Here is a 54,130-nt window from a genome sequence, read left to right on the forward strand (position 1 = left end):
CGCGGTGACCCTGGACACCTGCGCGATCTCGCACGGCAACCTGACGGTGACGATCGGCGGCGATACCCAGGTCAGCCAGCCGCCAGCCGGTTCGCGCGGCGCCACTGTGGTGACCCAGAATCCGTCGGCCTCGGTCAAGAAGGACCCCGGCCGCGTCATCATGCTGAACAACGGCGCCTCGCTGGCCGAAGTCGTGAAAGCGATGAACGCGATCGGCGCGACCCCGCAAGACCTGCTCTCGATCCTGCAGTCGCTGAAGGCCGCCGGCTCGCTGCGCGCGGAACTCGAGATCATCTGAAGAAGAAGGCAAACCATGCTCGGCTCGACCCCTGACCTGTCCGGAAAATTCGCGCTCGATACCAACAGCCTCGGCGACCTGAAACAGTCCGCCAAGGCCGGTTCGCCCGAAGCCTTGAAAGGCGCGGCGACGCAGTTCGAGTCCATGTTCATCAACATGATGATGAAGAGCATGCGCGATGCGACGCCGCAGGACGGCATGACGGACAGCCAGGAGACCAGGACCTTCACCACCATGCTCGACCAGCAGATGAGCCAGAAGCTGGCCAAGCGCGGCATCGGCCTGGCCGACGTGCTGGTGCGCCAGCTGTCGGTGCAGGAGCAGGGCCAGGCACTGGCCAAGCAGATGCAGTCGGGCGCGCTGGCGATCGGCGGCGAACGGAGCGCCAACGTGGGCCGCCTGCAGCGCGGTGCCGACACCATGTCGACCGACGCCGCCCCTTCCGCATCCGGCATCACCGGCAGCGCCCGCAGCACGACCGACGCCGGCAAGCCGGCCCACGTACGCGCCTTCCAGGACAAGCTGGCCGGCGCCGCCGAGGATGCCGAGCGCGCCACCGGCGTGCCGGCCAAGTTCATGCTGGGCCAGGCCGCGCTGGAAACCGGCTGGGGCAAGCGCGTGATCCGCAACCACGACGGCAGCTCCAGCAACAACCTGTTCGGCATCAAGGCCGGTCCGGGCTGGAAGGGCAAGGTCGCTACCGCCGTCACCACCGAATACGTGAACGGTCGGCCGCACACGCGGGTCGAGAAGTTCCGGGCCTACGATTCGCCGGCGGAGTCCTTCAAGGATTACGCGCGGATGATCGGCAACAATCCGCGCTACGAAAAAGTGCTGGACCACGGCGGCGACGCCGCCGCCTTTGCCCACGGCCTGCAGCGTGCCGGCTACGCCACCGACCCGCAGTACGCGGCCAAGCTGTCGCGCATCATCAAGCATTCGCTGGCATAAAGTTCTGGCGGGTTCTGCCGACAACAACAACGTACACAGGAAGAAGAGCACATGTCCCTCCTCAGCATCGGCAAGTCCGGTCTGTACGCCGCCCAGGCGGCGCTGTCGACGACCGGCCACAACATCACCAACGCCAACGTCGCCGGCTACAGCCGCCAGACGGTGGTGCAGGCGACCGCCATTGCAAATTCAGTGGGCAACGGCTATATCGGCACCGGCACCCAGATTGCCCAGATCAAGCGCTACTCGGACGAGTTTCTGAACGCCCAGGTCCGCACGGCCCAGGCCGCGAGCAGTGGGTTGGATGCCTACCAGGCCCAGATTACCCAGATCGATAATATGCTGTCGAGCAGCACTTCCGGCCTGTCGCCGGCGCTGCAGGATTTCTTCTCGGCGGTGCAGAGCCTCACTGGTGACCGTGCCGGCGTGCCGTCGCGTGGTGCGCTGCTGAGCGCGGCGGAAACCCTGGCAACCCGCTTTCAGGCCATGAACGGCCGCATGGAAGAGATCCGCGAAGGCGTCAACGGGCAGGTGGGCAGCAACGTCACCCTGATCAACAGCTATGCCTCCGAGATCGCTTCGCTGAACGACCAGATCGGCAAACTGGCCGGCAACAGTAGCCTGAATCTGCCGAACGACTTGCTCGACAAACGCGACCAGCTGGTTGTCGAGCTGAACAAGCAGATCAAGACTACCGTCGTGGCCGGCGATAACAACAGCCTGACCGTTTCGATCGGTAATGGGCAACCGCTGATCGTTGGCTCGCGCGCATTCCAGCTGGCTGCGATCGGCTCGCCGACCGACCAGACCCGGGTGACGGTTGGCTTCGTTACCAACGATAAGATTACCCCGATTCCGGAAAGCGCCCTCGTTGGCGGTGAACTGGGCGGCCTACTGGAATTCCGCTCCAGGACACTCGATCCGGCCCAGAACGCGCTGGGACGGATCGCGATCGGCTTGGCCGCCAGTTTTAATGAACAGCATCACCTGGGCCTGGATGCGAAAGGTAACCCGGGCGGCGATTTCTTCGCGATCGAACCGGCGGAGTACACCGCGAACATCGCCAACAACCAGACCAGCACTACGGTGATCTCGGCCACGATCAGCGATGTCACCGCGCTCACCGCCAGCGACTACAAGGTCGACTTCAAGGATGGCAAATGCCTGGTGACGCGGCTGTCGGACGGCCAGCCGAACGAAATCGTGCCGTATCCGCAGACGACGCCGCAAACCATCGACGGCATCGATTTCATGATCACCGGCACGGCCGCTACGGGTGACAACTTCCTGGTGCGTCCGACCGCCAACGGCGCCGCCAATTTCAAGGTCAAGCTGACCGATGCCAGCCAGATCGCAGCGGCTGCCCCCATCGTGACCAGTAACCCGGTGGACAACAGGGGCAGCGGCAAGATCGGTGAGGCCACGGTAGACAAGACCTACCTGGCCTCTCCGCTGACGGCTCCCGTGAAGCTGGTCTACGATAGCGCGACCGGCACCCTGGGCGGTTTTCCGGCGGGCCAGGCGGTGGCCGTGAGCGGCGATCCCGACTCGCCCTACGCCGCCGGCCTGCCGGTGCCGTTCAAGGCCGGCGCCACCTATACGGTAGGCGGAATGAGCTTCAGCATGAGCGGCGTGCCGTCGAACGGCGACCAGTTCGTGATCGAACGCACGACCGGCACCGGCGACACCCGCAATGCCAGCCTGCTGGGCGACCTGCAGACCAAGAATATCCTGGACGGTAACAGTGCCACCTACCAGTCGGCCTATGCCCACCTGGTCGGGACGGTCGGCAACAAGACCCGGGAGGTGCAGGTCAACGCGGACGCCAGCGCGGCCCAGCTGGCGCAGGCGGAAAGTGCTGCCAATAATGTCTCGGGTGTCAACCTGGACGAGGAGGCGGCCAATCTGCTCAAGTACCAGCAGGCCTACCAGGCGGCGGGCAAGGTCATGCAGATCGCCAGCACCATGTTCGACACCTTGCTGTCGATCGGTCACTAATCGGAGTCAGGACCATGACCATACGCTTCAGTACCAACGCATTGTTCCAGAGCAGCACAAACCAGCTCAACCTGCTGCAGAGCCAGATGGCCAGGACCCAGATGCAACTGTCGAAGAATAGTCGCCTGTTGACGGCGGCCGACGATCCGATCGCCGCGGCACGCGCGCTCGAGGTCACGCAGTCGCAGGCAATGAACACCCAGTTCGGCACCAATCGATCAGCTGCCAAGACCTCGCTGTCGCTGGTCGAGCAGACCTTGCAGGGCGTGACCGGGCAGATTCAGGACATCCAGAGTTTGATCGTTACCGCAGGTAATGGCATCTACAACCAATCCGATCGCGAAGCCCTGGCTACCGAGCTGGAAGGCCGGCTTGCCGAGATGTTCGGACTGGCGAACACCGCCGACGGTACCGGCGGCTATCTGTTCTCCGGCTACAGGTCGACTGTCCAGCCGTTCCAGCCGACGGCGGACGGCTCCCTCTACCAGGGCGACCAGGGCCAGCGCAGCCTGCAGGTCGGGTCGTCGCGCAAAATGGCGGTCAGTGAGAACGGCAGCGCGATCTTCGAAGCGATCGTCACCGGCAACGGCCATTTCCAGACGCAGGCCAGCGCCGCCAACGCCGGCTCTGGCGTCATCTCGGCCGGCTCCGCCACCGACCTCGGAAAGCTGACCGGCCATGACTATGTGATCAGCTTCAGCGTCGGCGGTACGCCGGCAGTGACGACCTATACGGTGACCGACAAGATGGCAACGGACGACACCGGCCTGCCCAGGAACCAGCCCTACGTGTCGGGAGCCGCGATTGCCTTCGATGGGTTGTCGTTCGACATCGAAGGCGCTCCTGCCGACGGCGACAGCTTCAGCGTCGAACCGAGCGCCAGACAGTCCGTGTTCACCACGGTGACGGACCTGATCAAGACGCTGCGCGCTCCGGCCGATACGCCGGCCGGCAAGACAGCCCTGGCGAACGGCTTGCGCGTTGCCAGTACGAACATGAAGAACGCGCTCGACAACGTGCTGACGGTGCAAGCATCGATCGGGTCGCGGATGAAGGAAATCGACTATCTCGACGACGACGGCGCCGATCTGAACGTCCAGTATCAGAGCACGCTCAGTGGTCTGCAGGATCTCGACATGGTGAAGGCCATCTCGCTGTTTACCCAGCAGCAGCAGACGCTGCAGGCGGCCCAGGTGTCGTTCAAGACGATGTCGGGCCTGTCGCTGTTCAACTACATCGGTTGACCCGGCCGCTCGCCGCCCGTGCGCGGAATCCTGCGGCTGGCCTCGATGCCCTGGTTGAACAGGTTCTGCAGCGGCGTGCCGAGGTAGGGAAGCGTCAGGCTGAGGATCAGGAAGCCGGCGCCCAGCGTGATCGGGAAGCCGATGCCGAACAGGTTCAGCTGCGGCGCGGCGCGGGTCAGGATCGCCATCGCGACGTTGGTGATCAGCATGGCGGCGATGATCGGCATGCCGATCTGCAGGCCGGCCGAGAAGATGCGGCCGCCCCAGCGCACCATCTCGAGCGGCGCCGCGAGCGAGATCGGGGTGGCGGAGATCGGCAGCGTGTAGAAGCTCTCCACCAGCGCCTGGATCAGCACCAGGTGGGCGTTCATGGCGAGGAAGGCCATGGTCGCGACCAGCGCCAGGAACTGGCCGATCGCCGAGGAGCGGCCGGCGGAGGCGGGGTCGAAAAAGGTGGCGAAACCGAGGCCCATGGTGGTACTGGCGACCTCGCCGGCGAATTCGATGGCGGCGAACACCAGGCGCATCGCAAAGCCCATCGCCGCCCCGATCAGCATTTCCTGCGCCAGGATCAGGATGCCGGCCCAGGAGGTCGGATCGACGGCGGGAATGCCGGGAATGGTCGGCGCGACGATCGCGGACAGCAGCACGCCGAGGCTCAGCTTGACCAGCATCGGCACGCCGGTATTGCCGAACACCGGCGCCGCCGCCACCAGGCCGAGGATGCGCGTCAGGGGCCACAGCAGGCCCCCGATCCAGGCATACAGTTCGGTGGTGGTAAACGAGATCAATGCGCAATCAACCGATCAAACCCGGAATCCCGGTGAACACGCTGCGCATGTAGTCCGTCATCACGGTCAGCATCCACGGACCGGCCAGCACCAGGGCGACGAACACGCCGACCAGCTTGGGGATGAAGGACAGGGTCTGCTCGTTGATCTGGGTCGCGGCCTGGAAGATGCTGACCACCAGGCCGATGATCAGGGCCACCAGCAGCAGCGGCGCCGATACCATCAGGGTGACTTCCATGGCCGTGCGGCCCATCGCGATGACGCTTTCCGGGGTCATGCTCGTATCCTTGTTTGAAACTCTGGCTAATTGAAACTCTGGGACAGGGAGCCCAGCAGCAGCTGCCAGCCGTCGACCAGCACGAACAGCATCAGCTTGAACGGCAGCGAGATCACCGCCGGCGACATCATCATCATACCCATCGACATCAGCACCGACGCCACCACCATGTCGATGATGAGGAAGGGGATGAAGATCGCGAAGCCGATCTGGAACGCGGTCTTCAGCTCGCTGGTGATGAAGGCCGGGATCAGGACCCGCAGCGGCACGTCTTCCGGCCCCTGCAGCGCCGGCGTGCGCGAGATCTTCACGAACAGCGCCAGGTCCGACTGGCGGGTCTGCTTCAGCATGAAACCCTTCAGCGGCGCGGCGGCCTTGTCCATCGCCTCGCCCATCTGGATCCGGTTCTCCTGCAGCGGCACATACGCTTCGGTATAGATGCGATCAAACGTCGGGCCCATCACGAACAGCGTCAGGAACAGCGCCAGGCCGACCATCACCTGGTTGGGCGGCGCGGTCTGGGTGCCGAGCGCCTGGCGCAGCAGCGACAGCACGATGATGATGCGGGTGAAGCTGGTCATCATCAGGAGGGCCGCCGGGATGAAGGTCAGCGCCGTCATCAGGAGCAGGGTCTGGACCGGCAGCGAATACGCGGTGCCGCCGCCCGGGGCGGGGCTGGTGGTGAAGGCGGGGATGGCCGGCGCCGCGATTGCGGCTGCGGCGGCGGCCAGCGACAGGGCGATCAGGCCGGCCGCCAGCAGGATTCGTTGTTTACGCATCGGTGGTGCTGCTTATTTACGTTTGTCGATGGTCTGCTTCAGCCAGTCGGCGAAGCTGCTCGCGGGTTGCGCATGCGGTGCCAGGACGGCATGCGCGTCGCCGGCATCGGCGTCGGCATCCATGTCTTCCTGCTTCGGCATGGTCGCCAGGGCGTTGACGCGGCCGGGCGAAGCGCCGACCACGATCCACTGCTTGCCTACTTCGACCACCAACAGGCGTTCGCGCCCGCCCAGGCTGAGTGAGCCCACCACGCGCAGGTTGGCGCTGCCGCCCATGGCTTTCGGGCCGTAGCGCTTCAGGAACCAGGCCAGGGCGCCGAGCAGGGCCAGCACGACGATGAGTGCGAACAGGGTCTGCAGCAGGCCGGCGGTGGCAGGGCCGGCCGGCAGGGGCGGGGCAACGGGGGCGGCCGGCTGCGCGCCTGCACCCAGCGGCAGCGCAAGGAAGAAAATGGTCAGCAGGCGCGCGTGCGTCGTCATTTATTCAGTTTGCGGATGCGCTCGGACGGGGTGATGATGTCGGTGAGGCGGATGCCGAACTTGTCGTTCACGACCACCACCTCGCCCTGGGCGATCAGGCAGCCGTTCACCAGCACGTCCATCGGCTCGCCGGCCAGGCCGTCCAGCTCCACCACCGAGCCCTGCGCAAGCTGCAGCAGGTTCTTGATGGCGATCTTGGTGCGGCCCAGCTCCACCGTCAACTGTACCGGGATATCGAGGATGAAGTCGATGTCGTTCGGCGTTTCCGGGCGCGGGCCCTTGTTCGAGAAGTCCTTGAACACGGCGGCGCTGGCGGCCTGCTGCTGGCTGGCGAGCGCAGCGGCTTCCGCAGCCGCCTGTTCGGCAATCGCGGCGCCCCAATCGTCGTCGATGCTGCTCTGGTCGTCTTGGGTATCGGACATGGAATACTCCTGGGTATTACGCTATTACTTGGTAAAGGTTTCGTTATTGGCCAGCAGTTTTTCGACCTTCAGCGCATATTGGCCGTTGAGGACGCCGTAACTGCAGTCCATGACCGGCACGCCATCCACGGTCGCCTGGATCGTCTCCGGCACCGAGATCGGAATGATGTCGCCGATTTTCATGTTCAGGATTTCGTCGAAGTTCGCCTTGCCATGGCCGAGCACCGCCACCAGTTCCACCTCGGCCACCTGGATCTGCTGGGTCAGCAGGCGGATCCAGCGCTTGTCCACCTCGAGGGCTTCGCCCTGGAGGCTGGACGTCAGCGCATCGCGGATCGGTTCGATCATCGAATACGGCATGCAGAAATGGATCTGGCCCGACACCGACCCCAGTTCGACGGTGAATGTGGACGATACCACGACTTCGTTCGGGGTGGCGATGTTGGCGAATTGCGTGTTCATCTCCGAACGGATGTATTCGAACTCGATCGGGTAGACCGGTTCCCACGACTTGGCATAGGCCTCGAACACGATGTCCAGGATGCGCATGATGATGCGCTGTTCGGTCTGGGTAAAGTCGCGGCCTTCCACGCGGGTGTGGAAGCGGCCGTCGCCGCCGAACAGGTTGTCGACCAGCAGGAACACCAGGCCCGGATCGAACACCATCAGCGCGGTGCCGCGCAGCGGTTTCATGTGGATCAGGTTCAGGTTGGTCGGCACCACCAGGTTGCGGATGAACTCGCTGTACTTCGAGACCCGCACCGAACCCACCGAGACTTCGGCGCTGCGGCGCAGGAAGTTGAACAGGCCGACCCGCAAATACCTGGCGAAACGCTCGTTGATGATCTCGAGCGTCGGCATGCGGCCGCGGACGATCCGCTCCTGCGTTGCCAGGTTATAGGTACGGACTCCCGAGGTGTCTTCAGGCGCCGCGACATCGTCCTGATCGCCGTTGACCCCCTTGAGGAGGGCATCGACTTCTTCCTGTGAGAGAAAATTATCGGCCATGCTGCTTTACTGGATGATAAACGAGGTGAAAAGAACGTCCGACACTTCCTGTTCGTCGCCATGTTCGCTGAACGGCGTCCTGACCGCTGCCAGGATTTCGCCCGCCAGCTGCTGCTTGCCTTCGACCGTATTGATCTCGGACGCTTTTTTTCCTGACAACAGCAGCAACAGGCGGCTGCGCACCTTGGCCATGTTGGACTTGATGAGTTCGGCCTGTTCGGCGCCGTCGACCTGCAGCGTGAATGCGACTTGCAGATACTGGTCGCCGTTCTCCGGCTGGAGATTGACGACGAAGGGCTCGAGCGCCAGGTATTCCGGCGGGTGCTCTTCCTTTTTCTTTTTCTTGCTGCCGGCGTGGCTCTTGCCGGCAGTCTCGGCCGTTCCCGCATCGCCGCTGCCGTGCAGGAAGTACCATCCTGCGCCGGTGCCCAGGCCCAGTACGAGCACGAGTGCGCCGATCATCATGAACAGCTTCTTTTTACCGCCGCCCGCTGGCGCCGCTGCCGCATCTGCCTTTGGATCAGCTTTCATTTTTGGATTCGCTTTCAAGATACCTTGGTCCCGCTGTGGATCGTCCCGCCATTATGTCATTATCGGGAAAAAGTGAGCAGGAGCAATGGTTGAAAAGAGGGGAGATCGGGGGCTATCTCGTTGTTTCTTAGGCGAAAGTGTCTACCATCCCGCGATCGCCCAGAACGGCGTGGCGGGTCACCGGGCGGACGCCGGAGTCCTCGGCCTTGCCGTCCGTATCGCCGCCGCCACGGCCATTGCCGCCGAAGCCGCCGCTGTTGCGTGCGGCCTGCTGCTGGGCCTGGCCGTTGTCCGGCATGCCGGCATTGACGGTGGCGTTACCCAGCGCGATGCCGCTCTCGCTCATCATCTCGCGCAGGCGCGGCAGGGCGTTCTCGAGGGCCTGGCGGACTTCTTCCTGGTTCGCGGAGAAGGTCACACTGGCCTGGTCGTTGCTCACCGACAGCACCACCTGCAGCGGACCGAGGTCCGGCGGGTTCAGCGTCAGCGAAGCGGTCTGCTCCTCGCTGCCGACCATGTAGACGACTTTCTGGCCGACCTGGTTTTCCCAGGCCTGGGTGCCGACCCGTGCGCTCAGGCCTTCCGCGGCGCCGGCTGCCGCCTGCACGGCTGCCATCGCGGCCGGCTGCGCCTGGGCCAGCGCGGCGACGGCGGCCGCCGGTTCGCGGGCGGCGGCGGTTTCGCGCGCCTGCAGCAGGCTGAGCTCCCTGGCGTCGAGCTGCGGTTCGGCCTGGCCCTTGCCAGCGGTGGCGGCCAGGGCCGCGCGCAGGTCGACGCCCGGCTTGCCGCCCGCATCCACGGCCGCGGACCTGTCGTCCCCGCCATGGGCGGCGTCCTTCGACATCGACTTCATCGCCGCCTGCAATGCGGTCAACTGGGCGGTGTCGCCGCGCTTGCCCTTGCCGGTGGCGCCGCCCAGGACGTCCTGGGCCTGGGCCGCGGCGTTGGTCGCGGCGGCGGCTTTGGCATCCCTGGCCGGCTGCAGGCTGGCCATCAGTGCCAGCATGGCGCTGGCCGGATCGCCGGCCTGGCCCGGTTGCGCATCGTCCTCGCCATCCTCGCTGTCGGTGTCGTCGCTGTCCCTGGCTTCGGCGGTCTTGTCGGCATCGGCCGGCTTGGCGGCTTCCTGCGATGTCGGCGCTTCGGCGCCGCCGTCGGGCTGGGCCGGCCTGTCGGCGGCCTGCGGCTTCGGTGTTGCCGTCTTCGGGGCGGGCGCGGGCGCCGGAGCAGGGGGCGGCGCCGGCTGGCGCAGCTCCATTTCGTTCGACAGCATGGCGCCGAAGCTGGCGCCGCCTTGCGCGCTGTCGCCGGCAAAAGCGCCGCTGCGCTGGGCCGGAGCGGTGGTGTTCAGCTGGATCGGAAGGGAATTGGTCTGCATCGTAGTCTCGTTCAGCGTTTCATGCGCGCGGTCCGGGCCGCGAAGTCGTCCATCATCTTCTGGTCGCGCTTGGTCTCGATGGCCAGCGCCTGCGCCGCCGCGCGTTCGTTCAGGGTGCGGTAGGAGAGGCGCTTGCGCTCGCTCTCCTGCAGCGCCTTGCGTTCCGTGTCGGCCTTGTACTGCGCATGCTTGATGACTTCCTGCTGGCCGTTGACCGCGTTGTCCAGCTTGCCCATGAAGGCCACGAAGTTGGCGTAGGCGAAGGGCGTGATGCCGTTCATCTGGGCCTGGTCCAGGCGGTCCGCATAATCCTGGCGGTAACCGAGCAGCATCTGCAGCTTCTGTTCCGCTTCCTCGACGGCCTTCAGCGCCGCGCCCAAACGCTTGGCGCGGTTGTCCGACTCGCGCTGGGCGAGGTCGATCAGGGTCTCGAGTGCGGATTTGTTGGCCATAATGACTTGCAGTATAGCGGCCGTTGCCGCCAATCAATCAGCCGAACAGAGAGGTCAATTCCCCCAAGCTCTGCAGCATGTTGGTGTTGTCATAAATTTCCTGGCACAGGAAGGCTTCGATGCGCTCATGCAGCTGGATCGCCTTGTCCAGAACGGGGTCGGTGCCGGGCACGTAGGCACCCACGCTGATCAGGTCACGCGAGCGTTCGTAGCGCGAGTACAGCTGCTTGAGCGTGCGCGCCGCCTGCTGGTGCTCGCGCGAGGTGATGCCGTGCATCGCACGCGAGATCGACTGTTCGATGTCGATGGCCGGGTAGTGGCCGGCCTCGGCCAGCCTGCGGTTCAGGACGATGTGGCCGTCCAGGATACCGCGCGCGGCGTCGGCGATCGGATCCTGCTGGTCGTCGCCTTCGGACAGCACGGTGTAGAAGGCGGTGATCGAGCCGCCGCCTTCCTGGCCGTTGCCGGCACGCTCCACCAGCACCGGCAACTTGGCGAATACCGAGGGAGGATAGCCCTTGGTGGCCGGCGGTTCGCCGATCGCGAGGGCGATTTCGCGCTGCGCCTGGGCGTAGCGGGTCAGCGAATCCATGATCAGCATGACGTTCCTGCCCTCGTCGCGGAAGTGCTCGGCGATGGTGGTGGCGTAGGCCGCGCCCTGCATGCGCAGCAGCGGCGGCGAGTCGGCCGGCGCCGCCACCACGACGCTCCTGGCCAGGCCTTCCTCGCCCAGGATCTGCTCGATGAATTCCTTCACCTCGCGTCCCCGTTCGCCGATCAGGCCGACCACGATCACGTCGGCCGTGGTGTAGCGCGCGATCATCCCCAGCAGCACCGATTTGCCGACGCCGGTGCCGGCGAACAGGCCGAGACGCTGGCCGCGGCCGACCGTCAGCATCGCGTTGATGGCGCGCACGCCCACGTCCAGCGTCTCCGAGATCGGCGCGCGTTCCAGCGGGTTGATGGGACGCGCGTTCAGCGGGCCCACTTCGAGGGTGTCGAGCGGGCCCTTGCCGTCCAGCGGACGGCCGGCGCCGTCGACCACGCGTCCCAGCAGGCCCCAGCCCACCGGCAGGTGGCGCGCCCGGTCCATCGGGCGGCGCCGCGGGTGGTCGACGCTGCCGGGCTTCGGCACGCTCGGTTCGACCGGGAACACGCGCGAGCCGGGCACCACGCCTTCGACGTCGGATTGCGGCATCAGGAACAGGCGCTCGCCCTCGAAGCCGACCACTTCGGCCTCGATGCGCGCGCCCGATGCGACCGGAATGGTGCAGGCGCTGCCCACCGCCAGCTTCAGGCCGACGCATTCCATCACCAGGCCGGCCACGCGCGTGACGCGGCCCGAGACCTGCATCGGCTCGACGAAATCGAGCACGTTGCCGCAGTCCTTCAGGTAGGACTTCCAGCGCGCGGTGTGGCGGTCGAGGCCTGCGCTTGCGATTGTCATCCCAGCCACTCCACGTCGCGGCCCAGCGCATGCGACAGGCGCTGCCAGCGCGCGGCGATCTGGGCGTCGATCTGGTTGCTGGCGGTGTCGATGCGGCAGCCGCCGCGCGCGATTGTACCGTCTTCGACGATGCGCCAGCCGGTCTTTTCCAGCTCATGGCCGATGCTGCCGCGGACGATCAGGGCGTCTTCCGGATGCAGGACCAGGAGGGCCGGCAGCTGCAGGGTCGGCAGGTAGTCGACCGCTTCGCGTACCACCGGCAGGATCAGTTCGGGGCGTACCTCGAAGGCGGTGCGCACCATGTTCTTCGCCAGGTGCAGGGCCAGTTCGAGCACGTCGGCGGCGATGGCTTCGTCGGCCTGCGTGACCGCATTGCCGAAGTCGGCGGCGATGCCTTGCAGATGGGTGAGTTCGGCGGCCGCCTCTGCGCGGCCCTGGGCCAGGCCGTCTTCGTAGCCGCTGGCGTGGCCGGCTTCATGGCCTTCCGCATAGCCCTGCCGGCGCGCCGCGTCGCGGATCGCTTCGAGTTCTTCCGGGCTGACCGTGGGGGGCGGCACGGCCTGCGCGCGCCGGGCGGCTTCGGCTTCGGCGGCTTTGGCGGCTTCGGCGGCTTCGGCCGCGCGGCGATTCGCCGCGACACTGGGGCGCTCGTCGCCGAAAGAGGTCATTTCCCAGCGTTTGAACATGGGCTGGAAGTCTTTTGAATTCACCATCAGACGAACGAGTCCTCACCTTTGCCGCCCAGGACGACCTGGCCTTCGTCGGCCAGGCGGCGGACGATCTGCAGGATCTGCTTCTGCTGGGATTCCACTTCGGACAGGCGCACGGGCCCCTTCGATTCCAGGTCTTCACGCATCATCTCGGCCGCACGCTGCGACATGTTCCTGAATACCTTCTCGCGCAAATCCTGAGAAGCGCCCTTCAGCGCAATGATCAGCATGTCTGACTGTACTTCGCGCAGCAATAACTGGATGCCACGGTCGTCGATGTCGATGATGTTATCGAACACGAACATCTCGTCCATGATCTTCTGCGCCATGTCGTTGTCGTAGTTCTTGATGGTCTCCATGACCGAGCTTTCCAGCTCGCCGCTCATGAAGTTGAGGATTTCCGCCGCGGTGCGCACCCCGCCCAGCGAGGACTTCTTGATGTTCTCGTTGCCCGACAGGAGCTTGGTCAGCACGTCGTTCAGCTCGCGCAGGGCGGCCGGCTGCACGCCGTCCAGGGTCGCGATGCGCAGCACCACGTCGTTGCGCAGGCGGTCCGTGAAGTGGGCCAGGATCTCGCAGGCCTGGTCGCGTTCGAGGTGGACCAGGATGGTGGCGATGATCTGCGGGTGTTCGTTGCGGATCAGTTCCGATACCGACTGCGAATCCATCCATTTCAGGCTCTCGATGCCGGAGGCGTCCTTGCCGCCCAGGATGCGGTTCAGCAGCACGGTCGCCTTGTCGTCGCCCAGCGCCTTGGTCAGCACCTGGCGGATGTACTCGTCCGAATCGAGGCCGACGGTCGACTGCAGGTCGACCCGTTCGCGGAAATCGGACAGCACCGCCGTCACTTCCTCATGCTGGACCGCCTTCATCTGCGCCATCGCCGCGCCCAGTTTCAGTACTTCGCGCGGGCCGAGGAATTTCATCACTTCCGCCGCTTCAAATTCGCCCAGGGCCAGCATGAGGATAGCCGCCTTGTTGACGTTGTCTTTGTCTTTGTCTGCCATGGTTATTCGGCGCCCAGCCATTCCTTGATTACGTTCGCGACGATGCGCGGGTCATTCTGCGCCAGGCTCTTGGCCATTTCCAGGTTGCTCTTGTAGATGATGACCTGCTTCTCCTGTTCGGCTTCGTGCGCCGCATGCAGCTCCGCATCGGGATCGGGTTCCGGCTCCGGCTCCGGTTCGGGCGGCATCTCCACCGCCTTGTCGAACTGCTTCATCACCGGCTTGAGCAGCGGACGCAGGATGCGGTACCACAGGAAGGCGATGACCATGGCAATGAACAGGTACTTTGCGATGTCCTTCGCCAGCGGCAGGTTGTTCGGGTCCTTCCACCATTCCGGCTGCGCGTCGGCCGGCTTGTCGACGCCTTCGAACGGCGCGTTGGCCACGTTCAGGCTGTCGCCGCGGGCCTGGTTGAAGCCCATGGCCTGCTTGACCAGCTCGTTGATCTGCGCGATTTCGGCGGCGCCGAGCGGCTTGACGACCACCTTGCCGGTCTTCGGATCGATGCTGCGGCGGTAGTTGACCACCACGCCCACGGTCAGGCGCTTGATGCCGCCCATCGGCTTCTGCTCGAAGCGCACGGTCTTGTCGACTTCGTAATTGGTGGTCGCGTTCTTGCTGGTCGGCGCGGAGGGCGTGCCTGCCGCCTGCTGGCCGGCCGGCGCGCCGTCGACCGGTGCGGTGGCCGCGCCCGGCGGCTGGTTCGACAGCGCGCCCGGGATGCCCGACGGGTTCTGGCTGCCCGGACCGGTCGACTCCGAAGTCTGCTGGCTGCGGATCGCCTGCGGTTCCGGCGGCGAGTTCGGCTTGTACATCTCGGCGGCGGTGTCGACCTGGGCGAAGTCCACTTCGGCGGTCGCCTCGGCGCGCACATTGTTCTGGCCGACGATCGGGGCGATGATCGACTCGACCTGCTTGACGATGTTCTGCTGCAGGGCTTCGACGTACTTCAGCTGGTTCGGGTCGAGCTGCCTGCCGTTGCGGGCAGAGGTGTCGGAGAGCAGGGTGCCGTTCTGGTCGACCACCGTCACGTTGGACGGGGTCAGTTCCGGCACCGACGATGCCACCAGGTGCACGATCGCGCTGACCTGGGCCTGGTCGAGGGCGCGGCCAGGCTGCAGGTTGAGCAGCACGGAAGCGGTCGGTTTCTGCTGGTCGCGCACGAACACGGACGGTTTCGGCAGGGCCAGGTGCACGCGCGCCGACGACACCGCCGATACCGCCTGGATCGAGTTGGCCAGTTCGCCTTCCAGCGAGCGCTGGTAGTTGACCTGTTCGACGAACTGCGAGGTGCCCAGCTTCTGGTTCTCGAGCAGCTCGAAGCCGACGTTGCCGGCGCGCGGCAGGCCCTGGGCGGCCAGCTTCAGGCGCACGCTGGGGACTTGTTCGGCCGGGATCAGGATTGCGGTGCCGCCTTCGGAAAACTTGTACTTGACCCCCATCTGGTCGAGCGAGGCGGTAATGGCGCCGCCGTCGCGGTCGCTGAAGTTCGAAAACAGGACCTTGTAGTCGGGCGCCGAGCTCCACAGCCAGAGCGCGGCAACGATCGCGACCGCGACCGCGGCGGCGGCGCCGGCGACGACACGCTTGCCCATCGGAGTTTCCCAATACTTCGGCTTGGGTTCGGCTCGGGCGCCGAGATCGTCGTCGAGAAGGGGTTCCGCTGCTGTTGCCATGGTGGGTGGTCGGGGATAAAGGGTAGTTGAACGCTATTATGAAGCCACAGGGCAACATTCAAACCCTCGAAAAAGGGGTTGTTTACGGCGCTGCTCGAAGGCAGCCCTTGCCGCGCCGCTGATATCCTGAAAGCCTGAATGAATATTTTCTTTTGGGGTCAGATCCCGGTTCACTCGAATGGGCTCTGACCCCAACTGACTGGAAAGAGGCGGACATGAATATCGGCGGAATCGACAGCAGCCGCATCGAGGCGATGATGGCGCAACTGAAGGCCGCGGCCGGCAAGCCGGCCATGCCGTCGGCGGCGTCCGCCCTGGCTTCCGGCGGCGTCGGCGGGATCGGCGGGATCGGCGTTCCGGAGTCTTCGTCGAAGGTCAGCTTTTCGGACGCGCTGAAAGCCCAGCTGGACAACGTCAGCAAGGTCCAGGACCAGGCCGAAGACATGGGCAAGAAGTTCGCCGCCGGCGACGATTCGGTCAGCCTGTCGGATACGATGATCGCGATGCAGAAGGCCAGCATCACCTTCCAGGCGACCGTGCAAGTGCGTAATAAACTGGTGTCGGCCTATCACGACATCATGAACATGCAGGTGTGAGCGCCGCTCGGGCGCTGGTGGCTGGGCCTATGCCAGCCCCGCCAGGCGGGCGTTGCGTTCGCGTTCCAGCCTGGTGATGTAGCGCTGCACCGCGCTCAGGCTGGCGTGTGGCATGTCGATGAACTGCATTCCCAGCCGGCGGTTGGTCTTGTTGTTCAGTAGCGGCACATCAAGGGCATAGCGGATCTGGAGCGAACCCGTCACCGGGCCGATGTCGGGCAACCCGATCACGCAGTTGTCGAAGGTCTGGCCGATGGTCGTTCCCAGCAGGCCCATATTGTCGAGAAGCGCGATGCCGCCGCAGCTGATGTCGGCCAGGGGCAGCAGCGCGTGGTCTTCGCTTTCGCCTTGTCCGGCCGGCAGCGGTATCGTGGCCAGGACCGGATGGGTGACCGGCGTCGTCATGCGGTAGAACTCCCTGCGCTGCAGGCGGACCAGGCTGGCCGGGAAGGTGGCGCGCAGGGCGGTCGAGCCATCGAAGGTGGTTTCGCTGATGCCTTCCACGGTGAAGAAAATGCGGATATTGTCGAGCGAGGTCTCGCACCTTGCCTTGCCGGCGGCGAGAATGCGTTCGTTCTGTTCGCGGCTCACCGAGCGGTCCAGGACGATCGTGCCGGTATCCGTGGCGACGTGCAGTAACGAGGTCAGGCAGCTGTGTGCTTCGCCCTTGATCGCCAGGCGGATCAATTGCTTCTTTTCGAACAGTTGCCGCATCAACGCTGCGATCTCCCTGCGCGAGTGGATTTCATAGTCGCGCCAGTTCAACTCGGCATCGGAAATTGCTTGCATTTTTAAATGCGGTCCCATAAGTACGTGTGAGTATATTATGCGACACAAATCGATATTCAAAACGACGAATAACATGGTGCTTCCAGCACTCTTCCTCAGCAGTATTGCGTTAGCGCAGTAGTTATGACACTATCGGCAACTCCATGGCCAAATTCATTTATCTCTCCGAACAAGAATTGAAGGTCGGGACGCCGTTGCCCTGGCCGATCTACCTGCGCTCGGGTGAACTGCTGGCACCGCAAGGTTTTGTGATCGACAGTCCGGCGGTGCGTAACCGCCTGCTGGACAAACGTCCCGTCCGCGCCGCCTTGCCGGGAGATCGGAGCATTGCTGCGACGCTGGTCGATGGGGAAGACGCGATGGCGCGCCAGCTGCGCGATCCGCTCATTCACCTGAAGCACAATGCCGAAGGAACGACGCTGACCTACAAGTTGCCGGGCGATTTCGAGCCGCGCAACGAGCAGGTCGAATTCATCGGCCGCATCCCGCAACAGGCCCTGATCGTCTCTGCGCCCCTCCTGCGCCTGGGAAGCGGCCAGGTCTGGAACGACTTCGAAGGTTTGCCGATCGCGGTACAGGTCATCTTCGGACGCAACCTGTGCGTCTTCAAGACTTCGCTGATGCGTTATGCCTCCTTGCCGAGTCCTCACATGTTCCTGCGTTATCCGACGGAAGCGGTCACCAAGCCCTTCCGCCAGGCGCTGCGGGTCGACACCCGCATCCCGGTCGTGCTGGCTGTCGAGGATGATCATACGATTCCGGCGGTGATCATGAATCTGTCGGGCAGCGGTTGCGCGATCGCGACCAACTTCGTGCTCGGCCAGGCCGGAACCCGGATGAAGGCATCGTTCCGGCTCAAGATCGCCCAGCAGAACCATCTGTTGACGGTGGCATGCACGATCCGCAGCGTCAAGGGCAAGCTTTCGCAACAGATGCGCTATGGAATCGAGTTCGACGGCAGCAACGACGCTGCGACCATGCTGACCATCAAGTCCTTCGTCTACGAGCACCTGGCCGAGCGCTGACCGCCGCGGCGGCCGGCGCCTCAGACCAGTCCGGCCATGCGCGCGTTCTGCTCGCGCTGGAGCTTGGTGATATAGCGCTGCACCTTGGCAAGGTTGGCGGGCGATATATCGACGAACTGGCAGCCCAGACGGTGGTTCGGCTTATTGTGGAGCAGCGTCATGTCGACCGAGTTACGGATCTGCAGGGAGGTCGTGACCGGTCCGAACTCGGGCAGCTCGATACGGCAATCCGGCAGGACCAGGCCGATCTGGTTGTTGAGCTGGCGCTTGTTGTCGAGGATCGCGATGCCGCCGCAACTGAGGTCGGCCAACGGCAAGGTCAGGGGAGCGGTTTCCCCGTTGCCCGCGACCGGCAACACGACCCGCACCGGATTGCTGAGCGGGGTCGGGATGCGGTAGTACTCACGACGCTGCAGGCGGATCAGGGTTTCGGGAACCGGGGCCTGCAAGGCCGTGCCGTTTTCATAGGCGGTCTCGCGCAGGTTCCGGACGCTGAACAGGATACGGATCTTGTCCAGTGAAGTCTCGCAATCGATGCCGCCGGCGGCCAGGATGCGGTGGTGCTGCTCGGCGTCGACCGAGCGGTCGAACGTCATCGTATTGCTGTCCGGATCGATTGCCAACAGCGAGGTAATGCAGGAATCGGACGTGCCCGACACGATCATCCTGACCAGCTGGCGCTGTTCGCTGATGCGGCGCATCAGGGCAAGGATCTCCCTGCGCGACTCGACTTCGTAGTCGTGCCAGTTTTCCGGTTCCATCTTGTTCATCGATTGCATTGACTTCCGCCGTCGTTCGTTGAGGTGAGTTGCATTGCTGCGACCGGCGGGCCAGGAAGTGGAGTTCCAGCTTGTTGCGCAGCCTCAATATGATATAGCCATGCCAACAGTTCCGCAATCGCGCGGTAAAGGGCGGGCGGGATGCGGCTGTCGAGATCGACCTGCATCAGCAGCGCCACCAGTTCCGCCGATTCGTGCACGAAGACCCCGGCCGCGCGCGCGCGCTCGATGATCTGTTCCGCTACCATGCCCTGTCCTTTCGCCACCACGCGTGGCGCGGCGTCGCCGGCCTGGTAGGCCAGCGCGGCGGCCGATTGGCGTTTGCCCGGAGTGGTATCAGTCATCCGCGTCCGTGCCGGTGGCAACCGCGAAGCCGGCCAGCGGAATGCCGGCCGCCGCCAGCGCCTCCGCCAGTCGGGGCGCATGCGTGCGCAGCAGGGACGTGGCGCCGTCGCCGGCGGTGAGGGAGACCGACAGCGTCTCGCCGCGCAGGACGAGCCTGGCCTCGAGTTCGCCGAGGTGGGCGAAACGCAGGCGCAACCCGCTCTGCCATGCCGGCTCGGGCGTGTCCGGTCCGGCATCCTGGTCGCGCGGCGGAGCGTCGCGGCCGATCCGCCATTCGAGCGGCAGGCCGGCTGTCAGCTGTCCTTGCCAGACGAGTTGCTGGTGTTCCTGAAGCGCCAGTTGCGGCGCGAGGTAGTTCGCAGCCGCGGCCTGGTCGGCGGGAGGGTGGCGCATCTGCGGCTCGGCGCCCAGGCTGTCCAGGCTACGCGCGCCGCCGGCCCATGCGGCCACGTGGGATTCGTAGAACAGGCCGCTGGACTCGAGCGCCTGGCGCAGGGCGGGCGCCAGGTCGCGTGCTGCCACCGCCTGGCCCGGCAGCAATGGGGCTGTGGCATGTACGACCGGTGCGCCGCCGGCCTGCGCGAGGGCGGCGCCGAGCAGGCGCGCGGCTGGGCTCAGCTCGCTGGTGACGCCGGGAGGCAACGCTGCATCCGCCATGGCGGACGGCGCCGATGCCGGCGGCGTGGCCGCGGCGGCGATGGTGGCCATGCCGCTCTTCGGGTCGGCACTCGCGTACAGCAGCCGCGGCGCCCCTGCGTCACCTTCGGCAAGCTGGAAGGTGGGGCGCGGATAGGCGCTCATCACGGTCAGCGGCAGCTCGGTGCCGGGCAGGGCAGTGGCCGGCAGCTGCATGCGCGCGGGAATGCCTGCCACCTCCACCAGCGAACTGCCGTCCGCCAGGCGCGCCAGCACTTGCACCGGCACTTTGGCGCCGAGCATGGTCTGCAGTGCGCGCTGGAAGGCTTGCTGGCGCGGGTCGCCGAGCGTCGCGCCGGCGGTGACGGCGGCTGGCGCGGCGACGCCGGGCAGGTCGAAACGGGCCACGTCGGCCGGCGTCAGACGGCGCCGTAGGCGCTGGCCAGGCGGCTCTGGGCGCGCGTATTGCCGATCAGGGCGGACAGCTGGGCCATCCAGGGCATCGTCAGGTCACGGATCGCGCGGTCGTCGGTCAGGATATTGCGGATGAGTGCGATCTTCCTGGTGCGCGCCGGACCGTGCATGGCAACCGTTGCTTCGTGTGCCTGCAGTATGCGCAGTTGGGCTGCGCAGTCGCGTTCCAGTTCGGTAAGACGGTCCCAGTCGCCGTCGCGCGCGGCGGCCAGCATGGCGGTGCTCAGTTGTGCCATCGATTCGTAGATGACAAGTACTTGTTCGGTCGTCGTCAGCATGCCATGTCCATTCAAATTGCCGAAGCCATGCGCGGCTGGGCCGGACGGGCATCCGGATCGATCGCCTCCCAAGCACTCTTGAGTTCGGTCAGCAGGCGTTGCACTTCCTCAATCAGCGCCGGCTGGTTGTTCAGGTTGGCCTGCAGGAGCCGGCTGCTCATGTATTCATACAGGGCGTCCAGGCTGAGTGCGATCTCGCCGCCGACATTCTTGTCCAGGCTGGCGCGCAGGCCGTTGTCGATGATACTGATCGCCTTCGAGATCGCCTTGCCCTTGGCGGCGATGTTCTTCGCCTTCATCTGCACCAGCGCGGTCGACAGAGCGACCAGTGCGCCATCGAACAGCATGGCGATCAATTTGTGGGGGCTGGCCGCCATCACGCCGGTTTCCACGCCCACGTTGGCGTACGCGTTGGCGCCGCTGCGCATTGAACCAAACATATCGAATTTCCTTTTGTTGTCTATGAGGGCTAGCTGTTGTTCGTCAGGCTGGCCAGTTGTTGCATCAGGTAGTTGCTGGTGCTGCTCATGCTGGCCATCAGCTGGTCCAGCGCCGAAAACTGGGCGCGATAGCGGGCCTCGGTCGCGTCCAGGCGCGTATTCAGGGCGGTGCGCTGCTTTTCCAGGTCCTTGATCGAGGCGTTGAAACTGTTCGTGTGGGTCGGCAGCGTGCCTACCGGGCTGAGGATGCGGCCGATCGCCGCATCGATCTGGGCGCCGAATCCCTTGTTGGTGCCGCGGCTGGCGAACAGCGCGCTCAGGTCCTTGTTGGGGTCGCTCAGCGCGCTGGTGAGCTTGGCCGAGTCGATCGCCAGGGTGCCGTCGCGCTGCGAGGTGATGCCGATGTCCGGCAAGGTGGCGGACCCGCGCGCGGCGCCCTTGATGGCGCCGCCCAGGATGCCGCGCAGCTGCGCCTGGATCGCGCGCACCGTGCTGTCGCCATTCAGGGTGCCGGCCTTGCCGGTCGCGGCATCGTAGGAGGTGGCATCGGCCATCATCTTGCTGACGTTGTTATAAGCCGTGACGAAGCCTTCGATCGCCGTGCGGATGGCCGCGGTATCCTGGTCGAGCGAGAGCCTGGTGCTGACGCCGTCCGCGGTCGTATGGCTGAGATTGAGGGTGACGCCCTGGATGGCGTCGGTGATGGTATTGCCCGGCTTGTAGATGTCGACCGAATCGACCACGATATGGGCGTCGGCCGCGGCCACCGTCTGCTTCATGTTCGGGCCGCCGGCGCCGTCGAAGGTGAGCGCCGCCAGCGACGCCGAGGCCGGTGGATCCTGGTCCGCGGGGAGCGTGATCTGCATCGCGCTGCTCTCGCCGGTTGCCTTCGAGGTCAGCGACAGGTAATTGTTCTTGCCATCGTTGATGATGCTGGCCGTCACGCCGGCATTCGATGCATTGATCGCATCGCGCACGCCGGCCAGGGTGTTGTTGCTGCTGTCGATGGTAATGTCGACGGGAGTCCTGGTCGCATCGGCTGCGAAGCTGCCGCTGGCGTAGCTGCCGAGCGCGATTCTGAGCTTGCCGGTGCCGACCGCGTCGGTGGTGGCGGCGTAGCCGGTGCCGCTGACCAGTTTCTGGGCCTGCGCCAGGCTCTTGACTTCGATGTCGTAGCTGCCGGCCACGGCGCCGCTACCGGCGCTGGCGCTCATGACGGTGGCGTCGGCAACGCTGGTCTTCAGCGGCGACATCTGGGCCGGCGTACTCAGCGCCTTGGCGGCGGTCTGGAAATCGGCCAGTGCAGACTTGAGCGTGCCGAACGCGGACAGCTTGGCCTGGTAGCTGGCTTCCTTCTTGTCGATATTGGTCAGCGGCTGGCGCTCGACCTCCATCAACTTGGTGACCAGCGCGTCCACATCCAGCCCGGACCCGATGCCTGCGGAACTGATGGTTGTCATGAATTTCCTCCAACGAGAGAGCACTATACCGCGCCGCCTGCCGGGTCAAATCATCCTTCAGAGCCAGTTTTTCCAGCCAATTCGGATCTCGGCATGGACGAGCGCGGCCTCAAGCCTGGTTCTTGATCAGCAGGCCTTGCGTCCGGTCCAGCGCCTTGGCGATGTCGAGGGCTTCCTGGCTCGGCATCTGGCGCAGCACTTCGCCGGTGTCGCGGTCGACCACCTTGACGATCACCCGCTCGCTGTCCTCATCCACCGAGAACTCGACGCTTTGCGCGGACGCCTGCAGCGATTTGTTGATGTGTTCGACGGCCTGGTGCAGGCCGGCGCCGCCGCTACGCTCGTCGGCGCGCCCGGCCGACGGCGCCGCTGCCGGGGTGACGGCCGGAGAGGCGGTCGCGGTGCCGCCGGAAAGCTGGCGTTCGATACTGGTCGCTGTCGGCTGTGGACTGCTTGCAAGTGGTCGGATTTCCATGTTCTTTCCCTAAAATGAAAAACGCCCGGCCGAAAGCAATCGGTCGGGCGTACTACATCAGGCGCGTTTACCTGCGGATCAACCGCGCAGCAGCGACAGCACGCCGTTCGGCAGCGAGTTGGCCTGGGCCAGCATCGCGGTGCCGGCCTGTTGCAGGATCTGGCCGCGGGTCATGTTGGCCGTTTCCGTGGCGAAGTCGGCGTCCTGGATCCGGCTGCGCGCCGAGCTGGCGTTCTCGGTGGCGGTGGCCAGGTTCGAGATCGTCGAGCTCAGGCGGTTCTGCACCGCACCCATGTTCGAACGCTGTTCGGCGACGTAGGCGATCGCCTTGTCGATGCGGCCGATGGCGTCCTGGGCGCCCTTGGCGGTCGAGACGTCCAGCTTGCCGCCCAGGATCGGGTCGGCGCTGCCGCCTTGTTCGACCAGGCCGAGCTTAGCCAGGCCGGCGCCGTCGGTGCCGTCTTCCAGCTTGATCGGGCCGCCGCTTTCGCTGGTCAGGCTGATCTTGCCGCGGATGGCGATGGCACCAGCATTGGGCGCAGCCGGGTTAGCAGCCGGGTCGGTCGCATCAGGCGTCGCGGTATTGAGGACTTTCCCTGCGGAGTCTGCAGCGGTCGAAATGCTGATCGTGCCAGCGTTCGCTGTTATCGTCGCAGGATCAGCGCCAGCGTCAATAGCAGCGAGAGGAGCCGGATCGCCGCCGATCACGATATCCTGGCCGGTGCTGGAGAACAGGCGCGCCTTGCCCGACTTGGCGTCGATTTCGGCGTTCACGCCGCCGCTGGTGCCAACCGCAAAGGCGGTTTGAATTTGATCGACCAGTTTTTGCTCGGCCGTCTTAGCGTTTGCACCGGGAGCGTCGTCAGTGTGCAACGTATAAGTCTTGCCATTGATGGCATATTTATCGCCATCTCCAACGTTCGACAGGTCGACAAAGGCCTCGGTGGTCGCCGTTGCTTTCACACCGGTCTGGGCCGTCAGGCTATTGATGGCCTGCGCTTTTTCCCCCGCGGTGAGCGCATCGTTGAACGCGTCCTGGTTCAGCTCAACACCGTTGATCTTGACTTTGTCGGTGCTCGCAATCTTGCCGGAGGCAGTGTTCAGCGCACCGATCGCCGTATCGGCATCGGTAGCTTGGTCAACGATAGCGGCCGAACCCGAGAGCTTGCCGCTGCCCGTGCTGGCGTTAAAACCAAGTTTCGCCAGATCTTCGCCGCCCAGCTTGATTTCCGCGCCATTCTGGCCGGCCAGGCTGATGTAGCCGTTGTAGGTTGCTCCAACAAGCTTGTCGTCCTTGTCCAAAGCTGCGGTCGCGCTGTCCAGGCCGGCAGCCCTTGCCACGTCGGCGTCCTTGGCCTTGATCGTGATCGCCGCACCGGTATCGTTCGACAGCGTGAGCACGCCCTTGTCGTCGAGCGCCGCGGTGATGCCGCCCACCTGGGCGTTGATGTTCGCGACCAGCTCGTCCATGTTCTTCGAGGCGGCGATGCTGATCTCGTCGCCCGCAGTGCCATCGGCGTTCTGGACGGTGATTTTCAGGTCGCCCGCTGCCAGCACGCCGGTGCCGGCCGCATCGCCCTTGACGACGTTGCTGGCGGACGCGGTCACGCCGGTCGTGGCGCTGCTGTTGTTGATGGCCTTGACGACTTCCGATGCCGATCGCTTGTCGTCGGTGCCCACATCCTTGGCGTCGAACTTGATCGCGGTGCCGTTGATGCTCAGCGACGCGTTGCTGAGCGTATCCAGGCCGTCAGCCTTGATGCGGCCGCTGCTGACGTCGCCCGAGGCGGCGGCGCTGCCGCTCAGCTTCAGCGACTTGGTCGACACTTCCCCGATCGAGAACGAAATGGTCTGGCCCGCATTCGCGCCCACCTGGAAGCTGGTGTTCTTGGCCGAGCCGTCCAGCAGCTTGATGCCGTTGAAGTTGGAATCGCCGGAGATGCGGTCGATTTCCTGGTACAGCTGATCGACTTCGTTCTGGATCGTGGCGCGCTCTTCGGTGCCGTTGGTGCCGTTCGAGGCCTGCACCGACAGGTCGCGCATGCGCAGCAGGATGTCGTTGATCGAGCCCATCGCGCCTTCGGCGGTCTGCGACATCGAAATACCGTCATTGGCGTTGCGGGTCGCTTGCTGCATGCCGCTGATCTGCGCAGTCATGCGGGTCGAGATCGCCTGGCCGGCGGCGTCGTCCTTGGCGCTGTTGATGCGCAGACCGGTCGACAGGCGCTGCAGCGAGGTCGCGAGCGACGACTGCGAGCTGGCCAGGTTGCGCTGTGCGTTGAGCGAGGAAATGTTGGTATTGATGACGTTGGACATTTGTTTCTCCAAACTTGCTTTTCGAAGGTGGGCGACGTGCCGCTGGTCACATTGGCCTGCCTCGCTGTTCCGGGGCATTCAAACCGTTGTTGAAATGGGTAACGGTAAGCCACGGAAAAAGTTTATAGTGGGAACGAAATTTTTTTTTATGCCCGTGATGACGATGCGGGCCGCACGGGAGGATGTGAATGAATCAACTGGCACTGGTGGTGATCGCCCGCGACGAAGCTGCTCGCATCGGGCGTTGCCTGGCATCGGCGCGCGGACTGGTCGACGAGATCGTCGTGCTCGACACCGGGTCGAGCGACGCCACCGCGGACATCGCGCGCGAACACGGCGCGCAGGTGCACCGGTTTGCCTGGTGCGACGATTTCGCGGCGGCGCGCAACGCCGCGCTCGAGCTCGCATCCTGCGACTGGAACCTGGTGCTCGATGCCGACGAATGGCTTGCCGCGGCCGACAGGGAGTCGATCGCGGACGTGCTGGCCGGGCCGGCACTGATCGGTCTGCTGCCGATCGCCAGCGAATTCGACCTGCAGGGCCGGGTGGAGCGCGCCACGTCGTGGATCGCACGCATGTTGCCGCGCGCGGTGCGCTATGCCGGACGGATCCACGAACAGCCGGTATCAAGCCTGCCGCGCCGGCGCCTGGCGTTGCCGGTGCACCATGACGGCTACCGCCAGGCGGACGCGGCGCGCAAGCGCGGCCGCAACCAGGCCCTGCTGCTGCGCGCGCTCGAGGACAGCCCGCAGGACGCCTATCTGCTCTACCAGCTAGGCAAGAATCATGAGATCGGTGGCGAATTCGAGCAGGCCGTGCCTTTTTATCGCCAGGCGCTCGCGCTGGCGGACCAGAGTGCCGCCTTCCGCCACGACCTGGTGGTGCGCGCCATCTTTACCTTGAAGAAGGCCCAACTGCACGAAGAGGCGATCCACCTGGCGGACGCCGAAATGGCGAACTGGCAGGATTCGCCGGATTATTATTTTGCCCTGGGCGACCTGCTGCTGGACTGGGCCGCCAGCAACCCGCCCGCGGCGGGCGAGTTGCTGCCGATGGTCGAGGCCAGCTTCCTGCGTTGCCTGGAGATCGGCGACCAGCCGGAGCTCGACGGTTCGGTGACGGGCCGCGGCAGCCACCTGGCGGCGCACAACCTGGCCGTGCTGTACGAGGGCATGGGAGACAGCGAGCGCGCAGCCCATTATCGCGGGCTCGCGCAGGCATCGTAGGGGGGCGCGGCCCGCCGCGCCTCAGTCCGCGATCACCACCCGGTTCTTGCCACTCGTCTTGGCCCGGTACATCGCCTGGTCGGCGCGCGCCATCAGGGAAGCCTGCTCCTCGTTCTGGTGGCGCAGCGCCACCCCGCAGGAGAAGGTGATCAGCATCTTCTCGTTATCGTGCAGGAAGAAGTGCCGGGTCAGCTCGCGCTGGACCCGCACCATTGCCGCGGCGGCGGCCTCCACGTTCGTCTCGGGCAGCAGGATCAGGAATTCCTCGCCGCCGAAGCGGGCGATCACGTCCATCGAGCGCAGCGTGTCCTTGACCACCTTGACCAGGTGGCGCAGGGCGCGGTCGCCGGCCAGGTGGCCGTAGGTATCGTTGAGCTTCTTGAAATTGTCGAGGTCGAGCAGGGCGATGCACAGCGGCGTGCCGCGGCGGTCGGCGCGCGCGCTTTCGCGCTCGAACACGTCGTCCAGGCCGCGCCGGTTCAGGCTGCCCGTCAGCTGGTCTTCGCGCACCAGCTCGCTCATGTGCAGCAGCTTCGCTTCCAGCTCCCGGATGCGCGCCTCGGCTTCCTGTACTTCCTGGTGCGCGGCGACCATGCGGTCGCGCGAGGCGAGGGCGTCGGCCTGCACCGCGCGGGTTTCGCGCAGCACTTCTTCCAGCACCACGTTCAGTTCCTCGATGTTGGCGGCGGCGCGGATGCGCTCCGAGAAGCCGCCGATCTTTTCCTGGTAATTGCCGGTCGAGGCAGCCATCGAGCCGAGGCGGTCGATGAAGGTCATCATCATGTTCTTCATGGTCGACTTGACATCGGCGATGCCATGTTTCAGCTGACCCTGCCTGTAGATGACATCCTTCAGGCTGCGCGTCGCGTCTTCGAGTGCGCGCGCATCGAGCGGGCCGGCGATCAGGTCCTGGACGGCGGCGATCTGGCCGCGCATCCAGCTGTCGTCGTCCAGCAGCCCGCTGACGTTTTCCAGCAGCAGCTTGAACAGGCGCAGCAGCAGCTCCTGCAGTTCGCCGGTGTCGCCGCTCTTCAGTTCGATCTGGTAGCAGAGTTCCTTCAGGCGCCCCCCGATTTCCTGCAGCGCCGCTTCGTCGTGCGCGGTCTTGACGGCGGCGCCCAGCGATTCGGCCTCGACGGCCAGCGGCGACGCTGCCGGCAGCAGGGCGGCCACCGCGAAGCTCAGGGTGCGGCTGAGCAGGTCGCGCATGAGCTTCGCTTCGGCATCCTCGACGCCCAGCGCCATCACCGGATGGGTGTGGCGGCGCAGGTGCTTCTCGGCCAGCTGCGACAGCATGCGCGCATAGCCGTCCCAGTCGCGCTGCCTGACCGCGCGGTTCAGGCGCGCACCGAACTCTGCCAGTTCGCCGGGCGTATCGGCCAGGCGGTAGGCGAAGCCGGACAGCACGTTTTCCGCACCCGGGTCGGGCTCGGGAGCCGGGGCGGCGGGGGACGCCGGGGGCGCGGCCACGCCGGCGATCTCGTCATAGATCTCGCGGTAGGCGTCGGGCGTCGGCGCAATGCGCCGCGTCGCCAGGCGGCGAAAGGCTTCCCGGGCGATTTCGGCCGGGTTCTGGGGGGAGCTGGGCATTTCGGACGTTGCTACTTGGAATAGTTATTATCGCAATACTAGCCTTGTTTTTTGATTTCGATCGGTCGAAAAAACACTGGAATACCGCTTAGTTATGCGGACTGTACCGAGGGGCTTTGTTGCGTAAATCAGGCTCGGCCCAGCGTGGAACGCGTAGGTCTGGTAGCCTGAACGGGATGAAACCAGCTCCACAGAAATACCGCACGACCAACTGGAAGACGTACAACGAAGCCCTCAAGGCGCGTGGATCGCTGCTCATCTGGCTTGATCCGACGATGACCTGGCATGGTCAGCCGAGCGGCAAGCGTGGGCGCAGCCAGACGTTCAGCGACGAGGCGATCCAGTTCTGCCTGAGCATCAAGTGCCTGTTCAATCTACCACTACGCCAGGCCATGGGGATGACGCAAAGCCTGCTGCATCTGGCTGGGCTCGACTGGCCGGTGCCGGACTACAGCACGGTCAGCCGGCGGCAAAAGACGCTGCAGGTGGCCATCGGCGCCATGCCGACCACGACAGGCTTGCATCTGCTGGTGGACAGTACGGGCATCAAGATGCTGGGCGAAGGCGAGTGGAAGACGAAGAAGCACGGCGCCGATTACCGCCGCCAATGGCGCAAGGTGCATCTCGGGATCGACGCTTCCACGCTCGAGATCCGGGCCATGGAAGTAACCGACAACAGTATCGGCGACGCACCTGTCCTGCCAGCGCTGCTGGGCCAGATTCCTGCTGACGAGAAGATTGCCAGCGTCAGTGGCGATGGCGCCTACGACACGAAGGACTGTCATGAAGCCATCGCGTTGCGCGCCGCGCATGCCATCATCCCGACCCGTAAGAACGCCAAGCCTTGGAAGGCAAACCGCTGTGGCGCCGATGCACGTAACGACATCCTGCGGACGACAAAAAGGGTGGGACGGGCAATATGGAAGAGATGGAGCGGCTACCACCGGCGCAGCCTTGTTGAAACCAAGATGCGCTGCTTCAGGCTGCTGGGTGAACGCGTCATGGCACGCGACTTCGATCGTCAAGTCGCCGAGCTGCAAGTGCGGGCTGCCGTGCTGAACCGTTTCACTCGGCTGGGTACCCCGGTTACGGTCCCAGTGTTATAAAACGAACTACAAATAGCGTCAGCTCGGCCTTTGCTCGATTTGCTCAACAAAGCCGTACCGAGGGCAGAACGGTCCTCGTGTCTCTTAGGAAAATTTGGTGCTCTGTTGAGAGGACTCATCGGTAGCATTGAGTGCGGTTAATCTCCGCAGTGTGGGAAAGTCAAGAATAGCAAGTTGTTTTTGTCCACCCACCAGGAGATACAAGATCATGGCGATCGACGCATATCTGCAAATCGAGGGCATTAAAGGCGAGTCGATGGACGACAGGCACAGGGACTGGATTGAATGCCTGGACGTGGACTTCGGGGTCGATCAGCCGCGTAGTCCGGTGGCTTCCACCGCCGGTGGACATACGACTGCACGGGCGGAATTCGACGAGATCCTGATTGCAAAGCTCACTGATCTGTCTACGCCTCTTCTTTTACAGCATTGTGCGATGGGTAAAACTATTCCGAAGGCAAAATTCGAGTTCTTTCGAGCCGACGGCAATGGCGAACGGGTCAAGTACTTCGAAATGGCGTTGGAGCATGTACTGATCAGTTCAGTGAAGCCAGGAATCAGGCCTGGGCACGGTATGCAAGAGCACCTGTCTTTAAAATTCGCCAGGGTGACATGGAAGTACACCCAACAGAAGATCACCGGCGGCGCGGGCGGCAGCACTGCGGGAGGTTGGGACCTGTCGACGAACAAGGTTGTCGCATAGGTGCCGGCATGGCCGCTGTCAACGTAGATAAATTCACTGAACACCTGCGCAACAATGCGGATCAGACAGGTTACGGTAACGGGCGATGTGCCTACTTCGTACGACAAGCGCTTGCAGCTGGCGGGTACGAGCCGGCCTCCTGGCCGGTACATGCCAAGGACTGGGGGCCGTCATTGTTGCGTGCCGGCTTCAAACTGGTAAAGGTGAAGAGCCTCTCGACTTTCAAGCCAATGAAAGGCGACGTTGCAGTGATTCAGGCAACTTCACATCGAAAGAGCGGCCATATCCAGGGCTTTGACGGAAGGAACTGGATATCCGATTTCGTGCAGCGGAACGGATTCTGGCCTGGCCAGGAATATCGCAAGGAGACTCCAGCCTATGTCATTTACCGCCCTTAGCCGCACGCTCTTGTGTGCGACGCTTGTCTTTGCCGGAACCGCCGTGCTGGCGAAGGATGCTCCCATTCTCCTTTCATGCGAGACCGAAAAGGTGGAACGCACGGCGTTGGAAGAAGCGCCGAGAGGAGCGCACCGTGTGGGAGAGCATGTATTGGAGGTTACTTCGCAAAAAGGCCGTCAGAAATTTGTCGACAAGCCACCGCATGATGAGGGAGGTATGGGCGGCATACACTGGCGCTACTGCGGCTATGATTCCAGGGCAAAGGCCCATTTGATCCGGAAGTCAGACAAGGGACTGTTTTCCGGGGCCCTTTTGTTGGATGAGACCGGAAAACGGCTGCGTGCCGGACATACCGCCTTGTTTTCGCCAGATGCCAAGGAGTTCCTGGCGATCGAACAGGAGGACGGCGTGGATGGCGAAAACTGGGCCGTCTACGATACGACTGGAAAGCTTCAGTGGAAAGGCTATGCGGGAACGATCGCCAAAATAAATGGTATCGAAACAGTGGTATCCACGTTCGAACATCCTCAATGGACGAGACAAGGCGTACTGACTGCGCAGTATCTTTGCGCGTCCACGAAAGTCCGCGGCATCGTCACTCTGGTCCGAGAGCCATCGGGTGCCTGGCGCTGGCACGGTCACCGGAAGTGCTCCTGAACCGCTCATGCCAATCCGAGCGGCGCCTTCGTGGGCGCCCGCGTCAATCCACAAGCTGGTTGCGGATGGCGTAGTGGGTCAGCTCCGCGCTGGTCTTCAGCTTCATCTTCGACAACAGCCGTGAACGGTATTCGCTGATGGTCTTGACCGACAGCGACAGTTCCCTGGCGATCTCGCTGACCGTCTTGCCGGAGGCGATCATCATGAGCGTCTGGTATTCGCGGTCCGACAGGGTGTCGTGGACCGGCTTCTCGTGGTCTTCGCCGAGCTGGGCCGCCAGCACCTGGGCCAGCTGGGCGCTCACATAGCGCTGGCCGCCGGCCACCAGGCGGATCGCGCTGACCAGCTCGCGCGGCGCGCTCTGCTTGGTCAGGTAGCCGGAGGCGCCCGCCTTCAGCGAGCGGATCGCGTACTGGTCCTCCCTGTGCATCGACAGCATCAGCACGGCCAGCTCCGGCTTGTCGTCCTTGATCTGCTTGAGCACTTCGATGCCGTTGCGGTCGGGCAGGGAGATGTCGAGCAGGAGCACGTTGCAGCGCGACTTGCGGAACAGCTTGATGGCGTCCAGGCCGGTTTCGGCTTCGCCGACGACGGAGATGTCGCGTTCCTCGGCGAGGATCTGTTTCAGGCCGGCACGCACGATGGCGTGGTCGTCGGCAATAAAAACGCGGATGCTGGCTTTTTCTGTCATGCTCGGGTGGGTTCGGATTGCAGCCTGATCTTGACGATCACCATCGTGCCACCTCCGGGCGCCGGCGACAAGTTCAGGGTGCCGCCCAGCGCACGGGCCCGCTCGCTCATGCCGCGCAACCCGAAGGAGTGCGGCTTGAGGCGGTCGGCCGGGGTGAGGCCGCGGCCATTATCGCAGATGGTGAGGGTCAGGTGCTGGCGCTGGCGGCGCAGCGTGACGCTGACCCGGGTCGCGCCGGCATGCTTGGCGATATTCGTCAGCGATTCCTGGAAGATGCGGAACAGGGCGCTGGCATGGTCGGGGTCGAGTTCGCCCTCGAAATCCTCGCCGTCGGCGCCGTCGGTCCGGAAAGTGCAGGCGATGCCCATCTGCTTCTCGAATTCGCGCGCCTGCCATTCCAGCGCGGCGACGATGCCCAGGTCCAGCGTCGACGGCCGCAGGTCCAGCGAAATCCGGTGCACCGCCTCGATGGTGCGGTCGACCAGGCTGTCCAGGTACTCGGCCTTTTCATGCAGCGAGGGCTCCTCCGGCAGGCGCGCCGCCAGCATGGCCAGCGCCATCTTGATCGCCGTGAGGTTGCCGCCGAGGTCGTCGTGGATCTCGCGTGCGATGCGGGTGCGCTCCTGCTCCTTGACCTGTTCGATGTGCGCGGTCAGCTCGGCCAGGCGCGCGCGCGAGCGCTTCGCTTCTTCCTGCTCCAGTTTGCTGGCCGTGATGTTGGTCATGATGCCGTCCCACTGCATGCCGCCGTCCTCCAGGGGCAGCGGCGTGGCGCGCAGGTTGATCCACTTGACGTCGTTCCAGGTGTCCTCGATGCGGATCCGGCCTTCCCAGTTCCAGGCGCAGGCGCAGGCGATCGAGGCCTGCATCGTGTCGCCGTAGCTTTTCCGGTCTTCCGGCAGGATCAGCTGCGGAAAGCGTCCGGGGTCCTGCTGCAGCTCGCTCACCGACAGGCCGAGCAGGGCGGCGCAGCCTTCGCTCAGGTAGGGAAAGGCCGTGCTGCCGTCCGGATGCCGCACGAACTGGTAGACCAGGCCCGGCATGTGGTCGACCACGGCGTTGAAGCGCGCCTGGTATTCCTGCAGCGCGGCGTTGGCGGCGTGCGCGAGCGACTGGTCGTCGCCGATCGCCAGGAACAGCGAGCGGCCGTCGCGCACGATGCGCAGGAAACACAGCTTGATCGGATAGCGGCTGCCGTCGGCGCGCAGGAAGCGCGTGGACAGGCTGACCTGGGCGCCGATTTCCTGGCCCAGCGAGGCCAGCAGCGTGTCAAACGTGGCGGCGTCCAGGCTGGGCGCCAGGTCGAACGGCGTCATGCCGCACAATTGTTCCAGGCCGTAGCCGAGGTTCTGGCGCGCGGCCTGGTTGACGTCGACCAGGCGCAGGGTCTCGGCGTCGAGCAGGTAGATCTCGGTGGTGGCGGCCTGCATCGCGGGGGCCAGCTTGGTATCGTTGTCGGTCATGGTGTCATCCTCAGCGGCGCCGTGCGCGCCATAGTACGACAAAGCGGCGCAGCACCCGCGATGCGCGGCTGGCATGGCGGCTGCCGAAGGGCACGGCGGCACGTCGGCCGCGCAGCCGGCGCGCAATGCGCATGCGCCACTGGCGCAGCCTGCGCCGCGAAGCCTGCAGCATCTGCCGAGCCCGCAGGAAGGCCTGGCTGGCGCGTAGCCGGCCGACCCAGTGGTTTTTCAGCGTCATGAACCAGCCGTGGCAGCGCGCGAACCAGCCCACCGCCAGCAGGGTCGGCAGGGTCAGCGTGTAAATCCGGGCCACCACCGCCGCCCCGCCCAGCTTGGCGATCACGATGGTGGCAACGCCCGACACGGCGTGGCCGTGCGCGATCGCCACCAGGGCCAGCAGCTTGACCGGCAACAGCATCAGTCCGGGCAGCACGAACAGGCACAGCGCGCCCCAGGGCGGCAGCAGGCGCACGCGCGCTTCGAGCGCTGCCAGCAGCGGCCAGCGTGCCAGGCCGGCGCCAAGGCGCGCACCGGCGTCCCAGCACCACTCTTCGAGCAGCAGGATCAGGGCGGCCAGGTGCACCAGTGGCGCGAACAGCCTGCTGCGGGCATTCGTCATGGCTCGTGTCATGCCCGAATGATACGGGAAATGCCGGGGCCCACCGGCGCAGCGTTGGCGCGCATGCATCATGTTTGTACGCTTAAGGCTACAATGAGGCCATGAACAAGGCTTTTGTAAAAGAGTCCGACAACGAGGACGATGACGATACCCCGGCGCTGGCGCAGCAGATTCCGGCCGGCTCCAAGAACTACATCACCCCCGCCGGCCACAAGGCCATCAAGGACGAACTGCTGCAGCTGATCGATGTCGACCGGCCGGAAGTCGTGCGCGTGGTGCACTGGGCCGCCTCGAACGGCGACCGCTCGGAAAACGGCGACTATATCTACGGCAAGCGGCGCCTGCGCGAAATCGACCGCCGCATCCGCTTCCTCACCAAGCGCCTGGACTCGGCCTTCGTGGTCGACCCGTCGGTCCATCACGGCAACGACCAGGTGTTCTTCGGCGCCACCGTCAGCTATCTCAACAAGGCGGGCGAGGAACACACCGTCACCATCGTCGGCATCGACGAGCTCGATCCGCTGAAGGGCAAGATCAGCTGGATCTCGCCGGTGGCGCGCGCGCTGACCAAGGCGCGCGAGGGCGAGGTCGTCACCCTGCAGACCCCGCTGGGCACGGACGAGCTGGAAATCCTCAGCGTCGACTATCCCGAACCGATCACGGACTGATGCCATGAAATACCCTACCGAGACCGCGCGCGAGCCGGATGCGCTCGCCGCATTGCGCTCGGCCACGCACAGCCGCCATGAGGAACTCGACAGCGGGCTGCCGATCGGCGCGCCCGATGCTTCCCTGGGCGATTACGCAGCGCACCTGAGCATGCTGCGCGCCTGGCTGGCGCCGCTGCAGGCCTGGCTGCGCACTTTCGACGATGGTCCGCAGTGCGACGCACAGTTCGACCAGGCTGGCCGCCTGGCGCTGATCGAACAGGACCTGGCGGAGCAGGACATGCCGCCAGCGTCCTCCGGCGCGGCCGGCGTGACCGGCTGGCCGCGTGACGTCAGTCCCGCCTGGCGCTGGGGCGTGTGCTACGTGATCGAAGGATCGCAGCTGGGCGGCGCCGTGCTCTACCAACGCCTGCACGCGCGGCTGGCCCCGCATCCGCTGCGTTACCTGAAAGGGGCGGACACCGGCCCCGGCCCGCGCTGGCGCGCCTTCATGCAGGCGCTGCGCGAACACGTGCGCAGCCCGCGGGAGATCCTTGACGCCAGCGCCGGCGCCTGCGCCGCCTTCGACAGCATCCTGGCGCTGGGCATGCACAGGCGCTAGCCTGCGATGCACCTCTACCGGGAATTCCCGCCGCATCCGCGTCTGGCCGGCCTGGTCGCCTGCCTGTGGAGCAGCCATGCCGTGCCGGGCGGCGCGCCGCTGCGCCACCGTGTGCTGCCGGATAACTGCATCGACATCCTGTGGCAGGACCGCGCGCCTGCCGGCTTCGTGGCCGGCATGATGTCGCGCCCGCACCGGGTCGAGGTGCTGCAACCCGTGCTGACGGTGGCGGTGCGTTTCCTGCCCGGCGCGGCGCGCGCCTTTTTCGGCATGCCGCTGCATTTGTTGCAGGACGGCCATCCCGGCTTGACCGAACTGTGGCCGCCGCACGAGGCCGAGGCCCTGGCGGCCGCATTGTGGGAACGCGAGCAGACCCTGGCGCAGCGCCTGGCGACGATCGAACGGGCCTTGCTGGCGCGCCTGCAGCGGCATGCAGTGGACCGCGGCGAGCGCCTGGTGCGCGCGGCGGTCGGGCTGATCGAAAGCTCGGGTGGCGCGCTGCGCGTCGAGGAACTGGCGCAGTCGCTGGGCGTCTCGCGCCAGCACCTGGCGCTGCAATTTCGCGAACGCGTGGGCCTGAACGCCAAGACCTTTGCGATGGTCTGCCGCTTCCGCCGCGCCAGCAGCGCCCTGCGCGGAGTGCAAGGAGCGCCGGTCGACTGGGCCGGCCTGGCAGGCGAGTGCGGGTATTATGACCAGTCGCACCTGATCCACGAATTCCGGCAGTTCGCCGGCGAGACGCCACAGGCGTTCGCGCTTGGCCGCGTGCCGGCGCCATGACCATCATCGAAACGCATGCCCAAGAAAACCCCGATCTTCCCCGGCCCGCGCACAGGACGCGGCCAAGTCCTCGCGATCCTGCTGTCCAGCGCCGACCAGGCCGGCGCCGAGCCGCTGCGCGGCCGCGTGACCCTGGCCGCCATCGTGCGCTCGCTGAAGCGCAAATACCACTGGCCGATCGAGACCACCAGCTTTCCCTCGAACGCGGCCGACGGCCGTGCCACCTGGGCCACGGTGTACAGCCTGCCGCCTGAGGTCATCGACAAGGCGCTGGATGGGCGCGGGCGCGACTGGCTGAAGAGCAGCCTGGGCGACAGGGTTTGACTGCCAACTTTGACAAGTTTCGAATTTTCCGCAGATCCACATCAGAATTTCCTGATGTTTTTATTAATTCCTCCGAGATACACTTTGTTGGCCGTTCAATAACGCGGCTTAACTCATCGGAAAGGAATTCAAATGAACAGGTTGCCATTCAAGGTCATCGGCATCGTCATCGCAGCGATCGTCGTGGTATCGCTCGCGCCTTTCGGCACCGTACCGTCCGGACACCGGGGCGTGATGACGACCTTCGGCAGCCCGAGCGACCAGGTGCTCAGCGAAGGCATCCACTTCCGCATCCCGCTGGCGCAGAAGCTCAACCTGGTCAACGTCTCGATCCAGAAGGGCGAAGGCGACGGCGATGCCGCTTCGCGCGACCTGCAGATCGTGCACACCCGCGTGGCGCTGAACTACCACGTCAAGCCGGAAGCGGCGATGACGGTGTTCCGCGACCTCGGCAACGAGCCCGGCACCCGCATCATCATCCCGTCGGTGCAGGAAGCCGTGAAGGCCGTCACCGCGCGCTTCACCGCCGAGGAACTGATCGCCAAGCGCACCGACGTGCGCGACCAGATCATGGTCCAGCTGCGCGAACGCCTGGGACGCCACGGCATCGTGGTCGACGAGTTCTCGATCGTGAACTTCAACTTCTCGCGCTCCTTCAACGAAGCGATCGAAGCCAAGACCACGGCCGAGCAGCTGAAGCTGAAGGCCGAACGCGACCTGCTGCGTATCGAAGTGGAAGCCAAGCAGCGTGTGGCCCAGGCCCGGGCCGAAGCCGAATCGCTGGCGATCCAGCGCCAGCAGGTGACCCCGGAGCTGATCCGCCTGCGCGAGATGGAGAACCAGCGCCAGGCCATCGAGAAATGGGATGGCAAACTGCCCAGCGTGGCGGGCGGTGCGATCCCTTTCATTAACGTGAACGGCGCGAAGTAAGGTTTGGGGCGGCCATGAGATGCAATATCCATGGCCGCTTCCGGGACCGGCTAATGCGCGGACAGCTTCATCAGCACGAGCCCGCCGACGATCAGGACCGCGGCGCCAATTCGCATCGGGCCGATCTGCTCGCCCAGGAAGACGATGCCGACGATGAATGCGCCAATCGCGCCAATCCCGGTCCAGACGGTATACGCCGTCCCTAAAGGCAGGGTGCGCATTGCCACGGACAGCAAGCCGAAGCTTGCCGTCATGGTGACGATGGTAACGATGGAATAGGTGGGATGGGTAAAACCATTCGACAGTTTCATCGAATATGCCCATACGACTTCGAACAGACCGGCGACAAGCAACAGGATCCAGGCCATGACGGCTCCCTCTTCAAGCCGGGCCGTCCCGCATGTTTTCCCGGATGGGGGAGGTCGTCCTCCGATCCAGCATTGTAGCGGAGCTTCCATTTTTCCAATACCCGGCCATGGCGAAATGGCATCATGTGGCTTTTACCGGGATGTCAGGAGACTAAAAATGATCAAGGGATTACGCACCGTGAAGTACCCCGTACCGGACCTCGACCAGGCCAAGGCCTGGTTTGCCGAGGCCTTCGGCACCGCGCCTTACTTCGACCAGCCGTTCTACGTCGGCTTCGCCATCGGCGGCTTCGAGCTGGGTTTGGTGCCGGACGGGACGCCGGGCACTGCGGGCTCGGTGGTGTACTGGGGCGTGGACGACATCGAGGCCGAGGTCGCGCGCATCGTCGGGCTTGGTGCGACGGAACACGAGGCGATCCAGGATGTGGGGGAGGGGATCAGGGTGGCGGAGCTGAAGGACCCGTTCGGGAATGTGCTGGGGCTGATCCAGAATCCGCTGTTCGATACGGCTGCGGTGTCCTAGTCGTCGTCCCCGCGCAGGCGGGAACGACGATGAGTCAGGTCCGCTCGCGCTCGACCCGGTTCACGCCCGCCACGCGCCGCAGGTTGCGGATCAGGTGGGCCAGGTGCACGCGGTCCTTCACCTGGATCGTGAAGCGCAGCTGGGTCATCATGTGTTCATCGTCCTCGTCCATGCCGACGTAGGTGATGTTGGCGTCGGACTCGCCGATCTCGGCGGCCACGCGGGCCAGGATGCCCTTCTCGTTGTTGATCAGGAGGCGGATGCGGCAGTCGAAGCGGCGGTTCAGCTCATTGCCCCACTGGACCGCGATCCAGCGGTCCGGCTCCTTGTTGCGCAGGCGCTTGGCCTGCGAGCAGTCGCCGGTGTGCACCACCAGGCCCTGGTCGCGGCGCAGCTGGCCGACGATCTGGTCGCCCGGGATCGGCAGGCAGCAGGGCGCCAGCTGGACCGAGACGCCTTCGCTGCCGTAGATCGTGACCGGATCCAGTTCGGGCGAATTGCTCGGCTGGGCCGGCACCGCGTCGACCGGCGCGTCCATCATGCCGAAGATGTGGCGCGCCACCAGCGCCGGCATGCGCTTGCCGATGCCGATGTCGGCGTACAGCTCTTCCATCGACTTGGCCGAGGATTCGGCCAGCAGCTTGTCGATGGTGGAGGGCGAGAGTTCGCCGCGGATGCCCAGCTGGGCCAGCGCCTGGCTCAGCAGTTCCTGGCCCAGTTCCACCGATTCGTTCAGGTTGATGGTGCGCAGGTAGTGGCGGATCGCGGAACGCGCCTTGCCGGTACGGACAAACGACAGCCAGGTCGGGCTCGGGCGCGAATCCGGGTCGGTCTCGATCTCGACGATGTCGCCGTTGCGCAGCTCGGTGCGCAACTGGGCCGGCTCGTGGTTGATCTTGACCGACACGGTATGGTCGCCGATGCCGGTGTGGATCGAGTACGCGAAGTCGAGCGGGGTCGCGCCGCGCGGCAGGGCGATGATCTTCGACTTCGGGGTGAACACATACACCGAGTCCGGGAACAGGTCGACCTTGACGTGCTCGAGGAACTCGGCCGAGTCGCCGGTCTGCTGCTGGATGTCGAGCAGCGACTGCAGCCAGGCGTGGGTGCGCTGCTGCAGGTCCGACATGTTCTGGTCGCCGGTCTTGTACAGCCAGTGCGCCGCCACGCCGCTCTCCGCGGTGCGGTGCATTTCCTGGGTGCGGATCTGGAATTCGACCGGGGTGCCGTAGGGGCCGATCAGGGTGGTGTGCAGCGACTGGTAGCCGTTGATCTTGCGGATCGCGATGTAGTCCTTGAACTTGCCGGGCATCGGCTTGTACAGGGCGTGCAGGGTGCCGAGCGCCACGTAACAGTTCGGGACCGTGTCGACCACCACGCGGAAGCCATAGACGTCCAGCACCTGCGAGAACGACAGGCGCTTGTTGCGCATCTTTTTATAGATGCCGAACAGGGTCTTTTCGCGGCCGTAGACTTCGGCCTGGATGCCTGCCACGCCGAGCTGGTTCTTGACCGCGTCGAGGATTTTCTTGACCACTTCGCGGCGGTTGCCGCGCGCGGCCTTGATCGCTTTCGCCAGCGTCTGGTAGCGCAGCGGGTACAGGTGCGAGAACGACAGGTCCTGCAGCTCGCGGTAGATGTCGTTCAGGCCGAGCCGGTGCGCGATCGGCACGTAGACTTCCATGGTCTCGCCGGCGATGCGGCGCTTCTTGGCGGGCGCCATCACGCCCAGCGTGCGCATGTTGTGCAGGCGGTCGGCCAGCTTGATCAGGATGACGCGCACGTCCGATGCCATGGCCAGCAGCATCTTGCGGAAGTTCTCGGCCTGGGCCTCGACCACGCTCTGGAATTCGATCTTCTCCAGCTTGGACAGGCCGTCGACCAGGTTCGCGACCTGGGGGCCGAAGCGCTCCAGCAGCTCTTCCTTCTTGACGTCCTGGTCCTCGATCACGTCGTGCAGCAGCGCGGCCATGATGGCCTGGGCGTCCAGCTTCCAGTCGGCGCAGATCTCGGCGACGGCGATCGGGTGGGAGATATAGGGTTCGCCCGACTTGCGCACCTGGCCGAGGTGCATCTCGTCGGAGAAGCGGTAGGCTTCCTTGACCTTCTTGAGTTCAGCGGGCGTGAGGTATTCGCCCAACTTGCTGGCGAGGTGGGAAATCGACGCGACACCTGGAGCAGGGGCCGGCTCGGCTTCGTGCGGCTTGCTGGCAGGCCTGCCGGGTCTGCCTTTGGTGGTGCTTGCGTGGGTGGATTCCGGGGGAGACAAGGTCATACTCGAAGATAATCAGCCGCTGTGTGGGGACAGCATAGCAGAATAAGCCGGGGTCAGAGCCCGCTTGATGCGCTTGAGCTCCAACCCCGGCTTATTCTTGTACTGCCGATGCCGGCTGGCGTAATTACATCGGGACCTTTTTCAGCATCTCGATGCCGACCTTGCCGGCGGCGATTTCACGCAGGGCGACGACGGTCGGCTTGTCCTTGGCTTCGACCTTCGGGGTGTGGCCCTGCAGCAGCTGGCGCGCGCGGTAGGTCGCGGACAGGGTCAGCTGGAAGCGGTTCGGGATATTCTTCAGGCAGTCTTCGATGGTGATGCGGGCCATGGTGTGCTCCTAGATCTGGAAATAAATTGCGAATCGGGCGGTAATTCGGGGTCAGAGCCCGGTTTTAACGAATGGGCTCTGACCCCGAATTACCGAGGGATCAGCTCTGCGGTTGGTGCGCGTGGATGCCTAACTGCGCGAACAGCGAAGCATTGCGGGCCGCCTGCTGGGCGAATCGTGCTCGTGTCGCTTTGACAATCGCCCTCAGCTCGGACAGGGCGACGTTGAACTCTTCGTTGATGATAGCATATTCGAACTCCGGAGCGTGAGCGATCTCACCGCCCGCGGCCAGCAAACGTCGCGTGATGATGTGCGGTTCGTCGGTGCCGCGCTTGTGCAGGCGCTCTTCCAGCGCCGCGATCGACGGCGGCAGGATGAAGATGCCGGCTGCATCCGGGAACAACTTCTTGACCTGGCGCGCGCCCTGCCAGTCGATCTCCAGCAGGATGTCGGTGCCGTTCTTCATTTCCTGTTCGACGCTCAGGCGGCTGGTGCCGTAGTAATTGCCGTGCACCTCGGCCCATTCCAGGAACTCGCCGCGGTCGGCGCGGGCGACGAAGTCGTCGGCGGTCGTGAAGTGGTAGTGGACGCCGTCCTGTTCGCCCGGGCGCGGCGGACGCGTGGTGGTCGAGATCGACAGCTTGATGCCGGGCTCCTGCGCCAGCAGGGCATTGACCAGGGTCGATTTGCCGGCGCCGGACGGGGCGGCGACAATGAACAGGCTGCCGGAGAAGGCGGTGGTGATCATGGTTGTTCCTTTTGCTACGTTTTCGATGTTCATAAATCCACGTGGGCACGGAACACCCACCCCGTAGGGTGGGCACACCGTGCCCACGCATGCCAAGCTTGAAAAGCCGGCGATTGATCAGTGGGGTCAGAATTCGGGGTCAGAGCCCGGTGTTCACGGGTGGGCTCTGACCCCGAATTCATGACCCTCGATTATTCGAGATTCTGCACCTGCTCCCGCATCTGCTCGATCAGCAGCTTCAGCTCCATCGACGCATCCGCCAGCTCCTTGACCGAGGCCTTGGCGCCCAGCGTGTTCGCTTCGCGGTTCAGTTCCTGCATCATGAAGTCGAGGCGCTTGCCGACCTGGCCGCCCTTTTTCAGGATGTGACGGGTCTCGTTCAGGTGCGCGGTCAGGCGCGACAGCTCTTCCGAGACGTCGATGCGGATGCCGTACAGCGTGACTTCCTGGCGGATCCGCTCGAACACTTCCTGGCGTGTCAGCACCTGCGGGTTGGCGTGGCCGGCCAGGCCCAGCGCGTCCTGCATGCGTTCCACCGCCTTCTGCTGGAATTGCGAGATCACCTGCGGGATCAAAGGCGTGATGCGCTTGACGATGGCTTCCATCGATTCGATGCGCGACAGCAGCATCGCCTCCAGGGCGGCGCCTTCGCGCTTGCGGCTGTCGACGAAAGCGGCCACCACCTGTTTGGTGAGGGCGGCGACGTCGGCCTGCAGCGATTCCTGGCCAACCTGCGCCTCCTCGATCACGCCCGGCCAGCGCAGCAGTTCGGCCACGGTCATCAGCGGGGCCGAAACGAAATGGCGCGTGACTTCGGATTGCAGCCGTGCCAGGTCGGCCAGCAGTGCCTGGTTCAGTACCTGGGAGCCGCTTGCCGCCTTGCGGCCGAAGGACAGGCGGACTTCCACCTTGCCGCGCGTGATCGCCGCCATGATCGCCGAGCGCAGGTCGGGTTCCAGCGCGCGCAGTTCGTCGTTGATGCGGAACTGCAGGTCGAGGAAGCGTGAATTGACGCTCTTGATCTCGATGGTGAGGGTGCCGGCAGCGCCTTCGCTGGTGGCGACCGCATAACCTGTCATGCTAGAAATGCTCAATGGAATCCCCGAGTTATCACGGGGCCGCGAGGGCCCCTTTATTCTTTACAAAGCGGTGATTTATCCACACAATCGCCGTGTTACGCAAGGAATACTTCCCACATGGCTGCACAAAATAACGCTCCCCTGCCCGATGGGCTGGAAATTGGCGGATATCGCATTGTAAAGAAAATTGCGTCCGGCGGGTTCAGTATTGTTTATCTTGCATATGATGGCGACGGCAATGCGGTCGCGATCAAGGAATACCTCCCCAGCGCCCTGGCGCTGCGCCAGCCCGGCCAGCTGATTCCCATCATTTCGAAGGCCAATCTGCCGGTGTTCCGCATCGGCCTGAAGTGCTTTTTCGAGGAGGGCAGGGCGCTGGCCAGGATCGTCCATCCGAACGTGGTGCGGGTCCTGAACTTCTTCCGCGCCAACGACACGGTCTATATGGTGATGGCCTACGAATCGGGCCATTCGCTGCAGGAGCAGATCGCGCGCCTGCTGGCCAAGGGCCAGCGCGCCAGCGAAGGCTTCATCCGCCAGGCCTTCAAGGGCGTCTGCGGCGGCCTGCGCGAAGTCCACGCCAACAAGCTGCTGCACCTGGATCTCAAGCCCGCCAACGTCTACCTGCGTACCGACGGCACCCCGCTGCTGCTGGACTTCGGCGCCGCGCGCCAGACCATCAACACCGACGTGCCGACGCTGGCGCCGATGTACACGCCCGGCTTTGCCGCCCCCGAGCTGTATGCGAAGGGCGCCGCGCTCGGCCCCTGGACCGACATCTACAGCATCGGCGCGGCGATCTACGCCTGCATGGCCGCCGCGCCGCCGCAGCCGGCCGACCAGCGCCGCACCCGCGACGAGATGCCCGAGCGCTTCGCCAGGATCGCAGATGCGTATTCGCCCGAACTGCTGGCGATGACGCGGGCCTGCCTGGACATGGACCCGCTGGCGCGTCCGCAGAGCGTGTTCGCGGTGCAGAAGGTGCTGCAGGCGGCCATGCCCGGCGCGCCGGTGCCGGCCGCGCCGGCCGCGTCCGCCGCGCGGCCCGCAAAAGAACGGGCCGACGCGCCCGCGGCATCCGGCTGGCGCAGCCTGGTCGGCCGCATCAATCCCTTCGCCTAGGAACCGCCATGCAGTTTTCCGTCTACCAGCAAAGCCACATCGGCGGCCGCAAGGTCAACCAGGACCGCATGGGCTACAGCTACACGCGCGAAGCCCTGTTGCTGGTGCTGGCCGACGGCATGGGCGGCCACCAGCGCGGCGAGGTCGCGGCCGGCATCGCCCTGCAGACCATGTCGGCGCTGTTCCGCAATGCGGCCACGCCCTGGGTCAGGAAGCCCGAGCGCTTTCTGGAAGAAGCCTTCATGCAGGCCCACGAAGCGATCCAGCGCTACGCCCGCGAGCAGGGCATGCCGGACAACCCGCGCACCACCATCGTCGCCTGCCTGGTTCAGCACAACTGCGCGGTGTGGGCGCATTGCGGCGACTCGCGCCTGTACTGGCTGCGCCGCGGCCAGATCCTGGCGCGCACGCGCGACCACTCGCACATCGAACACCTGATCGCCAAGGGCCTGGCCGACCCCAGCGAGCGCAATACCCACCCCGACCGCAATAAACTCTACAGCTGCCTCGGCGCCAACACGCCGCCGCGGGTCGAGCTGTCGCGCCAGGCCAGCCTGGAGCCGGGCGACGTGCTGCTGCTCTGCTCGGACGGCCTGTGGGGCATCCTGCCCGACACCGAGATCGTGCACCAGCTGTCGACCCACACCATCGTGCAGGCGGTGCCGGACATGATCGGCATGGCCACCGCGATCGCAGGCAGCCGCGGCGACAACACCACCGCCCTCGCCATCCAGTGGCAGGGCGCGCACGATGCGGCATCCAGCGGCGACGACGGCATGGTCTCGACCCTGATGCTGCCCGAAGGCGAAGTCACGACGCGCCTGGCCGAGCAGCCGGCGGCCGATCCGGCGAATCCGGCCACCGCGGCGCTGGACGACTTCGACGACGAAGACATCGAAAAGGCCATCGCCGAGATCCGCGACGCGATCGAAAAATCTTCCCAGCTACTCAAATGATCGAATAAAAGGACCCAAATGACCTTCACCACCCGCCCCAGCAACCGCAGCGTCGACCAGCTGCGCAGCATCCGCATCACCCGCCAGTACACCAAGCACGCCGAAGGGTCGGTCTTGATCGAATGCGGCGACACCAAGGTGATCTGCACCGCCAGCATCGAAGAGAAGGTGCCGGGCTTCCTGAAGGGCAAAGGGCAGGGCTGGATGACGGCGGAATACGGCATGCTGCCGCGCTCGACGCACACGCGCATGGACCGCGAAGCCGCGCGCGGCAAGCAGTCCGGCCGTACCCAGGAGATCCAGCGCCTGATCGGCCGCTCGCTGCGCGCCGCCTTCGACCTGGAAGCCTTCGGCGAGCGCACCCTGCACCTGGACTGCGACGTGATCCAGGCCGACGGCGGCACCCGCACCGCGTCGATCACCGGCGCGATGGTGGCGGCCTACGATGCCTTCAACGCGCTGGTCGGCCGCGGCCTGATCGGCGCCGTGCCGGTCAAGCAGTTCGTGGCGGCGGTGTCGGTGGGCGTGTACAAGGGCATGCCGGTGCTGGACCTCGACTACATCGAGGATTCCGACTGCGACACCGACATGAACGTGGTGATGACCGACCTCGGCCACTTCGTCGAAGTGCAGGGCACGGCCGAGGGCGCGGCCTTCTCGCGCGCCGGCATGAACCGCCTGCTGGACCTGGCCGAGAAGGGCATCCGCGAACTGGTGACCCTGCAGAAGCAGTCGCTGGGCCTGATCGGCTGAGCGCCGTTACAGCTTTTCGATCTGCCGGTCGATCGCCTTGCGGGCGCGCTCGTTGCGCTCGCTGTAGCGGTCGGTCAGGTAATCGGTGCGGCCGCGCAGCAGCAGCGTCATCTTGAAAAGCTCTTCCATCACGTCGACCACGCGGTCGTAGTAGGCGGAAGGACGCATGCGGCCGGCCTCGTCGAATTCCTTGTAGGCCATCGGCACCGAGGACTGGTTCGGAATCGTGAACATGCGCATCCAGCGCCCCAGCAGGCGCAGCGTGTTGACGACGTTGAAGGACTGCGAACCGCCGCAAACCTGCATCACCGCCAGCGTGCGGCCCTGGCTCGGGCGGATCGCGCCCATTTCGAGCGGAATCCAGTCGATCTGGTTCTTCATCACCGCGGTGATCGCGCCATGGCGCTCCGGGCTGCACCAGACCTGGCCTTCCGACCACAGACAGAGTTCGCGCAGCTCGGCCACCTTCGGATGCGTCTCCGGCACGCTGCCGACCATCGGCAGTTCCATCGGATCGAAGATCTTCACCTCGGCACCGAAATGCTCGAGGATGCGCGCCGCTTCGTAGGTGAGAAAGCGGCTGAAGGAGCGTTCGCGCAGCGAGCCGTACAGCATCAGGATGCGCGGCGGGTGCTGCAGGTCGCCTTGTGGCGCCAGCTTGTCGATGGTCGGCAGGTCGAGCAGTTCGGGTTTGATGTTGGGGAGATTCGGGATCTTGTCCATGATTTCTTTCAGCTCAGTCCAGACCCAGGCGCAGGGCCAGCGCGCTCAAGGTCACCAGAAGAATGGGCAGCGTCAGCAGGATGCCGACCCTGAAATAATAGCCCCAGGAGATGCGGATGTTCTTCGCCGACAGCACGTGTAGCCACAGCAAGGTGGCGAGGCTGCCGATCGGCGTGATCTTGGGGCCCAGGTCGGCGCCGATCACGTTCGCGTAGACCATCGCCTCGCGCACCGCGCCCTGGGCCATAGTGGCGTCGATGGCCAGCGCGCCGACCAGCACGGTCGGCATGTTGTTCATGATGGACGAAAGGATGGCCGTGATGAAGCCCGTTCCCAGCGCGGCGCTCCAGATGCCGTGCTGCGCGCAACGATCCAGCAAGGCCGTCAGCCAGGCGGTCAGCCCGGCATTGCGCAGGCCGTACACGACCAGGTACATCCCCAGCGAAAACACGACGACCTGCCACGGCGCCCCACGCAGCACCTCGCGGGTCGGGATGCGCTGCCCGCGCGCCGCCACGGCGAGCAGGAGCAAGGCGCCGGTCGCGGCGACCGCGCTGATCGGCACGCCGGCGTCGTCGAGCCAGAAGAAACCCACGAGCAGCATCGCCAGCACCCACCAGCCGGTGAGGAAGGTGGCGCGGTCGTGGATCGCTTCCATCGGCTGCTTGAGCTGGGCCAGGTCGTAGTCGGGCGGGATGTCCTTGCGGAAGAAGCAAACGAGGGCAGCGAGCGTGGCCGCCACCGACACCAGGTTGACCGGCACCATCACCGCCGCATAGCGTGCGAAGCCGATCCCGAAGTAGTCGCTCGATACGATGTTCACCAGGTTCGATACGCCAAGGGGCAGGCTGGCGGTATCGGCGATGAAGCCGGCCGCCATCACGTAGGCCAGCGTCGCCCGGGGCGTGAAGCGCAGCGCCGTCAGCATGGCGACGACGATGGGCGTCAGGATCAGCGCGGCGCCGTCGTTGGCGAACAGCGCGGCCACCGCGGCGCCGAGCAGGACCAGCAGCACGAACAGGCGCCGTCCGCTTCCTTTTCCCCAGCGTGCCACGTGCAGCGCCGCCCATTCGAAGAACCCGGCTTTGTCGAGCAGTAGGCTGATGACGATCACTGCCACGAAGGTGCCGGTCGCGTTCCAGACGATGTGCCAGACCACCGGGATATCGCCGACCTGGACGACGCCGGCGAGCAGGGCTGCCGAGGCACCGGCGGCGGCGCTCCAGCCGATGCCCAGTCCGCGCGGCTGCCAGATGACCAGGCCGAGGGTGGCGACGAAAATGAGAAAGGCGCTCAGCACGGCGCTGCCCTAGCCGCCGATGCCGCCGATGCGGTCGAGCTCCACCTTCAGGCGCGCACGGTCGGCTTGCAGCAAGTCCGGCGGCAGGGCGAGGAAGGCTTCGATGCGCGCACGCAGGATCGCATAGGCCTGCTCGAAGGCCGCGTCGATTTCCGCATCGGGACCGACCACGTGGCTCGGATCGTCCACGCCCCAGTGCGTATGCAGGACCGGGCCGAGATAGGCCGGGCAGGTCTCGCCGGCGGCACTGGCGCAAACGGTGACCACGATGTCGGGCACCAGCGGCAGCGCGTCCCAGGACTTGCTGAAGTAGCCCGCGGTCGGGATGCCCTTGGCGGCCAGCAGGGCCAATGCCCGCTCGTTCAGCTTGCCCGTTGGCTGGCTGCCGGCGCTGATGGCGCGCCAGCCGCTCGGGGCCAGGTGGTTGAAGACGGCCTCGCCGATGAGCGAGCGGCAGGAATTGCCGGTGCAGAGAAAAAGGACGTTCATAGCAGGGTCAGGCCTTGCAGGCCGGAGGGCAGGGTTCGCCCCCGCAGCAGTTCTCGGTCAGGAAACCGACCAGCGCATTCATCGTGTCGAACTGCGCGGCGTAGATCACGAAGCGGCCTTCCTGGCGCGGCACGATCAGCTTCGCATGGCTCAGTTCTTTCAGGTGGAAGGACAGCGACGAGGGCGGCATGCCGAGCGCGTCGGCGATGCGGCTGGCGGCGAGTCCGGCGGGGCCGGCCTGCACCAGCAGGCGGTAGGCAGCCAGCCGCGATTCCTGGGCCAGTGCTGCCAGGGCTGTTACCGCATCATTGTTGTCCATGCTCGACTCGCGTATCGTTTCGATATTTCGAGTATAGTGGAAATGTATCGCGGCTCGCAAGCGGGGGTGGGTGGTCCGTGACTGTTTACAGGAATTTGAGTGCCGGCGGGCGCATGCTGTCGACGTCGAAGGCTTCGGAGCGCGCCCCGCCGGCCATCATGCTGAAGGGCGAGACGTCGCGGCCGCCGCGCGATGCCGCCAGGCGGCTGTTGAAGACGCCGAAGCCTTGGCCGGCCGGGCGCGGACCGTCGTCGAGGCGCCCGAAGCTGTCGACGCTGTCGAAGCCGAAGCCGCCGCGCTCTTCTTCCAGCGCCTCCAGGCGCGCTTCCAGCCGGGCGACGGTCGCGCGCAGCGCGGCCAGCTCGCGCTCCTTCTCGAGCAAGGCCTCGCGATGCGCCGCTTCCAGCTGGCGGATGCGCTGCTGGGCGTCGCCGTGCAGGCGGTCAGCCAGTTCTTCGACGAAGTCGTGCAGGCTGCGCGCGGTGTCTTCGCGCATGCTGCCGGCATCCCGTCCCGTGTCCTCGTCGGCCAGCTCCTTCAGGAAGCGGTGGATGGTCGATTTCGAGCCGGTATTGCCCAGGGCCAGGCGCACCGCGTCGACGGAAGGGTAGCGCCCCGCCGCCAGCAGTTGCTCGCGGCAGGTCCGGACCTGCGATTTTGAAAGACCGCTTCTCGCCATGGGGTGTTATGAACTCGCTTGATTGACCAGGCCGCTGTGCTGCGCCCGGTGCAATTTGGGATGCACGACCGGGATCGTCAGCATGGTACTGCCGACTGCCATCAGCAGCAAGGCCGTGAAGGTTTCGCTGGTGATGATCTGCTTGTCGAGCAGGATGTTGGCGAAGATGATCTCGATCAGCGCCTTGGTCTGCAGCAGCCAGCCGATGATCGAGGCTTCGCCGCTCTTCCAGTTCAGGAGCTTGCCGGCGATATGGGCAGCCGCCAGCTTGCCGCCGACCGAGGCGAACAACAGCAGGCCGGCCGCGAAGAACACCTGGTAGCCGCCCAGGTCCCATTTGGTGCGCAGGCCGGTGCTGAGGAAGAACACCGGCATCAGCACCATCAGCACGTTCTTGAAGAGGGCATCCAGCTGCTCCTGGCCGAACCAATCGGCATCCATCACCACGCCCGCCAGGAAGGCGCCGACCATGAAGTGCAGTCCGGCCCAGTCGGCGCCGAACGCGCAGGCGATCAGCCAGCCGAGGGCGACGTACCAGCGGTCGCTGCGCGGCAGGCGCGCCATCAGGCGGCGGAAGGGCACCGTCAGGAACACGAACAGCAGCAGGAAGCCGAGCTGGCGGCCGACCCGTTCCCAGTCGAGCATGATCAGCGCCAGCACGCCCCAGATCGCGACGTCGTCCAGGCTGGCGTAACGCAGGATGCGCTGGCCCATCGGCTGGCGCAGGATATTCAGCTTTTCGAGCAGGAGCACCAGGATCGGCAGCGCGGTCACGGCGCAGGCCATGCCGGTGCCGAGCATGAACTGCCAGGGCGCCGCCTTCGACCCGATCCAGCCCTGGTATTGCATCAGCAGGAAAGCAGCGGCGCAGCCGGCCAGCAGCGGGACGCCCAGCGACAGGCCGGCCGTGGCCGCGCTCTCGCGGCGGTACTGCCAGACCTTCTTGAGGTCGAGTTCCACGCCGGCCAGCATCACGAACAGCATCACGCCCCATTGCGCGATGCCGTTCAGGGTCTTCACCACGTCCGGATTGAAAACGAATTTGTGGTACTCGGGAAAGAATGCGCCGACCACGCCGGGGCCCAGGATGATGCCCATGATGATCTGGACGATCACCAGGGGCGCAAAATAATCGGTGCGGCACAGGCGCCAGACCAGATAGGGGGCGACGAAGATCAGCAGCATCGCCAGCAGGAAGATTTCCGTGGTGCTCATTGCTCAGGTCTCCTTGGTACGTAATTATGTAATGGTGTACGGACAGTGATGCTAACGAACAATTAACCGCATGCAAAGAAATTTCTGCCAAAATGGGAAGGTTTCCACACAAACCTGACTGATCTGATAGGCTGGATTGCGGCGCGCGCAGGCGCAGGAGGACCAATGAAGAACAAGCTCGGCGTACTGGCGCAGGCAGCGCTGCTGGTGGTATCGACGGTCGCCGGCATGGCGGCGCAGGCAGCCAACCCGATCGTGCCCGGCTGGTACGCCGATCCGGAAATCCGCATCTTCGATGGCCGCTACTGGATCTATCCGACCTATTCCGACGCTGCCGGCAAGCCGGAGCAGCCGCCATCCTTCAACGCCCGGCAAAAACGGCTGCGCGCACAGACGCAGCTGATCTGGGAACCCTTCCTGAAGCAGACCTTCCTCGACGCCTTTTCCTCGCCCGACCTGGTGCACTGGACCAGGCACCCGCACGTGCTCGACGTCGAGCGGGTTGCCTGGGCCGCCTATGCCGTCTGGGCGCCTTCGGCCATCGAGCACCATGGCCGCTACTACCTGTTCTTCGGCGCCAACGACATCAAGAGCAACGGCCAGCTCGGCGGCATCGGCGTGGCCGTCAGCGACCGTCCCGAGGGGCCATTCAGGGACGCGCTCGGCAAACCGCTGATCGGCGAAATCCACAACGGCGCCCAGCCGATCGACCAGATGGTCTTCAAGGACGACGACGGCCAACTCTATATGTATTACGGCGGCTGGAAGCATGCCAACGTGGTCAGGCTGGCGCCCGACCTGCTCAGCCTCCTGCCTTTCCCGGATGGCGTCACCTACAAGGAGATCACGCCGGACCCGGCCTATGTGGAAGGCTCCTTCATGGCCAAGCGCAAGGGCGTGTATTACCTGATGTGGTCGGAAGGGGAGTGGACCGGGCCGGATTACCGCGTCGCCTACGCCATGGGCGCGTCACCGGTCGGGCCCTTCAGGCGTATCGGCACGATCCTCGAGCAGGACGCCAGGATCGCGCGCGGCGCCGGGCACCATTCGATCGTGAACATTCCGGGCAGCGACGACTGGTACATCGCCTATCACCGCCGGCCCTTGAACGACAAGGACGGCAACCACCGCGAACTGGCCATCGACCGGCTGTATTTCAATGAAGACGGTACGATCAGGCCGGTCACGATGACCAGCGAAGGCGTGCCGCCGCGGCCGCTCAAAGGCTCAGCACCCTGATCGCCGGCGACGTCGCCGGCACGGCCTTGCGCGCATCCTGTGCCCGCGGCGCTTCGACACCCGCACTGCCGGTCGCGGCCCCTGGCGCATCGAACTGGCAGCCGCTGGCCTCGTGCAGTTCCCATGCGCCTTCGCCCTTCAGGCGCAGCACGTGGGTGTGGTGGCGCAGCACCGCCGCCCGGTGCGCGATGCTGATCAGGGTGGTGCCGCTTGCGCGCAGGCGCGCATACAGCGACGCCTCGTTTGCGCTGTCGAGCGCACTGGTCGCCTCGTCGAGGATCACGATGCCGGGTTCGTGCACCAGCACGCGGGCGAAGGCCAGGCGCTGCTGCTCGCCCACCGACAGCAGCTTTTCCCAGTCCTGCACCGCATCCAGGCCGCCCACGCGCTCGGCCAGATAGGGCAGGTGGACCTGCTCGAGGATGGCCAGCAGCTGGTCGTCGCTCAGGTCGCAATCCGCGCTCGGGTAGATCAGCTGGCTGCGCAGGCTGCCGTGCTGCAGGTAGGGCTGCTGCGGCAGGAAGAAGAACTCTTCCATCGGCGGATGGCGGATCGTGCCGCTGCCGCGATGCCACAGGCCGGCGATCGCGCGCAGCAGCGAGCTCTTGCCGCAGCCGCTGTCGCCGGTGATGAGCAGGGCGTCGCCGGGTTTGAGGACCAGGTTCAGCTCCTTGATCAGCACGCGGTCGGATTGCGGCGGGTGCAGGGTCAGGGCTTCGAGCGTGAGCTGCTGGCCCGGGCGCTTCTGGATGCGCGGCTGCAGGCTTTCCTCCGCCGGCTTGCCGCTCTCGGCCGGCAGCAGCAGGTTCGACAGCCCCTGCAGGCGGTCGATGCCGGCCACGAAGCGGCTCAGGCTCTCGAAGTTGTCGACGATGACGCCGACCGCGCCCAGCACGGCGGTAAAGGCGCCGGCCGCCTGCACCGCGCGGCCGACCTCCAGCTCGCCGGACAGCACCTGCGAGGCCAGGATCACGCTCGGCAGCACCAGGGTCAGCTGGCTGAAGGTGCGCTGGAAGAAGTTGAGCGAACGCTGCTTGCGGATCAGGCGCGCGAAGTTGTTGATGACCTTGTCCAGCTTGCTGTCGATGTGGGCGCGCTCCTGGGCCTCGCCGCGGTAGAAGGCGATCGACTCGGCATTCTCGCGCACGCGCATCAGGCTGAAGCGGAAATCCGCCTCGCGCCGCAACTGCCAGAAATTCAGGTGGATCAGGGGCGTGCCGAACACCCACAAGGCGACCACGGTGCCGGTCAGCGCATACACCGCCAGCACGCCGACCAGCAGGTGCGAAATCGACCACAGCACGGCGCTGAAGGCCACCAGCTGCATGATCGAACCCAGGAAGATCAGCAGGAAGTTGATCGACCTGCCGGTAAAGGTGTTGATGTCCTCGCTGATGCGCTGGTCGGGGTTGTCGATGTCGGGGTCGGCGCCCAGCTCGTAGTACTTGCGGCCTTGCAGGTAGCCGTCGAGGAAGCGGCCGGTCAGCCAGCGCCGCCACTTGTTGGCGAACAGGTCGCGCATGTAGTAATAGAAGGCGTAGATCGGCACCGCGAAGGCCAGCACGAACAGGCAGGCGCGTACCGAAGTCCAGAAGCGGTCGCCATTCCTGCTGGCCAGCGCCGAGGTCATTTCGCCGGCCTGGTCGTTCAGCATCACCGCGAACTTGGTTTCGGCCAGCATCAGCACGATCAGCAGGCCGAGCAGCAGCCAGGCCTGCTTCTTTTCTTCGCCCAGCCAATAGGGTTTGGCCACCCTGATAAATTGCTTCCACGCAGCGAGTGACAGGGGTTTGATCCGGCGCTTCTTTTTGGGCGCTGCCGGGGCATCGCTGCCTGCGCCCTTGGTGATGTCTTCGGGTTTCATGAGGGTCAGCATACGGCCGCGTTGGGCAGGGTTCTGTGCAGAAACGGACATAGCGTCGACGAAAAAAATGCTCGTGCGACAGTCGTGACAATCGGTGAGTGTGTGCGGGCAATCGCTGGCTATACTCATCCATTTCAATGGAGGAAATCATGAACATGCTTGCCTGCCGCATCCTTCCCGCGCTGGTTCTCGTGACTGGCCTGCAGCCTGCCCTGGGCAGCGCATGCGCGATCATGAACAAGGAGCAGGCGGCGGAAAGGCAGCGCCAGATCGTCGACGAAACCAAGGCCGAGATTACGAAGCTCAAGGAACAGGCCGACCTGATCTTCATCGGCCGGCTGTCGAAGCTGACTTTCGAGAAGGAAGCCGTCGACAAGGATGGCTGGCAGCACCATCAGGCCGTGTTCACGGTCGACAGACCGATCAAGGGCCATTACCCGGAAGGGCAGGCCCTGCAATTTGCCACGAGCAGGAACCGCGTCTGGGTTTCCATCGGCTGCCGGCCGCAGTTCTGGCAGTTGCCGACCGAAAAAGGCGAAGGCGAGTCCTACCTGGTCTACGCGAAGGAAGGCACGATCCTCAGGACCAACCACATCCCCGACAGGCCGCAAGCCCTGGGCGCTTACGAGGAAGCCGCATTCATCAGCGACGAGCGCTGACGGGGCCGGGGCGCTAAAATAGCGGCTTCCCCGCGCACCCGATAAAGAACATGACCCAACGCCTCATCCTTGCCTCGAACAACGCAGGCAAGCTCAAGGAATTCGCCCAGCTGCTGGCCCCGATCGGCTTCGAACTGCATCCACAGGGCGAGTTCAACGTCCCCGAAGCGGAAGAGCCCTTCGGCACCTTCGTCGAGAACGCCCTGCAGAAGGCCCGCCATGCTTCGCGCCTGACCGGCCTGCCGGCGCTGGCCGACGATTCCGGCGTCTGCGTGAACGCCCTCGGCGGCGCGCCCGGCGTGTACTCGGCGCGCTATGCCGGCGAACCGAAGTCGGACGCCCGCAACAACGAAAAGCTGATCGCAGACCTCGCAAGCCACGCCGACAAGTCGGCCTATTACTATTGCGTGCTGGTCTACGTGCGCCACGCCGACGATCCGCAGCCGGTGATCGCCGACGGCATCTGGCGCGGCCAGATCGTCGACACCCCGCGCGGCGCCAACGGCTTCGGCTACGACCCTTACTTCCTGATCCCGGCACTGGGCAAGACCACCGCCGAGCTGGAGCCATCCGAGAAGAACGCCATCTCCCACCGCGGCCAGGCGATCCGCGCCCTGGTCGAAAAGCTCAGGTAATCGAAGCGATGATTCCGATTAAACCCGTCGGCAACGG

General features: G+C 65.0%; 62 protein-coding genes (2 of these 62 only partly in view). 24 read left to right on the top strand and 38 right to left on the bottom strand.

Annotation, left to right across the window (positions count from 1 at the left end):
* The 4 genes in view from NX782_RS09555 to flgL are tightly spaced (at most 51 nt apart) and all read left to right on the top strand, a layout consistent with a single transcriptional unit that may run on beyond the window.
* Positions 1 to 298: the final stretch of a flagellar basal body P-ring protein FlgI gene (locus tag NX782_RS09555; RefSeq protein ID WP_308632892.1), read on the top strand. 815 nt of this gene lie to the left of the window's left edge; only the last 298 of its 1,113 coding nucleotides appear in the window; its start codon lies beyond the left edge, outside the window; the stop codon is at positions 296 to 298.
* A gap of 15 nt (positions 299 to 313) precedes the next feature.
* Positions 314 to 1,249 (top strand): flagellar assembly peptidoglycan hydrolase FlgJ, encoded by a 936-nt coding sequence (gene flgJ, locus NX782_RS09560; protein ID WP_258845221.1) that lies wholly within the window; start codon positions 314 to 316, stop codon positions 1,247 to 1,249.
* Positions 1,250 to 1,300: 51 nt separating this feature from the next.
* Entirely contained in the window at positions 1,301 to 3,247 is a 1,947-nt protein-coding gene (gene flgK / locus NX782_RS09565) for a flagellar hook-associated protein FlgK (RefSeq protein WP_258845222.1), read from the top strand.
* A 14-nt stretch (positions 3,248 to 3,261) separates the two neighbouring features.
* Positions 3,262 to 4,491 carry a flagellar hook-associated protein FlgL gene (gene flgL / locus NX782_RS09570; protein ID WP_258845223.1) on the top strand — a complete coding sequence of 410 codons (1,230 nt, stop codon included), beginning with the start codon at positions 3,262 to 3,264 and terminating at the stop codon, positions 4,489 to 4,491.
* Here the strand turns inward: flgL and fliR are convergent.
* From fliR to fliF, 13 genes are all read right to left on the bottom strand, one after another.
* The gene (gene fliR, locus NX782_RS09575) at positions 4,479 to 5,282 is read right to left on the bottom strand and encodes a flagellar biosynthetic protein FliR (protein WP_258845224.1); all 804 of its coding nucleotides are present in this window, start codon (positions 5,280 to 5,282) and stop codon (positions 4,479 to 4,481) included. The two genes, flgL and fliR, sit on opposite strands and share 13 nt — an antisense overlap.
* Positions 5,283 to 5,289: 7 nt before the next feature.
* Complete coding sequence (gene fliQ / locus NX782_RS09580; protein ID WP_047824186.1) at positions 5,290 to 5,559, bottom strand: flagellar biosynthesis protein FliQ; 270 nt, start codon at positions 5,557 to 5,559, stop codon at positions 5,290 to 5,292.
* A 26-nt stretch (positions 5,560 to 5,585) separates the two neighbouring features.
* The gene (gene fliP / locus NX782_RS09585) at positions 5,586 to 6,338 is read right to left on the bottom strand and encodes a flagellar type III secretion system pore protein FliP (RefSeq protein ID WP_258845225.1); all 753 of its coding nucleotides are present in this window, start codon (positions 6,336 to 6,338) and stop codon (positions 5,586 to 5,588) included.
* Between the two features lie 12 nt (positions 6,339 to 6,350).
* Positions 6,351 to 6,818: a flagellar biosynthetic protein FliO gene (gene fliO / locus NX782_RS09590; RefSeq protein WP_258845226.1), complete on the bottom strand. Its 468-nt coding sequence runs from the start codon at positions 6,816 to 6,818 to the stop codon at positions 6,351 to 6,353.
* Positions 6,815 to 7,240, bottom strand: coding sequence for a flagellar motor switch protein FliN (gene fliN / locus NX782_RS09595; RefSeq protein WP_258845227.1), 426 nt, complete (start codon positions 7,238 to 7,240; stop codon positions 6,815 to 6,817). Before fliN ends, fliO begins: the two co-directional genes overlap by 4 nt.
* A gap of 24 nt (positions 7,241 to 7,264) precedes the next feature.
* Positions 7,265 to 8,248, bottom strand: coding sequence for a flagellar motor switch protein FliM (fliM, locus tag NX782_RS09600; protein ID WP_258845228.1), 984 nt, complete (start codon positions 8,246 to 8,248; stop codon positions 7,265 to 7,267).
* Between the two features lie 6 nt (positions 8,249 to 8,254).
* Positions 8,255 to 8,779, bottom strand: a complete 525-nt coding sequence (gene fliL / locus NX782_RS09605; RefSeq protein ID WP_258845229.1) for a flagellar basal body-associated protein FliL — start codon at positions 8,777 to 8,779, stop codon at positions 8,255 to 8,257.
* Positions 8,780 to 8,906: 127 nt separating this feature from the next.
* Positions 8,907 to 10,157: a flagellar hook-length control protein FliK gene (locus NX782_RS09610; protein ID WP_258845230.1), complete on the bottom strand. Its 1,251-nt coding sequence runs from the start codon at positions 10,155 to 10,157 to the stop codon at positions 8,907 to 8,909.
* Between the two features lie 11 nt (positions 10,158 to 10,168).
* On the bottom strand, positions 10,169 to 10,609 hold the full coding sequence (gene fliJ / locus NX782_RS09615; protein ID WP_258845231.1) for a flagellar export protein FliJ: 441 nt from the start codon (positions 10,607 to 10,609) through the stop codon (positions 10,169 to 10,171).
* A 37-nt stretch (positions 10,610 to 10,646) separates the two neighbouring features.
* Positions 10,647 to 12,056 carry a flagellar protein export ATPase FliI gene (fliI, locus tag NX782_RS09620; protein ID WP_370661781.1) on the bottom strand — a complete coding sequence of 470 codons (1,410 nt, stop codon included), beginning with the start codon at positions 12,054 to 12,056 and terminating at the stop codon, positions 10,647 to 10,649.
* Positions 12,053 to 12,769 (bottom strand): flagellar assembly protein FliH, encoded by a 717-nt coding sequence (locus NX782_RS09625; RefSeq protein ID WP_258845232.1) that lies wholly within the window; start codon positions 12,767 to 12,769, stop codon positions 12,053 to 12,055. Before NX782_RS09625 ends, fliI begins: the two co-directional genes overlap by 4 nt.
* The gene (fliG, locus tag NX782_RS09630) at positions 12,769 to 13,773 is read right to left on the bottom strand and encodes a flagellar motor switch protein FliG (RefSeq protein ID WP_258845233.1); all 1,005 of its coding nucleotides are present in this window, start codon (positions 13,771 to 13,773) and stop codon (positions 12,769 to 12,771) included. Before fliG ends, NX782_RS09625 begins: the two co-directional genes overlap by 1 nt.
* A 2-nt stretch (positions 13,774 to 13,775) precedes the next feature.
* Complete coding sequence (gene fliF / locus NX782_RS09635) at positions 13,776 to 15,449, bottom strand: flagellar basal-body MS-ring/collar protein FliF (protein ID WP_370661782.1); 1,674 nt, start codon at positions 15,447 to 15,449, stop codon at positions 13,776 to 13,778.
* Between the two features lie 215 nt (positions 15,450 to 15,664).
* Here fliF and fliE point away from each other — a divergent pair, with 215 nt between their 5' ends.
* Positions 15,665 to 16,045: a flagellar hook-basal body complex protein FliE gene (fliE, locus tag NX782_RS09640; protein ID WP_258845235.1), complete on the top strand. Its 381-nt coding sequence runs from the start codon at positions 15,665 to 15,667 to the stop codon at positions 16,043 to 16,045.
* Between the two features lie 27 nt (positions 16,046 to 16,072).
* On the opposite strand, the gene NX782_RS09645 is transcribed toward fliE, so the two are convergent.
* Positions 16,073 to 16,834 (bottom strand): flagellar brake protein, encoded by a 762-nt coding sequence (locus tag NX782_RS09645; protein WP_258845236.1) that lies wholly within the window; start codon positions 16,832 to 16,834, stop codon positions 16,073 to 16,075.
* A 143-nt stretch (positions 16,835 to 16,977) separates the two neighbouring features.
* On the opposite strand from NX782_RS09645, the gene NX782_RS09650 reads away from it, so the two are divergent.
* Complete coding sequence (locus NX782_RS09650) at positions 16,978 to 17,859, top strand: PilZ domain-containing protein (protein ID WP_258845237.1); 882 nt, start codon at positions 16,978 to 16,980, stop codon at positions 17,857 to 17,859.
* 20 nt (positions 17,860 to 17,879) lie between these two features.
* On the opposite strand, the gene NX782_RS09655 is transcribed toward NX782_RS09650, so the two are convergent.
* The 8 genes from NX782_RS09655 to NX782_RS26380 all read right to left on the bottom strand — a co-directional run bounded on the left by NX782_RS09655 (position 17,880) and on the right by NX782_RS26380 (position 25,062).
* Positions 17,880 to 18,638, bottom strand: coding sequence for a flagellar brake protein (locus NX782_RS09655; RefSeq protein ID WP_308632893.1), 759 nt, complete (start codon positions 18,636 to 18,638; stop codon positions 17,880 to 17,882).
* Entirely contained in the window at positions 18,626 to 18,982 is a 357-nt protein-coding gene (locus NX782_RS09660; protein ID WP_258845238.1) for an EscU/YscU/HrcU family type III secretion system export apparatus switch protein, read from the bottom strand. The genes NX782_RS09655 and NX782_RS09660 overlap by 13 nt, the downstream gene beginning before the upstream one ends.
* Positions 18,975 to 20,027 carry a flagellar hook-length control protein FliK gene (gene fliK / locus NX782_RS09665; RefSeq protein ID WP_258845239.1) on the bottom strand — a complete coding sequence of 351 codons (1,053 nt, stop codon included), beginning with the start codon at positions 20,025 to 20,027 and terminating at the stop codon, positions 18,975 to 18,977. The genes NX782_RS09660 and fliK overlap by 8 nt, the downstream gene beginning before the upstream one ends.
* Positions 20,028 to 20,038: 11 nt before the next feature.
* A complete protein-coding gene (locus NX782_RS09670; protein ID WP_258845240.1) occupies positions 20,039 to 20,371 on the bottom strand; it encodes a flagellar protein FliT in 333 nt (110 codons plus the stop codon).
* Positions 20,372 to 20,382: 11 nt separating this feature from the next.
* Positions 20,383 to 20,811, bottom strand: coding sequence for a flagellar export chaperone FliS (gene fliS / locus NX782_RS09675; protein ID WP_258845241.1), 429 nt, complete (start codon positions 20,809 to 20,811; stop codon positions 20,383 to 20,385).
* Between the two features lie 29 nt (positions 20,812 to 20,840).
* Entirely contained in the window at positions 20,841 to 22,271 is a 1,431-nt protein-coding gene (fliD, locus tag NX782_RS09680) for a flagellar filament capping protein FliD (RefSeq protein ID WP_258845242.1), read from the bottom strand.
* Positions 22,272 to 22,380: 109 nt separating this feature from the next.
* On the bottom strand, positions 22,381 to 22,746 hold the full coding sequence (locus tag NX782_RS09685) for a flagellar protein FlaG (protein WP_258845243.1): 366 nt from the start codon (positions 22,744 to 22,746) through the stop codon (positions 22,381 to 22,383).
* Between the two features lie 78 nt (positions 22,747 to 22,824).
* Positions 22,825 to 25,062, bottom strand: coding sequence for a flagellin N-terminal helical domain-containing protein (locus NX782_RS26380; protein ID WP_308632894.1), 2,238 nt, complete (start codon positions 25,060 to 25,062; stop codon positions 22,825 to 22,827).
* Positions 25,063 to 25,250: 188 nt separating this feature from the next.
* Between NX782_RS26380 and NX782_RS09700 the strand changes: the two genes are divergently transcribed.
* On the top strand, positions 25,251 to 26,288 hold the full coding sequence (locus tag NX782_RS09700; RefSeq protein ID WP_258845244.1) for a glycosyltransferase family 2 protein: 1,038 nt from the start codon (positions 25,251 to 25,253) through the stop codon (positions 26,286 to 26,288).
* 21 nt (positions 26,289 to 26,309) lie between these two features.
* Here NX782_RS09700 and NX782_RS09705 read toward each other — a convergent pair whose 3' ends face one another.
* Complete coding sequence (locus NX782_RS09705) at positions 26,310 to 27,878, bottom strand: GGDEF domain-containing protein (protein ID WP_258845245.1); 1,569 nt, start codon at positions 27,876 to 27,878, stop codon at positions 26,310 to 26,312.
* A gap of 176 nt (positions 27,879 to 28,054) precedes the next feature.
* On the opposite strand from NX782_RS09705, the gene NX782_RS09710 reads away from it, so the two are divergent.
* The 4 genes from NX782_RS09710 to NX782_RS09725 all read left to right on the top strand — a co-directional run bounded on the left by NX782_RS09710 (position 28,055) and on the right by NX782_RS09725 (position 30,743).
* Positions 28,055 to 28,984: an IS5 family transposase gene (locus NX782_RS09710; RefSeq protein WP_258845246.1), complete on the top strand. Its 930-nt coding sequence runs from the start codon at positions 28,055 to 28,057 to the stop codon at positions 28,982 to 28,984.
* Positions 28,985 to 29,192: 208 nt separating this feature from the next.
* Complete coding sequence (locus tag NX782_RS09715; RefSeq protein WP_258845247.1) at positions 29,193 to 29,687, top strand: Hcp family type VI secretion system effector; 495 nt, start codon at positions 29,193 to 29,195, stop codon at positions 29,685 to 29,687.
* A gap of 8 nt (positions 29,688 to 29,695) precedes the next feature.
* Positions 29,696 to 30,085: a CHAP domain-containing protein gene (locus NX782_RS09720; protein WP_258845248.1), complete on the top strand. Its 390-nt coding sequence runs from the start codon at positions 29,696 to 29,698 to the stop codon at positions 30,083 to 30,085.
* A complete protein-coding gene (locus NX782_RS09725; RefSeq protein ID WP_258845249.1) occupies positions 30,066 to 30,743 on the top strand; it encodes a hypothetical protein in 678 nt (225 codons plus the stop codon). Before NX782_RS09720 ends, NX782_RS09725 begins: the two co-directional genes overlap by 20 nt.
* 43 nt (positions 30,744 to 30,786) lie before the next feature.
* Here the strand turns inward: NX782_RS09725 and NX782_RS09730 are convergent, their stop codons facing one another.
* The 3 genes from NX782_RS09730 to NX782_RS09740 are packed head-to-tail and all read right to left on the bottom strand — an operon-like array spanning position 30,787 to position 33,516.
* On the bottom strand, positions 30,787 to 31,434 hold the full coding sequence (locus NX782_RS09730; protein ID WP_258845250.1) for a response regulator: 648 nt from the start codon (positions 31,432 to 31,434) through the stop codon (positions 30,787 to 30,789).
* Positions 31,431 to 32,897, bottom strand: a complete 1,467-nt coding sequence (locus NX782_RS09735) for a PAS domain-containing sensor histidine kinase (protein ID WP_258845251.1) — start codon at positions 32,895 to 32,897, stop codon at positions 31,431 to 31,433. The genes NX782_RS09730 and NX782_RS09735 overlap by 4 nt, the downstream gene beginning before the upstream one ends.
* Positions 32,898 to 32,907: 10 nt before the next feature.
* Entirely contained in the window at positions 32,908 to 33,516 is a 609-nt protein-coding gene (locus tag NX782_RS09740; protein WP_258845252.1) for a hypothetical protein, read from the bottom strand.
* A 101-nt stretch (positions 33,517 to 33,617) separates the two neighbouring features.
* Here NX782_RS09740 and greB point away from each other — a divergent pair, with 101 nt between their 5' ends.
* The 5 genes from greB to NX782_RS09765 all read left to right on the top strand — a co-directional run bounded on the left by greB (position 33,618) and on the right by NX782_RS09765 (position 36,819).
* Positions 33,618 to 34,184, top strand: coding sequence for a transcription elongation factor GreB (greB, locus tag NX782_RS09745; protein WP_258845253.1), 567 nt, complete (start codon positions 33,618 to 33,620; stop codon positions 34,182 to 34,184).
* A 4-nt stretch (positions 34,185 to 34,188) separates the two neighbouring features.
* Positions 34,189 to 34,785 (top strand): biliverdin-producing heme oxygenase, encoded by a 597-nt coding sequence (locus NX782_RS09750; RefSeq protein ID WP_258845254.1) that lies wholly within the window; start codon positions 34,189 to 34,191, stop codon positions 34,783 to 34,785.
* Between the two features lie 6 nt (positions 34,786 to 34,791).
* Entirely contained in the window at positions 34,792 to 35,565 is a 774-nt protein-coding gene (locus NX782_RS09755) for a helix-turn-helix domain-containing protein (RefSeq protein ID WP_258845255.1), read from the top strand.
* A 15-nt stretch (positions 35,566 to 35,580) separates the two neighbouring features.
* Positions 35,581 to 35,889, top strand: coding sequence for a hypothetical protein (locus NX782_RS09760; RefSeq protein WP_258845256.1), 309 nt, complete (start codon positions 35,581 to 35,583; stop codon positions 35,887 to 35,889).
* Between the two features lie 132 nt (positions 35,890 to 36,021).
* On the top strand, positions 36,022 to 36,819 hold the full coding sequence (locus NX782_RS09765; RefSeq protein WP_258845257.1) for a prohibitin family protein: 798 nt from the start codon (positions 36,022 to 36,024) through the stop codon (positions 36,817 to 36,819).
* Between the two features lie 50 nt (positions 36,820 to 36,869).
* Here NX782_RS09765 and NX782_RS09770 read toward each other — a convergent pair whose 3' ends face one another.
* Entirely contained in the window at positions 36,870 to 37,187 is a 318-nt protein-coding gene (locus tag NX782_RS09770) for a DMT family transporter (protein WP_258845258.1), read from the bottom strand.
* Between the two features lie 157 nt (positions 37,188 to 37,344).
* Here NX782_RS09770 and NX782_RS09775 point away from each other — a divergent pair, with 157 nt between their 5' ends.
* Complete coding sequence (locus NX782_RS09775; protein ID WP_258845259.1) at positions 37,345 to 37,710, top strand: VOC family protein; 366 nt, start codon at positions 37,345 to 37,347, stop codon at positions 37,708 to 37,710.
* Between the two features lie 34 nt (positions 37,711 to 37,744).
* On the opposite strand, the gene NX782_RS09780 is transcribed toward NX782_RS09775, so the two are convergent.
* The 4 genes from NX782_RS09780 to NX782_RS09795 form a co-directional block, all read right to left on the bottom strand.
* Entirely contained in the window at positions 37,745 to 39,985 is a 2,241-nt protein-coding gene (locus NX782_RS09780; RefSeq protein ID WP_258845260.1) for a RelA/SpoT family protein, read from the bottom strand.
* Between the two features lie 124 nt (positions 39,986 to 40,109).
* On the bottom strand, positions 40,110 to 40,313 hold the full coding sequence (rpoZ, locus tag NX782_RS09785; RefSeq protein WP_123069763.1) for a DNA-directed RNA polymerase subunit omega: 204 nt from the start codon (positions 40,311 to 40,313) through the stop codon (positions 40,110 to 40,112).
* A 100-nt stretch (positions 40,314 to 40,413) separates the two neighbouring features.
* The gene (gmk, locus tag NX782_RS09790) at positions 40,414 to 41,061 is read right to left on the bottom strand and encodes a guanylate kinase (RefSeq protein WP_258845261.1); all 648 of its coding nucleotides are present in this window, start codon (positions 41,059 to 41,061) and stop codon (positions 40,414 to 40,416) included.
* 191 nt (positions 41,062 to 41,252) lie between these two features.
* Entirely contained in the window at positions 41,253 to 42,140 is an 888-nt protein-coding gene (locus NX782_RS09795) for a YicC/YloC family endoribonuclease (protein WP_258845262.1), read from the bottom strand.
* A gap of 117 nt (positions 42,141 to 42,257) precedes the next feature.
* Here NX782_RS09795 and NX782_RS09800 point away from each other — a divergent pair, with 117 nt between their 5' ends.
* From NX782_RS09800 to rph, 3 genes are read left to right on the top strand one after another with little or no spacing between them, the layout of a single operon-like run.
* On the top strand, positions 42,258 to 43,262 hold the full coding sequence (locus tag NX782_RS09800; protein WP_258845263.1) for a serine/threonine protein kinase: 1,005 nt from the start codon (positions 42,258 to 42,260) through the stop codon (positions 43,260 to 43,262).
* 8 nt (positions 43,263 to 43,270) lie between these two features.
* Positions 43,271 to 44,218: a PP2C family protein-serine/threonine phosphatase gene (locus NX782_RS09805; protein WP_258845264.1), complete on the top strand. Its 948-nt coding sequence runs from the start codon at positions 43,271 to 43,273 to the stop codon at positions 44,216 to 44,218.
* 18 nt (positions 44,219 to 44,236) lie between these two features.
* Entirely contained in the window at positions 44,237 to 44,971 is a 735-nt protein-coding gene (gene rph, locus NX782_RS09810) for a ribonuclease PH (protein WP_258845265.1), read from the top strand.
* 6 nt (positions 44,972 to 44,977) lie between these two features.
* On the opposite strand, the gene arsH is transcribed toward rph, so the two are convergent.
* From arsH to NX782_RS09840, 6 genes are all read right to left on the bottom strand, one after another.
* Positions 44,978 to 45,694, bottom strand: coding sequence for an arsenical resistance protein ArsH (arsH, locus tag NX782_RS09815; RefSeq protein WP_258845266.1), 717 nt, complete (start codon positions 45,692 to 45,694; stop codon positions 44,978 to 44,980).
* A gap of 13 nt (positions 45,695 to 45,707) precedes the next feature.
* The gene (locus tag NX782_RS09820) at positions 45,708 to 46,994 is read right to left on the bottom strand and encodes an arsenic transporter (protein ID WP_258845267.1); all 1,287 of its coding nucleotides are present in this window, start codon (positions 46,992 to 46,994) and stop codon (positions 45,708 to 45,710) included.
* Between the two features lie 9 nt (positions 46,995 to 47,003).
* Entirely contained in the window at positions 47,004 to 47,483 is a 480-nt protein-coding gene (locus NX782_RS09825; protein WP_258845268.1) for an arsenate reductase ArsC, read from the bottom strand.
* A gap of 7 nt (positions 47,484 to 47,490) precedes the next feature.
* Entirely contained in the window at positions 47,491 to 47,802 is a 312-nt protein-coding gene (locus NX782_RS09830) for an ArsR/SmtB family transcription factor (protein ID WP_258845269.1), read from the bottom strand.
* An 85-nt stretch (positions 47,803 to 47,887) separates the two neighbouring features.
* Complete coding sequence (locus NX782_RS09835) at positions 47,888 to 48,481, bottom strand: DNA-binding protein (RefSeq protein ID WP_258845270.1); 594 nt, start codon at positions 48,479 to 48,481, stop codon at positions 47,888 to 47,890.
* Between the two features lie 6 nt (positions 48,482 to 48,487).
* Positions 48,488 to 49,696, bottom strand: coding sequence for a cation:proton antiporter (locus NX782_RS09840; RefSeq protein WP_258845271.1), 1,209 nt, complete (start codon positions 49,694 to 49,696; stop codon positions 48,488 to 48,490).
* Between the two features lie 165 nt (positions 49,697 to 49,861).
* On the opposite strand from NX782_RS09840, the gene NX782_RS09845 reads away from it, so the two are divergent.
* A complete protein-coding gene (locus NX782_RS09845) occupies positions 49,862 to 50,935 on the top strand; it encodes a glycoside hydrolase family 43 protein (protein ID WP_258845272.1) in 1,074 nt (357 codons plus the stop codon).
* Here NX782_RS09845 and NX782_RS09850 read toward each other — a convergent pair.
* Positions 50,916 to 52,799: an ABC transporter ATP-binding protein/permease gene (locus NX782_RS09850; protein WP_258845273.1), complete on the bottom strand. Its 1,884-nt coding sequence runs from the start codon at positions 52,797 to 52,799 to the stop codon at positions 50,916 to 50,918. The two genes, NX782_RS09845 and NX782_RS09850, sit on opposite strands and share 20 nt — an antisense overlap.
* Before the next feature lie 149 nt (positions 52,800 to 52,948).
* On the opposite strand from NX782_RS09850, the gene NX782_RS09855 reads away from it, so the two are divergent.
* The 3 genes in view from NX782_RS09855 to hemW are tightly spaced (at most 50 nt apart) and all read left to right on the top strand, a layout consistent with a single transcriptional unit that may run on beyond the window.
* Positions 52,949 to 53,458: a hypothetical protein gene (locus NX782_RS09855; RefSeq protein ID WP_258845274.1), complete on the top strand. Its 510-nt coding sequence runs from the start codon at positions 52,949 to 52,951 to the stop codon at positions 53,456 to 53,458.
* Between the two features lie 50 nt (positions 53,459 to 53,508).
* Positions 53,509 to 54,093 (top strand): RdgB/HAM1 family non-canonical purine NTP pyrophosphatase, encoded by a 585-nt coding sequence (gene rdgB / locus NX782_RS09860; protein ID WP_258845275.1) that lies wholly within the window; start codon positions 53,509 to 53,511, stop codon positions 54,091 to 54,093.
* A gap of 8 nt (positions 54,094 to 54,101) precedes the next feature.
* Positions 54,102 to 54,130 carry the start of a radical SAM family heme chaperone HemW gene (gene hemW / locus NX782_RS09865; protein WP_258845276.1) on the top strand. It continues 1,216 nt past the right edge of the window, so only the first 29 of its 1,245 coding nucleotides appear in the window; its start codon is at positions 54,102 to 54,104; its stop codon lies off the right edge, out of view.

The organism is Massilia norwichensis (genome assembly GCF_024753245.1).
Lineage (GTDB): Bacteria > Pseudomonadota > Gammaproteobacteria > Burkholderiales > Burkholderiaceae_D > Telluria > Telluria norwichensis.

Coding starts and splice junctions, on each gene's coding strand:
- flgL (WP_258845223.1), top strand. CDS start 3,262: ATGACCATACGCTTCAGTACCAACGCATTGTTCCAGAGCAGCACAAAC.
- flgJ (WP_258845221.1), top strand. CDS start 314: ATGCTCGGCTCGACCCCTGACCTGTCCGGAAAATTCGCGCTCGATACC.
- fliE (WP_258845235.1), top strand. CDS start 15,665: ATGAATATCGGCGGAATCGACAGCAGCCGCATCGAGGCGATGATGGCG.
- rpoZ (WP_123069763.1), bottom strand. CDS start 40,313: ATGGCCCGCATCACCATCGAAGACTGCCTGAAGAATATCCCGAACCGC.
- NX782_RS09700 (WP_258845244.1), top strand. CDS start 25,251: ATGAATCAACTGGCACTGGTGGTGATCGCCCGCGACGAAGCTGCTCGC.
- arsH (WP_258845266.1), bottom strand. CDS start 45,694: ATGGACAAGATCCCGAATCTCCCCAACATCAAACCCGAACTGCTCGAC.
- NX782_RS09650 (WP_258845237.1), top strand. CDS start 16,978: ATGGCCAAATTCATTTATCTCTCCGAACAAGAATTGAAGGTCGGGACG.
- NX782_RS09685 (WP_258845243.1), bottom strand. CDS start 22,746: ATGGAAATCCGACCACTTGCAAGCAGTCCACAGCCGACAGCGACCAGT.
- gmk (WP_258845261.1), bottom strand. CDS start 41,061: ATGATCACCACCGCCTTCTCCGGCAGCCTGTTCATTGTCGCCGCCCCG.
- NX782_RS09835 (WP_258845270.1), bottom strand. CDS start 48,481: ATGGCGAGAAGCGGTCTTTCAAAATCGCAGGTCCGGACCTGCCGCGAG.
- NX782_RS09730 (WP_258845250.1), bottom strand. CDS start 31,434: ATGACAGAAAAAGCCAGCATCCGCGTTTTTATTGCCGACGACCACGCC.
- NX782_RS09655 (WP_308632893.1), bottom strand. CDS start 18,638: ATGCAATCGATGAACAAGATGGAACCGGAAAACTGGCACGACTACGAA.
- NX782_RS09705 (WP_258845245.1), bottom strand. CDS start 27,878: ATGCCCAGCTCCCCCCAGAACCCGGCCGAAATCGCCCGGGAAGCCTTT.
- fliI (WP_370661781.1), bottom strand. CDS start 12,056: ATGACAATCGCAAGCGCAGGCCTCGACCGCCACACCGCGCGCTGGAAG.
- NX782_RS09760 (WP_258845256.1), top strand. CDS start 35,581: ATGCCCAAGAAAACCCCGATCTTCCCCGGCCCGCGCACAGGACGCGGC.
- NX782_RS09855 (WP_258845274.1), top strand. CDS start 52,949: ATGAACATGCTTGCCTGCCGCATCCTTCCCGCGCTGGTTCTCGTGACT.
- NX782_RS26380 (WP_308632894.1), bottom strand. CDS start 25,062: ATGTCCAACGTCATCAATACCAACATTTCCTCGCTCAACGCACAGCGC.
- greB (WP_258845253.1), top strand. CDS start 33,618: ATGAACAAGGCTTTTGTAAAAGAGTCCGACAACGAGGACGATGACGAT.
- fliQ (WP_047824186.1), bottom strand. CDS start 5,559: ATGACCCCGGAAAGCGTCATCGCGATGGGCCGCACGGCCATGGAAGTC.
- NX782_RS09770 (WP_258845258.1), bottom strand. CDS start 37,187: ATGGCCTGGATCCTGTTGCTTGTCGCCGGTCTGTTCGAAGTCGTATGG.
- NX782_RS09830 (WP_258845269.1), bottom strand. CDS start 47,802: ATGGACAACAATGATGCGGTAACAGCCCTGGCAGCACTGGCCCAGGAA.
- flgK (WP_258845222.1), top strand. CDS start 1,301: ATGTCCCTCCTCAGCATCGGCAAGTCCGGTCTGTACGCCGCCCAGGCG.
- NX782_RS09670 (WP_258845240.1), bottom strand. CDS start 20,371: ATGCTGACGACGACCGAACAAGTACTTGTCATCTACGAATCGATGGCA.
- fliS (WP_258845241.1), bottom strand. CDS start 20,811: ATGTTTGGTTCAATGCGCAGCGGCGCCAACGCGTACGCCAACGTGGGC.
- NX782_RS09725 (WP_258845249.1), top strand. CDS start 30,066: ATGTCATTTACCGCCCTTAGCCGCACGCTCTTGTGTGCGACGCTTGTC.
- fliN (WP_258845227.1), bottom strand. CDS start 7,240: ATGTCCGATACCCAAGACGACCAGAGCAGCATCGACGACGATTGGGGC.
- NX782_RS09740 (WP_258845252.1), bottom strand. CDS start 33,516: ATGACGAATGCCCGCAGCAGGCTGTTCGCGCCACTGGTGCACCTGGCC.
- NX782_RS09780 (WP_258845260.1), bottom strand. CDS start 39,985: ATGACCTTGTCTCCCCCGGAATCCACCCACGCAAGCACCACCAAAGGC.
- fliF (WP_370661782.1), bottom strand. CDS start 15,449: ATGGCAACAGCAGCGGAACCCCTTCTCGACGACGATCTCGGCGCCCGA.
- NX782_RS09775 (WP_258845259.1), top strand. CDS start 37,345: ATGATCAAGGGATTACGCACCGTGAAGTACCCCGTACCGGACCTCGAC.
- NX782_RS09625 (WP_258845232.1), bottom strand. CDS start 12,769: ATGGTGAATTCAAAAGACTTCCAGCCCATGTTCAAACGCTGGGAAATG.
- NX782_RS09645 (WP_258845236.1), bottom strand. CDS start 16,834: ATGCAAGCAATTTCCGATGCCGAGTTGAACTGGCGCGACTATGAAATC.
- rdgB (WP_258845275.1), top strand. CDS start 53,509: ATGACCCAACGCCTCATCCTTGCCTCGAACAACGCAGGCAAGCTCAAG.
- NX782_RS09825 (WP_258845268.1), bottom strand. CDS start 47,483: ATGAACGTCCTTTTTCTCTGCACCGGCAATTCCTGCCGCTCGCTCATC.
- fliM (WP_258845228.1), bottom strand. CDS start 8,248: ATGGCCGATAATTTTCTCTCACAGGAAGAAGTCGATGCCCTCCTCAAG.
- NX782_RS09795 (WP_258845262.1), bottom strand. CDS start 42,140: ATGACAGGTTATGCGGTCGCCACCAGCGAAGGCGCTGCCGGCACCCTC.
- NX782_RS09755 (WP_258845255.1), top strand. CDS start 34,792: ATGCACCTCTACCGGGAATTCCCGCCGCATCCGCGTCTGGCCGGCCTG.
- NX782_RS09850 (WP_258845273.1), bottom strand. CDS start 52,799: ATGAAACCCGAAGACATCACCAAGGGCGCAGGCAGCGATGCCCCGGCA.
- NX782_RS09800 (WP_258845263.1), top strand. CDS start 42,258: ATGGCTGCACAAAATAACGCTCCCCTGCCCGATGGGCTGGAAATTGGC.
- NX782_RS09720 (WP_258845248.1), top strand. CDS start 29,696: ATGGCCGCTGTCAACGTAGATAAATTCACTGAACACCTGCGCAACAAT.
- fliD (WP_258845242.1), bottom strand. CDS start 22,271: ATGACAACCATCAGTTCCGCAGGCATCGGGTCCGGGCTGGATGTGGAC.
- NX782_RS09715 (WP_258845247.1), top strand. CDS start 29,193: ATGGCGATCGACGCATATCTGCAAATCGAGGGCATTAAAGGCGAGTCG.
- NX782_RS09735 (WP_258845251.1), bottom strand. CDS start 32,897: ATGACCGACAACGATACCAAGCTGGCCCCCGCGATGCAGGCCGCCACC.
- fliL (WP_258845229.1), bottom strand. CDS start 8,779: ATGAAAGCTGATCCAAAGGCAGATGCGGCAGCGGCGCCAGCGGGCGGC.
- NX782_RS09710 (WP_258845246.1), top strand. CDS start 28,055: ATGAAACCAGCTCCACAGAAATACCGCACGACCAACTGGAAGACGTAC.
- NX782_RS09845 (WP_258845272.1), top strand. CDS start 49,862: ATGAAGAACAAGCTCGGCGTACTGGCGCAGGCAGCGCTGCTGGTGGTA.
- NX782_RS09765 (WP_258845257.1), top strand. CDS start 36,022: ATGAACAGGTTGCCATTCAAGGTCATCGGCATCGTCATCGCAGCGATC.
- NX782_RS09750 (WP_258845254.1), top strand. CDS start 34,189: ATGAAATACCCTACCGAGACCGCGCGCGAGCCGGATGCGCTCGCCGCA.
- NX782_RS09840 (WP_258845271.1), bottom strand. CDS start 49,696: ATGAGCACCACGGAAATCTTCCTGCTGGCGATGCTGCTGATCTTCGTC.
- rph (WP_258845265.1), top strand. CDS start 44,237: ATGACCTTCACCACCCGCCCCAGCAACCGCAGCGTCGACCAGCTGCGC.
- fliG (WP_258845233.1), bottom strand. CDS start 13,773: ATGGCAGACAAAGACAAAGACAACGTCAACAAGGCGGCTATCCTCATG.
- fliO (WP_258845226.1), bottom strand. CDS start 6,818: ATGACGACGCACGCGCGCCTGCTGACCATTTTCTTCCTTGCGCTGCCG.
- NX782_RS09610 (WP_258845230.1), bottom strand. CDS start 10,157: ATGCAGACCAATTCCCTTCCGATCCAGCTGAACACCACCGCTCCGGCC.
- fliJ (WP_258845231.1), bottom strand. CDS start 10,609: ATGGCCAACAAATCCGCACTCGAGACCCTGATCGACCTCGCCCAGCGC.
- fliP (WP_258845225.1), bottom strand. CDS start 6,338: ATGCGTAAACAACGAATCCTGCTGGCGGCCGGCCTGATCGCCCTGTCG.
- NX782_RS09805 (WP_258845264.1), top strand. CDS start 43,271: ATGCAGTTTTCCGTCTACCAGCAAAGCCACATCGGCGGCCGCAAGGTC.
- NX782_RS09660 (WP_258845238.1), bottom strand. CDS start 18,982: ATGACTGATACCACTCCGGGCAAACGCCAATCGGCCGCCGCGCTGGCC.